The following is a 56,457-nucleotide window of genomic DNA, read 5'->3' on the forward strand; positions in this document are numbered from 1 at the left end:
ACCGGGCAGGGCGGCTGTCCGGACCGATGGGTCGACCGCACCGGACAGACGAGGTGGCGCCTCGGGCCGACGGGGCGCCTGCCCGGACCGGCGGGGCAGATGCCCAGGACCGGGCAGGGCGGCTGTCCGGACCGATGGGTCGACCGCACCGGACAGACGAGGTGGCGCCTCGGGCCGACGGGGCGCCTGCCCGGACCGGCGGGTCCGTTGCCCAGAGCCGGGCGGTCCGTTGCCCGGGGCCGCTGGATTGCTGGATTGGCTGCCCCGGACCGGCAGGTCGGCTGCCCCGGACCGGCAGGGCCGCCACCCCGGACCGGCAGGTCGGCTACCAGGGCCGGCGGGCCGCTCTCCCCGGACCGGCAGAGCCCCCCGAACGCCCCCCGGCGTCACCCCAAAGCGATCAGAATCACCAGCAGCACCGCCCCGGCGGCCGCCGGCCCGAGGATCTCGTACGCCCAGCGGACCGCGACCTCGCCCTGCGCCGTCTCGGTGTTCTCCCGGGCCTCCTGCATCTCGCGCAGGTCGTCCATGACCTGGTCGGTCGTGGCGCGCGTGGGCCCGGACTGCCCGCCCGCGGCCGGCGCACCGCCGCCGAACCCGAAGGCGCGCCCGCGCCCCCCTCCGCCCCGGGGCTCCCCGGAGGCGACGGTCCGCGCCGCCTGCCGCGCCGCCCTCTTTCGGGCGCGCAGCGACACGGGCAGCGCCCAGAGCTGGTACTTGGCCCCGGAACCGGTGACGACCTCGTTGGAGTAGCCGGACCGCAGGGTGGCGACCTGGCCCCAGGGCAGCACGATCACACGGAAGGGATTGCGGATGCGCAGCCGCTCGTCGTTGGCGTACACGGCCGGCCGCACGGTGAAGGCGATCACGAGCGGCACGACGAGGATCATCCCGGCGAGGGCCAGCCAGGGGGTGCGCCCGTGGCCGGTGAACAGCGCGTCGAAGCCGAGCCACGCGACGAGCGCGAGCAGCAGGACCCCGGTGAGGATGCCTGCGGGCGACCGGTGGACCCGGTCCGTGGAGCGGGGCGCGGGAGGCTGCGGCGCGGAGGGCTCGTGCTCGGGCGTCGTCATGCCCCCGATTCTGCCCGACGCCCCCGCCCCGGCTCACTCGCGGTGCCCCTCTCCTCGCTCCCACCCCTCCCTTCCCTCCCGCTTCCCCCGCCCCGCTCCCCTCTCCGCGCCAAGAGGAGAGGCCCCGGGGGGTGTACAGCCCGCTACGCGCGTAGATATGCTGGGCTGGTGACCATGCCCACCACTGCACCCACAGCACACGCTCTCTCGGACGTCGCCGCGTCCGACAGCACGCTGCGCCGCTTCCTCCACGGGCTGCCCGGCGTCGACACGGTCGGCCTGGAGGCGCGCGCCGCCTCCCTCGGCACCCGCTCCATCAAGACGACCGCGAAGGCGTACGCCATCGACCTCGCCATCTCGATGGTCGACCTGACGACGCTGGAAGGCGCGGACACCCCGGGCAAGGTCCGGGCGCTCGGCGCCAAGGCGGTCCACCCCGACCCCACCGACCGGACGACCCCGGCGACCGCCGCCGTCTGCGTCTATCCCGACATGGTGGCGACCGCCAAGGAGGCCGTCGCCGGCTCCGGCGTCAAGGTGGCCTCGGTCGCCACCGCCTTCCCGGCGGGCCGCGCCGCGCTCGACGTGAAGCTGGCCGACGTGCGCGACGCCGTGGCCGCGGGTGCCGACGAGATCGACATGGTCATCGACCGCGGGGCGTTCCTCGCGGGCCACTACCTGAAGGTGTACGACGAGATCGTCGCCGTGAAGGAGGCCTGCGGGACGTCCGCCCGCCTGAAGGTCATCTTCGAGACCGGCGAGCTCTCGACGTACGACAACATCCGGCGCGCGAGCTGGCTCGGCATGCTGGCCGGGGCCGACTTCATCAAGACCTCGACCGGCAAGGTCGCCGTCAACGCGACCCCCGCCAACACCCTCCTCATGCTGGAGGCCGTCCGCGACTTCCGCGCCCAGACCGGGGTCCAGGTGGGCGTCAAGCCCGCCGGCGGCATCCGCACCTCCAAGGACGCCATCAAGTTCCTCATCCTGGTCAACGAGACCGTCGGCGAGGACTGGCTGAACAACCACTGGTTCCGCTTCGGCGCCTCCTCGCTGCTGAACGATCTGCTGATGCAGCGTCAGAAGCTGGCCACCGGCCGCTACTCCGGCCCCGACTACGTGACGGTGGACTGATCACCATGGCATCCGCATTCGAGTACGCTCCGGCCCCCGAGTCCCGCGCGGTCGTCGACATCGCGCCCTCGTACGGCCTGTTCGTCGACGGCGAGTTCACCGAGGCGGCCGACGGCAAGGTCTTCAAGACGGTCAGCCCGTCCACCGAGGAGGTGCTCTCCGAGGTCGCGCAGGCCGGCGAGGCGGACGTGGACCGCGCGGTGAAGGCCGCCCGCAAGGCCTTCGAGAAGTGGTCCGCGCTGCCCGGCGCCGAGCGCGCCAAGTACCTGTTCCGCATCGCCCGCATCATCCAGGAGCGCAGCCGCGAGCTGGCCGTCCTGGAGACGCTGGACAACGGCAAGCCGATCAAGGAGACCCGCGACGCCGACCTCCCCCTGGTCGCCGCGCACTTCTTCTACTACGCGGGCTGGGCCGACAAGCTCGACCACGCCGGGTTCGGGGCGAACCCCCGGCCGCTGGGCGTGGCCGGCCAGGTCATCCCGTGGAACTTCCCCCTGCTGATGCTGGCGTGGAAGATCGCCCCGGCGCTGGCGACCGGCAACACGGTCGTGCTCAAGCCCGCGGAGACCACCCCCCTCTCGGCCCTGTTCTTCGCGGACATCTGCCGCCAGGCGGGCCTGCCCAGGGGTGTCGTCAACATCCTCCCCGGCTACGGCGACGCGGGCGCCGCGCTCGTCGGGCACCCGGACGTGAACAAGGTCGCCTTCACCGGCTCCACGGCCGTCGGCAAGGAGATCGCCCGCACGGTCGCGGGCACCCGCAAGAAGCTCACCCTCGAACTGGGCGGCAAGGGCGCCAACATCGTCTTCGACGACGCCCCCATCGACCAGGCCGTCGAGGGCATCGTGAACGGCATCTTCTTCAACCAGGGCCAGGTCTGCTGCGCGGGCTCGCGCCTGCTGGTCCAGGAGTCGATCCACGACGAGCTGCTGGACTCCCTGAAGCGCAGGCTCGGCACGCTCCGTCTGGGCGACCCCCTCGACAAGAACACGGACATCGGCGCGATCAACTCCGCCGAGCAGCTCTCGCGCATCACCTCGCTGGTCGAGCGGGGCGAGGCCGAGGGCGCCGAGCGCTGGTCGCCCGCCTGCGAACTGCCGTCCTCCGGCTACTGGTTCGCGCCGACGCTCTTCACCAACGTCACCCAGGCGCACACCGTCGCCCGCGACGAGATCTTCGGCCCGGTGCTGTCGGTCCTCACCTTCCGCACGCCCGACGAGGCCGTCGCCAAGGCCAACAACACCCCGTACGGCCTGTCCGCCGGCATCTGGACGGAGAAGGGCTCCCGGATCCTGGCCGTCGCGAACAAGCTGCGCGCCGGCGTCGTCTGGTCCAACACGTTCAACAAGTTCGACCCAACCTCGCCGTTCGGCGGCTACAAGGAGTCGGGCTTCGGCCGCGAGGGCGGCCGCCACGGCCTGGAGGCGTACCTCGATGTCTGAGAAGTCCGAGAAGATCGAGCGGCTGTCGGTCTTCAAGACCTACAAGCTGTACGTCGGCGGGAAGTTCCCGCGTTCCGAGAGCGGCCGGGTGTACGAGGTGACCGACGCAAAGGGCAACTGGCTGGCCAATGCTCCCCAGTCCTCCCGCAAGGACGCCCGTGACGCGGTGGTCGCCGCGCGCAAGGCGTTCGGCGGCTGGTCCGGCGCGACCGCGTACAACCGCGGTCAGATCCTCTACCGCATCGCCGAGATGCTGGAGGGCCGCCGTGACCAGTTCGTGCGCGAGGTGGCCGAGGCCGAGGGCCTGTCCAAGTCGAGGGCGGCCGCCCAGGTCGACGCGGCGATCGACCGCTGGGTCTGGTACGCGGGCTGGACCGACAAGATCGCCCAGGTGGTGGGCGGCGGAAACCCGGTGGCGGGCCCGTTCTTCAACCTCTCCACCCCCGAACCGACCGGCGTGGTGGCGGTCCTCGCTCCGCAGGACTCGTCCTTCCTCGGCCTGGTCTCGGTGGTCGCCCCGGTGATCGCCACCGGCAACACCGCGGTCGTGGTCGCGAGCGAGAAGTCCCCGCTCCCGGCGCTGTCCCTGGGCGAGGTGCTCGCCACCTCCGACCTGCCCGGCGGAGTGGTCAATGTGCTCTCCGGCCGTACGGCGGAGATCGCGGCGCCGCTCGCCGCGCACCAGGACGTCAACGCGGTCGACCTCGCGGGCGCCGACGAGTCGCTGGCGAAGGAGCTGGAGATCGCGGCGGCGGACAACCTCAAGCGCGTCCTGCGTCCACAGCCTGTGGACGACTGGTCGGCGGCGCCCGGCACCGACCGCATGACCGCCTTCCTGGAGACGAAGACGGTCTGGCACCCGACGGGTTCGCTGGGCGCGTCCGGCTCCTCGTACTGAGCCGCCGCACGCACGGAGCGCCGAAGGGCACGGAGCGCACCGACCGCTTCACCTCGCACAGACCGAGAGCCGCGCCTCCCCTCCGTCCGGGGGAGGCGCGGCTCTCCGCGTTCCGCGCGGGCGTCAGCCCAGCGGGCCGCCCGCGCCGCCGCCCAGCAGTCCGGTCACCTGCCCCAGCACCGGGATGCTGCCGACGGACGGCGCCTGCGCCACCGGACCGGTCAGCGCCCTGGAGGTCAGCGGCCGGAAGTCGGCGAGCTGGGTGCCGACGCCGTTGTCCAGCGGGTCGACGCCGGTGCCCGCGAGGGGGTTGGGCTTGAGGCCGGCGACCGGCCCGGTGACGTACCCGACGGTGCCGGTCGTCGCCGCCATTCCGGCCTGCGGGTCGACGCGGCCGAGGGAGGTGGGCCGGTGCTCGGCGCCCACCACGGGCAGGGTGTCCGCCGCGGCTGTCGTGGCACCCGCGCCCACGGCGACACCGGCGGTCGCCAGGGCGAACAGGGCGCGCCGGGCGGTGGGACGGGAAGGGGACGCGTGTCGAGCCATCTCTGAGGCCGCCTTCTGCTGCGCAAGGTAACGAGAACGGCACCCAGGGTAGTTGAGACGTAAGCCACGCTCCAAAGCCGACCCGCGGAGGCGGCAGACGGTTCACCATGCGTCAAACTGGTGTTCCGTGAGCCCTCATCTCCCGTCGCCTGCCCGTGTCGTGCTGCTCTGCGGCCCCTCGGGTTCGGGCAAGTCCCTGGTCGCCGCCCGTTCCGGGCTGCCCGTGCTGCGCCTCGACGACTTCTACAAGGAAGGTGACGACCCGACCCTGCCGCTGGTGGCGGGGAGTTCGGACATCGACTGGGACCACCCCGGGTCGTGGGACGCGGACGTCGCGGTCGAGGCGATCACCCGGCTGTGCGCCACGGGCAGCACGACGATACCGGTGTACGACATCGGGCTGAGTGCCCGTACCGGCGAGGAGACCCTGCACATCGGCCGCACCCCTCTGTTCATCGCGGAGGGCATCTTCGCCGCCGACATCGTCGGGCGCTGCCGCGAACTGGGCGTCCTGGCCGACGCGCTGTGCCTGTCGCGCGGGCCGGTCACCACCTTCCGCCGCCGCTTCCTGCGGGACCTGCGGGAGGGCCGCAAGTCGGTGCCGTTCCTGCTGCGCCGCGGCTGGCGTCTGATGCGCGCCGAGCGGTCGATCGTCGCCCGCCAGGTCGCGCTGGGCGCCCACCCGTGCGACCGCGACGAGGCACTCGGCCGGCTCGCGGCCGCGGCGGTGGGGCGGCAGCCGCAGGCACGCACGGCGGCGTGACGGCCGTACGCCCTCGGCAACGGCGGCACGCGTCACGCCCGTACGTGTCACACTCGCGCGCACGGCCCGTAAACGCCGAAGCGGGACTGGACGGACCCCCCGGCCCTCCAGTCCCGCTCCTTGGTGCTCCCCCACATTCCCCCGTGGTGGTGCTCCCCCGTGTTCCCCGTTCCCCCCAGACCTTCGTACGGCTCAGGCGACGAGCTCGCCGAAGGACTCCTCCTCGTCACGGCCGAAGCTGAGGACCTCGTCCTCGCGCAGCCGGCGCAGGGACCGCCAGATGCTGGACTTGACCGTGCCGACACTGATGTCGAGGATCTCCGCGATCTCCGGGTCCGTGCGGCCCTCGTAGTAGCGCAGGACCAGCATGGTGCGCTGGAGTTCGGGCAGCCGGGCCAGCGCCTGCCACAGGACCGCGCGCAGCTCGGTGCCGCGCATCGCGTCCGTGTCGCCGGCCGTCTCCGGCAGTTCCTCGGTCGGGTACTCGTTGAGCTTGCGGCGCCGCCAGGCGCTGATGTGCAGGTTCGTCATCGTCCGGCGGAGGTATCCGCCGACCGCCGCCTTGTCGCTGATCCGGTCCCATGCCTTGTACGTCGAGAACAGCGCGCTCTGCAGCAGGTCCTCGGCCTCGAAGCGGTCACCGGTGAGGTGGTAGGCGGTTGCGTACAGGGAGGCGCGGCGCTCCTGCACGTAGGCGGTGAACGCCGCTTCGGCGTCCCCCGTCCCCGGCAGGGACCGGCGCTCCCCCGAGCCCTCCCCGTACGCGGCTCCCCCGTGAGCCTCCCCCGTGCGAGCGTCAACCACCGTCATGAACCCGGTGTGCTGACGCCCGGTGCTGCGAGCGCACCCCCGCAGGCTCACAGCACCGGACTTCTCGGAACCTCGCGCCACGTCGTGCAGGCGCGTGACCACTGCGCTGTCGCTGGTGCTGTGCAGCGTGCTCATCTCGCGCCCCCCGTCGTGGACTTACCGGTCTTCCGTGCTTCCTTGCCTGTGCCGAGAAGCTTGCCGCCGCCACTTCATGGCCGTGTCCGCCGACTGTCACAGACGTGTCACAGGGCCCCTGCGTGCCGCGCCCCGCACGGTGACGGAGGAGAGCGGCACGGCTACGCAGACGTGCGCGCGCCGGCGATCGTGCGCGGGAGACGGGTGGGAGCGCTCCAAGTGTCGCTACCCCGCCCCGGCATGGGCCAGAATGAGCCCCGTGCCTTCCCTGTTGCTGATCGAGGACGACGACGCCATCCGGACGGCCCTGGAGCTCTCACTGACGCGCCAGGGGCACCGCGTGGCCACCGCTGCCAGTGGCGAGGACGGTCTGAAGCTGCTGCGCGAGCAGCGGCCGGACCTCATCGTGCTGGACGTGATGCTGCCCGGCATCGACGGGTTCGAGGTGTGCCGTCGCATCCGGCGCACGGACCAGTTGCCGATCATCCTGCTGACCGCGCGCAACGACGACATCGACGTGGTGGTGGGCCTGGAGTCCGGCGCCGACGACTATGTCGTCAAGCCCGTGCAGGGACGGGTGCTCGACGCCCGGATCCGTGCCGTGCTGCGCCGCGGCGAGCGGGAGGCGAACGACTCGGCGGCCTTCGGCAGCCTCGTCATCGACCGGGCCGCGATGACGGTGACGAAGAACGGCGAGGACCTCCAGCTCACCCCCACCGAGCTCCGGCTGCTGCTGGAGCTGAGCCGGCGGCCGGGGCAGGCGCTGTCCCGGCAGCAGTTGCTGCGGCTGGTGTGGGAGCACGACTACCTGGGTGACTCGCGGCTGGTGGACGCCTGTGTCCAGCGGCTGCGCGCCAAGGTCGAGGACGTGCCCTCGTCCCCGACGCTGATCCGCACGGTGCGCGGGGTCGGTTACCGCCTGGACGCGCCTCAGTGACCGAACGGCAAGGGGGGGTCCGCGGCTGGGCCGCGGGTCGCAGAGGAGTTCTGTCGCGGCTGCGGTTCACCAGCCTGCGGCTGCGGGTGGTCGTCGTCTTCGGGCTGGTGGCGCTGACCGCCGCCGTGTCCGCCTCCGGGATCGCGTACTGGCTCAACCGCGAGGCCGTGCTGACCCGTGCCCAGGACGCGGTGCTGCGCGACTTCCAGCAGGAGATGCAGAACCGGGCGGGGGCGCTGCCGGTGCACCCCACCCAGGACGAACTCCAGCACACCGCTGGGCAGATGGCGAGCAGCAGCCAGCGCTTCGGCGTGCTGCTGGTCGCACAGGACCCGGGCGGCAAGACCGTGTACGGCAGTTCGGACGGCCTGAGCGGCTTCTCCCTGGAGGACGTGCCGAGGCCGCTGCGCGCCGCGGTGAACAAGCGGCAGTCGGGTTCCTCGGCGGGCCGGTCGCCGTACCACCTGTACTGGCAGCGGGTCGTCGAGCACGGCACCCCGTATCTCGTGGCCGGCACCCGGGTGATCGGGGGCGGCCCGACCGGCTACATGCTGAAGTCGCTGGAGCCGGAGGCCAAGGACCTCAACTCGCTCGCGTGGTCGCTCGGCATCGCCACCGCGCTGGCGCTCATCGGCTCCGCGCTGCTGGCGCAGGCCGCCGCCACGACCGTCCTGAAGCCGGTGCACCGGCTGGGCGTGGCCGCCCGGCGGCTCGGCGAGGGCAAGCTGGACACCCGGCTGAGGGTGTCCGGGACCGACGAACTCGCCGATCTGTCACGGACGTTCAACAACGCGGCCGAGGCGCTGGAGAAGCGGGTCGCCGACATGGCCGGGCGGGACGATGCCTCCCGGCGTTTCGTGGCGGACATGTCCCATGAGCTGCGCACTCCGCTGACCGCCATCACCGCCGTGACGGAGGTGCTGGAGGAGGAGCTGGAGTCCGGGAGCGGCAGCATCGACCCGATGATCGAGCCGGCGGTGCGGCTGGTGGTCAGCGAGACCCGGCGGCTGAACGACCTGGTCGAGAACCTGATGGAGGTGACCCGCTTCGACGCGGGCACCGCCCGGCTGGTCCTGGACGACGTGGACCTCGCCGACCAGATCACCGCGTGCATCGACGCCCGTGCCTGGCTGGACGCGGTGGAGCTGGACGCGGAGCGCGGCCTGCACGCCCGGCTCGACCCGCGCCGCCTGGACGTCATCCTCGCCAACCTCATCGGCAACGCGCTCAAGCACGGCGGCTCCCCGGTGCGGGTGTCGGTCCGGGAGGCGGACCACGAGATCGTCATCGCGGTCCGGGACCACGGGCCCGGCATTCCCGAGGACGTCCTGCCGCACGTCTTCGACCGGTTCTACAAGGCGAGCGCCTCCCGGCCGCGTTCCGAGGGCAGCGGACTGGGCCTGTCCATCGCCATGGCCAACGCCCATATCCACGGCGGCGACATCACCGCCGCCAACTCGCCCGAGGGCGGCGCCGTGTTCACGCTGCGGCTGCCGCGGGACGCCTCGGAGCTCGCCGAGGAGGCCGGCCGGCAGGGGCAGGGCGGCGGCAAGGGCAGGGGCAGGGGTGACGGGGACGGCGCCGGATCGAAGGGGGGCGTCCGATGAGGGCGCGTACGACGCGCGGACGGGGCACGGCCGTACGCCGCCTGCCGGCGCTGGTGGTGCTGGCCGCGGTGCTCACGGGCTGCGGGATCCGGGCCACGGAGGTGCCGACCGACTTCGGCGCCGCACCCTCCCGCGTGCCCTGCTCGCTGAGCGAGCCGGACATCTCCACGCAGTCCTCGCGCGGGGTCCCGGTCCAGGTCTTCCTGCTGTGCGGTTCGTCGCTGGTGACCGTCGACCGGACGGTGCGGGTGCCGGACGGCACGGCGGACGCCAAGCGGCGGGTGCGGGTGGCCCAGGGGCTGCTCGACCAGCTCGCCATGACGCCGTCGGCCAGTGAGAAGGGCGCGGGCTACTCGACGGACGTGCGCGGCGGGATGTCGGTGAGCGGTCCGGGTCCCCGGGACCCGGAGGACGCGCTGCGCCTGAGCACCGCGCCGAGCGAGCTGACGTCGTACGCGCTCGCCCAGATCGTCTGCACCTTCTCCGACTCGGCGGCCGCCGAGGGCGACGGGTCGGTGATCCTGGGCGGCCCGGGCAGCAGGGCGCCGCTGCGCTACGAGTGCACCGATGCGGTCCGGTCCCGGCCGGGGACCGCCGAGCCGCCGTCGAGCGAGGCCACGGCGGGCTGATCCGGTCCCCGGCGGCCGCCGGCGCCTCCGCTGTGGCACAGGCCTCATCCGGATCCGGGGACACGGTCTCGGAACCGATCCCGCCGGTGGCCGCGTCTTGGGGGGCGTGCAGCGTCAAGGCTCCGTCTGCGGCAGCGCCGCGAACCACGTCCGTGTGACAGGGAGTGTCCTCCTTGTGGCACACCTCGCGCTCGTCGCCTGGCTCACGCTGCGTCCGCTGGACGTCCCCTGGATGATGCCGGCCAACTTCCGTCCGCTCGCGACCGTCCGCGCCGATCTGGCGCTGGGCTGGCCGGAGGCGGCCCGGCACATCGGCGAGGGGCTCGCGCTGCTCGCGCCGCTGGGGGTGCTGCTGCCTTTGGTGCACGGCAGGCTCTGCGCCTCCTCAGTGGCCTCGCTGGTCCGCACCGTCGCCGCGGGCGCCCTGATCTCCGTGGGCATCGCCCTGCTGCAGACGGGAGTGCCCGGCCGGGTCGTGGACGTCGACACGCTGCTGCTGAACACGGCGGGAGTGGCCCTCGCGCATCTCGCGGTGGTGCCCGCGGGCCGCGCGCGGCTCCGTCGCGGGGCCGAGCGCCGGGAGCGTACGGCCGTCCGCCCGGAGGAGCCGGCTCAGGGTCGTACCCCAACGATTCCCAGGGTCGGGATCGCCCCCTGGAGCGATGCTTTGCCCCCTTCGTCTCCGTAGTGTGGAAGGCACAGAAGCCCTCCCAGACGAAGGAGCCGCACATGACCGCCCTCGCCCGCCCCACCCAAGGCCGCATGATCGGCGGAGTGTGCGCAGCGCTGGCGCGGCGCTTCGGCACCTCCGCCACGACGATGCGGGTGATCTTCCTGCTCTCCTGCCTGCTGCCGGGGCCGCAGTTCGTGCTCTACATCGCGCTGTGGATCCTGCTCCCCTCCGAGGACAAGGCGCCCACGGCCTGGTGAGCGCCCGCGCGTGAACGCCGTCGGGGCGCACCCGGAAGCAACGGGTGCGCCCCGACGGCGCGTTCGGCGGCGGTGCGGCTCAGCCCAGCGGGAGACCGTTCACCGGCAGGCCGTGGGTGGGCAGGCCCTGGAGGGGCAGTCCGCCGAGCAGGCCGGCGACCGGCTTGGTCGGGCCGTGCTCCAGCGTGCTCTGGGCGACCGGCTGCGCGGCGGCGAGCCCCGTCTGCATCGCGGGCTTGGCCTGGTTCAGCGCCTGGCCGGCCGGCAGGGTCCTGGCGACGTTGTCCGTCGGCAGCGCCTTGCTGACGGTGCCCAGTGCCTGGCCGGCGTCCGGCACGGCCGGGGCGGCGTTCGCGGCGCCCGCGCCGGCGGCGGCGAAGGCGGCACCGAGGGCGGCGACACCGAGGGTCTTGACGGCAGACTGCTTCATAAAAACGCGTCCTTGAATGGATGACGGGGAACTGAGCGGTTCTCGACCGTAAACATGGCGACCCGTCCGCCGCAAACATCGAAATGCGGACGGGTTGTGAAGCCCGCCCGCACCGATAATGCCCCGATCAGCCCTCCGAGGCCACAGAACCGCTGGTGGAAGGGGCCCGCTGAAACAGCCATTCGGATTTCAGCTCGGCATATCCAGGCTTGATCACGTCATTGATCACCGCGAGTCGTTCATCGAAAGGAATGAACGCTGATTTCATCGCATTGACAGAGAACCACTGGATGTCGTCGAGCGTGTAACCGAATGCCTCGACAAGGTGCTCGAATTCCCGGCTCATGCTGGTGTGGGACATCAGCCGGTTGTCCGTGTTGACCGTGGCCCGGAAGTGCAGGCGCCGCAGCAGCCCGATCGGGTGCTCGGCGTAGGAGGAGGCGGCGCCGGTCTGGAGGTTGGAGCTCGGGCACAGCTCCAGCGGGACGCGCTTGTCGCGGACGTACGAGGCCAGCCGTCCGAGCTCGACCGAGCCGTCCTCGCGGACCTCGATGTCGTCGATGATGCGCACCCCGTGGCCGAGCCGGTCGGCGCCGCACCACTGCAGCGCCTGCCAGATGGACGGCAGCCCGAAGGCCTCACCGGCGTGGATGGTGAAGTGGTTGTTCTCCCGCTTCAGGTACTCGAAGGCGTCGAGGTGCCGGGTGGGCGGGTGGCCGGCCTCGGCCCCGGCGATGTCGAAGCCGACGACTCCCAGGTCGCGGTAGCGGTTGGCGAGTTCGGCGATCTCCAGGGCGCGGGCCGCGTGCCGCATCGCGGTGAGCAGCGCGCCGACGCGGATGCGCCGGCCGTTCTCCCGGGCCAGCCGTTCCCCTTCCCGGAAGCCCTCGTTGACGGCCTCGACGACCTCCTCCAGGCTCAGTCCGCCCTCGAGGTGCTGTTCGGGCGCGTAGCGCACCTCGGCGTAGACGACGCCGTCCTCGGCGAGGTCCTCGGCGCACTCGCGGGCGACCCGCACGAGGGCCTCCCGGGTCTGCATCACGCCGACGGTGTGCGAGAAGGTCTCCAAGTACCGTTCCAGGGAACCGGAGTCGGCCGCCTCACGGAACCACAGGCCGAGCTTGTCCGGGTCGGTCTCGGGGAGTTGGGAGTAGCCCGACGCGCGGGCGAGGTCGACGACGGTGCCGGGGCGGAGCCCGCCGTCGAGGTGGTCGTGCAGCAGAACCTTGGGCGCCCGGCGGATCTGGTCCGAGCTCGGGGTGTTCCCCAGGTGGGCAGTCTGGCTCGTCATTTCCGCACTCTAACTCCTACGCGCGTAGATCGTTCCGTGTACACATCCGTCGATACGTAACGGTGACCGCACGGAAGGGTGGCGTACACCGGCGCTTCTGAGAATGTTCTGTCATGGCACAGGAAGCGACGCCGGTTCGCACGGCCCGGCTGGGGAGGACGCTCGGCGCGGAGCCGGCGACGGTGAGCGGAGTGGTGCTGCTGCTCCCCGGCGGCCAGGCGGTGTCCGGCCGCAGGCCCGCGCCGGTGCTGGCGGCGGCCTCCGTACGGGCCCTGGGGCGCCGGCTGGCCCGCGCGGGGCGGGCGGAGGGCCTGGCCACCCACGTGGTGCACTACCGCTACCGCGGCTGGAACGGCAGCGAGGCCCATCTCGCCCGCGACGCCGCCTGGGCCGCCGACGAGGTCGTACGGCGCTACGGCGACGTCCCCGTCTGCCTGGCCGGTGTCGACATGGGCGGCCGGGCGGCGCTGCACGCGGGCGGGCACGAGGCCGTCAACTCCGTGGTGGCGATCGCCCCGTGGCTGCCCGAGGACGACGTGGCCGCCTCGCCCGAACCGGTGAAGCAGCTCGCCGGGCGCCGGGTGCTGATCGTGCACGGCACCAACGACGGGCGCACCGACCCCGAGCTGTCCTTCCGCTTCGCGGCGCGGGCGAAGAAGGCGAACCGGGACGTGTGCCGGTTCGAAGTCCACGCCGACGGTCACGGGTTGCACCAGTACCGGGACGAAGTCCTCTCCCTCGCCGCGGACTTCGTCATGGGGTCGCTGTTCGGGCGGGCGGTCTCGCGGCCGGTGCAGGACGCGCTGGCGGCACCGCCGCCGCTGGGGCTGCGGATGCCGCTGGCCGCGGGGTTCGGGAAGACCCTGCACCGGTAGGGCGGCGGGCCCGCTCCCGGGTGGCGGCTCAGTCGGGCAGCAGGCTGCCGCGGCGGGACAGCAGGAACCTCTTGAACGCGGCCACCGGGGGCGTGTCCGGGTGGCCCTCCCGCCAGGCCACGCCGATCTCGCGTACCGCGCGCGGGGCCGTGACGGTCAGTTCGGCCACACCCGGCCTCGGGACGGCCGGGGGCGGCAGGAGGGCGACCCCGAGCCCCGCCGCGACCAGACCGCGCAGCGTCTCCGCCTCCTCCCCCTCGAAGGCGACGCGCGGGGTGAAACCCGCCTCGCGGCACAGGTCGTCGGTGATGCGGCGCAGACCGTAGCCGGGCTCCAGGGTCACGAAGGTCTCGTCGGCGGCCTCGGCCAGGCGGACGCGGCGGCGGGCGGCGAGGCGGTGGCCGGCCGGGACGACCAGGCGCAGCTTCTGCTCGTCCAGGCGGCGGGCGGCGAGGTCCGGCGCGTCCGGCACGGGAGAGGTCAGGCACAGGTCCAGTTCCCCCGCGCGCAGCCCCTCCAACATGGCCTCGCCGTAGTTCTGGACGAGGCTGAAACGGACCCGGGGATGGTCGGCGCGGAAGGCCTGGAGCAGACCGGGCACGGTCTCGGCGCCCATGGTGTGCAGGAAGCCGAAGGCGACCTTGCCGGTGGCCGGGTCCGCGTCGGCGCGCACCTCCTCGGCGGCCCGCTCGATCTCGGCGAGGGCGCGTTCGACGTGGCCGAGGAAGGTGCGTCCGGCGGGGGTGAGGGAGATCGTCCGGCCCCGGCGGGCGAAGAGGTCGACGCCGAGGTCCTCCTCCAGCCGGACCATGGCCCGGGAGAGCGTGGACTGCGGGACCTGCATCTCCTGCGCGGCACGGGTGACGTGCTCGGTCCGGGCGACCCCGGCGAAGTGGGCGAGCCGGGGCGCGAGCAGCAGCGCGACCTCCTCGCCGCTCTTTTCGATGTCTTCTGTGTCACCGGACGGTGACAGGCGAGCTCGTGACCTCTGCTGATGCACCATGGGAACGATTATGGCGATTCCATGCATTGGACGGATGAGCGGGCCCTCCCTACCGTCGAGGACATGTCTTGCGCCGATACCGGGGCTTCCACCGTCGTGGGCGCCGCACCCGCCGTACCCGCCGGCTCCACCGCTTCCACCGCCTCCCTCCCCTCCCCCGCCGACTCCCGTATGACCCCCGGCGGTCCCGGTTACCGCCGGATGAGCCTCGCCCTCTTCCTCGCGGGCGTGGCGACCTTCGCGCTGCTGTACTCCACCCAGGCCCTGCTGCCGCTGATCTCCGGCGAGTTCGCGGTGGCGGCGAGCGAGGCGAGCTGGACCGTGGCGGCCGCGACGGGCGGGCTGGCGCTGTTCGTCCTGCCGATGAGCGCGCTGTCGGAGCGGTTCGGCCGGCGCGCGGTGATGACCGCCTCGCTGGCGGTCGCGGTGACGATCGGGCTGATGGTGCCCTTCGCCCCCTCGCTCGGCGCGCTGGTGGTGCTGCGGGCTCTGCAGGGCGCGGCGCTGGCCGGTCTGCCCGCCTCGGCGCAGGCGTACCTGGCGGAGGAGGTCCGGCCCAAGGCGCTGGTCACCGCGATCGGCCTGTTCGTCGCGGGCAACAGCGTGGGCGGCATGAGCGGCCGGGTCGTCACCGGCTGGGTCGCCCAGGAGTGGGGCTGGCGGGCCGCCGTCGGGACGATCGGCGTGATCGCGGTGGCCTGCGCGGTGGCCTTCCGGCTCCTGCTGCCGGCGCCGCGGCACTTCGCCCCGGGCTCGCTGCGCCCGCGGGTGCTGGCCCGCACGGTCCGCGACCACCTCGCCGACCCGCTGCTGCGCCGCCTGTACGCGATCGGGGCGCTGTTCATGACGGTGTTCGGCGGTGTCTACACGGTGATCGGCTACCGCCTGACCGAGGCGCCCTTCTCGCTCCCGCAGGGCATCGTCGGCTCGATCTTCCTGGTGTACCTGGTCGGCACGGTGTCCGCCTCGACGGCGGGCCGGCTGGTGGGGCGGCTGGGCCGCAGGGGCGCCCTCTACCTCGCGGCCGCCACCACGGCGGCGGGTCTGCTGCTGTCCCTGCTCGGCTCGATCGCCCTGGTCCTGCCCGGCCTGGTGCTGATCACGGCGGGCTTCTTCGCGGGCCACGCCGTCGCCTCCTCGGCGGTCAGCCGGACGGCGACCCACGGCCGCGCCCAGGCCTCCGCCCTCTACCAGTCCGCGTACTACGTCGGCTCCAGCGCCGGCAGCACCCTCGGCGCCCTGGCCTTCCACGCGCGGGGCTGGTTCGGCACGGTCGGCGTCGGCCTGCTGGCGGTGGTGGGCGTGGTGGCGATCACGGCGCTCGGCTCCCGGGCGGCGCGGGTGGCCGCCGGGCGGGAGGCGGTCCCGGCCCACTGAGCGAACCGCTCATGTCCGTGCGGCGAACGGACCGAAGTGGTCGGCTGTGCGCTCGGGGAGCCGTTGTCAGTGGCCTGCGGTAGCTTCCGAAGTGCCGGGGCGCGACGACGCGCACCGGCCGGGACGGCCACAGGGGCGGGTGGACGATGAGCGACGGCACGGCGACGACGGACCTCGACGCGCAGCTGGAGAAGTACCGGGTCGAGCTGACCGGGTACTGCTACCGGATGCTCGGCTCGTCCTTCGAGGCCGAGGACGCGGTCCAGGACACCCTGGTCCGCGCCTGGCGGAGCCACGACCGGTTCGAGGGGCGCTCCAGCCTCCGCTCCTGGCTCTACCGCATCGCGACCAACGTCTGCCTGGACATGCTGACGGCGGGCGGCAAGCGGGCCCGGCCCATGGACCTGACGGAGTCGACGCCGCTGGCCCGGGCCGCTCTCGCCCCCCGCCCGGACAGCACCTGGCTGGAGCCGATGCCGGACGCCCGCGTCCTGCCCGCGGTGGAGGACCCGGCGGAGGCGGCCGTCGCCAAGGAGTCGGTGCGGCTCGCCTTCATGGCCGCCCTGCAGCAGCTCCCGCCCAAGCAGCGGGCCGTGCTGATCCTGCGCGAGGTGCTGGCCTGGCGGGCGAGCGAGGTGGCCGAGCTGCTCGGCACCACGGTCGCGTCGGTCAACAGCGCCCTGCAGCGGGCGCGTGCCGCGCTCGCCGAGCGGGACGACCGGGGCGCCGGCGCGGCCGTCTCGGACCCGCTCGACGAGGAGCAGCAGAAACTGCTGGAGCGCTATGTGAAGGCGTTCGAGGGGTACGACATGACGGCGCTGACGGCGCTGCTGCACGAGGACGCCGTCATGACGATGCCGCCGTTCGACCTGTGGCTGACCGGCCCGGCGGACATCACCGGCTTCATGACGACGCTCGGCGCCTCCTGCGCGGGCTCCCGTCTGCTGCCCGTGCGGGCCAACGGGCTGCCCGGCTTCGCCCACTACAAGCCGGACCCGGACAAGGGCGGCTTCAGCGCGTGGGCCGTGCAGGTGCTGGAGGTGTCAGAGGGCCGGATCACCGGGTTCCACTGCTTCCTCGACACCCAGCGCTGGTTCCCGCTGTTCGGGCTGCCCCTCCAGCTCGAAGCGGAGTCCGACCAGGTCGAGCAGGGCGGGTAGCGCGGGGTCGGGGTCGCGCAGCCGGATCCGGCCCCCGGCCCGCCGGGCGGCGACCTCCAGCCGGGCCAGCAGGTCGACCACGCCGAGCCCCGGCGGCCCGAGCCCACCCACGTCGCACACGACGAGCCCGGCTCCCCCCGCCGCCAGCAGCGCCCGCACCTCCTCGCACAGACCCGCCACCTCGGTACGGGTGACGGGTCCGGCGAGCACGAGTACGGGCGGTGTCGTGGCGTCCACGACCGGTAGACGTCCGCGGCGGGCCCGACTCATCGGTGCCCGCCGCGGCCGGGGCCGGCGAGGATCACATTGACCTGCCGCCCTCCCGCCCCGGAGGGTTTGCTGGATGGACCACGTATCTGCTCCGACCGGGATCTCCGCGGGCCTCCCGACCGTGAGGGGGGCCGTGTGCGGGGGGTGCTGAGCGGGTTCGCGGTCATCGCCGTCGTCATCGGTGTCGGCTATGTGATCGGGCGACGCGGTTCTCTGGGCCCGCACGCCCGTGAGGTCCTCACCAAGCTGGCCTTCAGCGTGGCCTCCCCGGCCCTGCTGTTCACCACGCTGGCCCGGGCCGACCTGTCGGTGATCTTCTCCAGCCGGCTGCTGGTCACGGCGATGAGCACGGCGGCCGTCGCGGCCGTCTTCGTGGCCGTGGGGGCGGTACGGGGCTGGGGCGTGGGCCGCACCACGATCGGCGCCCTGTGCTCCAGTTACGTCAACTCGGGCAACCTCGGCATCCCGATCGCCGTGTACGTCCTGGGGGACGCGTCCCTGGTGGCCCCGGTACTGCTGTTCCAGCAGATCATGGTCACGCCCCTCGCGCTGACGGTCCTGGACCTGTCCGGCAGGGGCGAGAAGGGCCCGCTGTGGCGGCGGCTGCTCACGCCGTTGCGCAACCCGATCGCGGTCGGCTCACTGACCGGGGTGCTGGTGTCGGCGACCGGCTGGACGGTGCCGGGCCCGGTGATGGCCCCCCTGACCCTGATCGGGAACATGTCCGTCCCCGCGGTCCTGCTGGCCTACGGCATCTCCCTGCGCGGCAGCGCCGCCCCCGGCCGGGGACACGACCGCCACCTGGTCCTGCTCTCCGTCGCCCTGAAGTCGGCGGGCCAGCCGCTGGCGGCCTGGGCGCTGGCCTCGGGAGTCTTCGGCCTGCGCGGCGCCCCGCTCCTGGACGTGGTGGTCACCTCGTCCCTGCCCGCCGCCCAGAACCTGTTCACCTACGCGAGCCGCTACCGCGTCGGCGAGTCCCTGGCCCGCGAGTCGATCCTGCTGTCGACGATCCTGTCGGTGCCGGTCCTGGTGCTGGTGGCGGCGCTGCTGGGGTGACGGGCCGTGAAGTCGTCGAACATGCCGAACGGGACCGGCGCAGGTCCACCGATCCCGTTCGCCCGAAAGGAGAAACGCCTGGTCAGGCGATACGTTCCAGCACCACCGGGGAGGCGGTGAAGTCCGTGCCGGGGGCGGCGATGTCGTAGGAGCCCGCCACCGCCTCCAGCGCGTACGCGAAGCGCTCCGGGGTGTCCGTGTGGAGGGTCAGCAGGGGCTGGCCCTCGGTGACCGGGTCGCCGGGCCTGGCGTGCATCTCGACGCCCGCGCCCGCCTGCACCGGGTCCTCCTTGCGGGCACGTCCGGCGCCCAGGCGCCAGGCGGCGACGCCGATGCCGTAGGCGTCCAGGCGGGTCAGGACACCGGACGCCGGGGCCGTGATCACGTGCTGTTCGCGCGACGTGGGCAGCGGAGCGTCCGGGTCGCCGCCCTGGGCCGCGATCATGCGCCGCCAGACGTCCATCGCGGAGCCGTCGGCGAGGGCCTTGGCCGGGTCGGCGTCCTTCAGGCCGGCCGCGTCGAGCATCTCGCGGGCCAGCGCGAGCGTCAGCTCGACCACGTCCGCCGGGCCGCCGCCCGCGAGGACCTCGACCGACTCGCGGACCTCCAGCGCGTTGCCCGCGGTCAGGCCGAGCGGGGTGGACATGTCGGTGAGGAGCGCGACCGTCCGCACCCCGTGGTCCGTGCCCAGGCCGACCATCGTGGAGGCCAGTTCGCGCGCGTCCTCGAGCGTCTTCATGAAGGCGCCCGTGCCCACCTTCACGTCCAGGACCAGCGAACCGGTGCCCTCCGCGATCTTCTTGGACATGATGGACGAGGCGATCAGCGGGATGGCCTCGACCGTGCCGGTCACGTCGCGCAGCGCGTACAGCTTCTTGTCCGCCGGGGCCAGGCCGTCACCGGCCGCACAGATCACCGCGCCGACGCCGTCCAGCACGGACAGCATCTCCTCGTTCGACAGCAGCGCCCGCCAGCCCGGGATCGACTCCAGCTTGTCCAGCGTGCCGCCGGTGTGGCCGAGGCCCCGGCCGGAGAGCTGGGGGACGGCCGCGCCGCAGGCCGCGACCAGCGGGGCCAGGGGCAGCGTGATCTTGTCGCCGACGCCGCCCGTGGAGTGCTTGTCCGCCGTCGGCCGGGACAGGGAGGAGAAGTCCATGCGCTCGCCGGAGGCGATCATCGCGGCGGTCCAGCGGGCGATCTCCCGGCGGTCCATGCCGTTGAGCAGGATGGCCATCGCGAGCGCGGACATCTGCTCGTCGGCGACCTCCCCGCGGGTGTACGCGTCGATGACCCAGTCGATCTGCTCGTCGCTGAGCTCGCCGCGGTCCCGCTTGGTGCGGATGACGGAGATGGCGTCCATGGCCATGGCGTTCCTTCCGGGGTTGCGAAGGTGCGCGGCCCCCCTGAGCCAGGACGATCGACTCAGAGGGGCCGCACGGGAGTTACTTGGTGAGATGGTCCGGGCCGAAGGCCTGCGGCAGCATCTCCGACAGCGGCAGGACCCCCGCCGGGGTCTCCAGCAGCAGGTTCGGCCCGCCGAACTCGTACAGCAGCTGGCGGCAGCGGCCGCACGGCACGAGGATCTCGCCGTTGCCGTCCACGCAGGTGAAGTGGGTCAGCCGGCCGCCCCCGCTGTTCTGCAGCTGCGACACGAGCCCGCACTCGGCGCACAGACCGAGCCCGTACGAGGCGTTCTCGACGTTGCAGCCGGTGACGACGCGTCCGTCGTCGACCAGGGCCGCGACGCCGACCGGGTAGCCCGAGTAGGGGGCGTACGCGCGGGACATCGCCGCGCGTGCCTCCTCGCGCAGGGCCGCCCAGTCGAAGGCCGCTTCCGCGGTCACTTGCCCTGTCCCTTCCGGTAGGGCAGACCGTCCGCCTTCGGCATCCGCAGGCGCTGCGCGGACAGCGACAGCACGAGCAGGGTGACGATGTACGGGGCCGCCGTCACGAGCTGGCGCGGGACCTCGTTGGTGGAGGAGTACCAGACGTACATCAGGACCGCGATCACGCCGGTGACCAGCGCGGGGACGTACTTCTTCTTCCAGGCGAGGTACGCCGTGCCGAACACCAGCAGGATGGCGAGCAGCAGGATCAGCGCGTGGACGTTGACCGTGCCGCCGCGCAGGTTGAGGCTGTCGGTGTAGCCGAACAGGCCCGCGCCGAGGGCGAGGCCGCCAGGCATCCAGTTGCCGAAGATCATCGCGGCGAGACCGATATAGCCGCGCCCGGCCGTCTGGCCGTCCAGGTAGACGTTCGAGGCCACGATCGACAGGAACGCGCCGCCCAGGCCCGCGAAGCCGCCGGAGATGATCACGGCGATGTACTTGTACTTGTAGACGTTCACGCCGAGGGACTCGGCGGCCACCGGGTTCTCGCCGCAGGAGCGCAGCCGCAGGCCGAAGGCGGTGCGCCACAGCACCCACCAGCTGGCCGGCACCAGAGCGACCGCGATGACGGTGAGCGGCGACAGGTCGGTGACCAGGCCGCCGAGCAGGCCCGCGAGGTCGGAGACCAGGAACCAGTGCTTCTGGTTGAGGGTGTCCAGCCAGGCGGACAGGCCCGGGATGTCGAAGCTGCCGAGCGAGTCGATCGGCGGCGACTGCTTGGAGGAGCCCTGCGGGGCGTTCTCGAAGGTGAACTTCGACAGGTAGCGGGTGAGGCCGAGGGCCAGGATGTTGATCGCCACACCGGAGACGATGTGGTTGACGTTGAAGGTCACGGTGGCGATGGCGTGCAGGACGGCGCCGAGGGCGCCGCCGATGATGCCGAAGACCACACCGGTCCACGGGCCCCACTGGTAGCCGGCCCACGCGCCGAACCAGGTGCCGAGGATCATCATGCCCTCGAGACCGATGTTGACGACGCCGGAACGCTCGGACCACAGGCCGCCGAGACCGGCGAGCCCGATCGGCACGGCCAGCCGCAGCGCGGTGGACATCTGCCCGGTCGAGGTGATGCCGTCGGCACCGGTGACGAGGCGGACGGCGGACGTCAGGACCAGTACGCCCGCGATGATCAGCAGGAGTACCGGGAGCGAGAAACGGCGGCCGCTCCTGCCGGGCTGCTTCGCCTGGGGCTTGGCGATGGTCGCGGTGCTCATCAGGCCGCCACCTCCTTGTTGGTGTTCTGGGCGGCGGCCGCGGCCAGCTCCGCGCCGACCTGGCGCTGCTGACGGCGCAGCCCCCACTGGCGTACGGCCTCGTACGAGATGACGACCGCGAAGACGATCAGACCCTGCATGATCGTGGCGATCTCCTTCTCGTACGCCACCGGGGTCGCGTAGTCGAGGGCGGGGGACGCCTTCTCCAGGAAGGCCCACAGCAGGGCGGCGAGCGCGATGCCGCCGGGGTTGTTGCGGCCGAGCAGGGCGATGCCGATGGCGGTGAAGCCGAGGCCGGCCGGGAAGCTCAGGCTGTAGGTGTGGGTGTCGCCGAGCAGCAGCGGCAGGCCGGACAGGCCCGCGACCGCGCCGGAGATCAGCATGGCGGTGAGCACCATCCGCCTGGAGTCGACGCCGGAGGCCGCGGCGGCGGTCTCCGAGGCGCCGGAGGCGCGCAGATCGAAGCCGAAGCGGGTGCGGTTGAGGACGAGCCAGTACAGGACGCCGAGCAGGACCGCGAGGAAGACCAGGCCGTAGATCTGGCCGACGTCCGAGCCCAGGTCGATGCCGGGGAACCAGCCGGAGTTCTTCATGATGCCGGTCGTCATGTTGTTGCCGACCTGCACGCCCCAGACGTCGGCGAGGGTCACATAGCCGATGATGCTGGTGGCGATGGCGTTCAGCATGATCGTGGCGACGACCTCGCTCACGCCCCGGGTCACCTTCAGCACGCCCGCGATGCCGGCCCAGAAGGCGCCGGTGGACATCGCGACGAGCAGCAGCAGGGGGATCTGCAGCGGCGCCGGCAGGGCGACGTGCGCGCCGACCACGGCGGTCATCACGACGGCGAGCCGGTACTGGCCGTCGACGCCGATGTTGAACAGGTTCATCCGGAAGCCGAGGGCCACCGCGAGCGCCGCGATGTAGTACAGCGACGCCTGGTTGATGATCAGGACCTGGACGTCGGAGTACGGCAACTGCTCCAGCATCAGCGTGTACGGCTCGACCGGGCTCTTGCCGGAGGCGAGCAGCACGACCGAGGTCAGCACGATCGCCAGGAGGAGCGCGATGACCGGTCCGGCCACCGCCAGGAGCACCCGCTCCTTGTCGAACTTCTTCATCGGGCCTCGTCCTCCGGACCGGCTTCCTCGGGGGTCTCTACGTGTTCCAGGTGACCGGACGCGGCACCCGTCATGGCGGAGCCCAGCTCCTCCGGGGTGATGGTGGCCGGGTCGGCGTCCGCGACCAGCCTGCCGTTGTAGATCACGCGCAGGGTGTCCGACAGACCGATCAGCTCGTCCAGGTCGGCGGAGATCAGCAGCACGGCCAGGCCCTCGCGGCGGGCCTCGCGGATGTGGTCCCAGATCGCGGCCTGCGCGCCGACGTCCACACCGCGGGTGGGGTGGGCGGCGATGAGGAACTTCGGGCTGTGGCTCATCTCGCGGCCGACGATCAGCTTCTGCTGGTTGCCGCCGGAGAGGGAGGCGGCGGTGACGTCGATGCCGGGGGTGCGCACGTCGTACTGCTCGACGATCCGCCGGGTGTCCTCCTGGGCTCCCTTGGGGTCGAGCCAGAAGCCCTTGGCGTTGGGGCGCTCGGTGACGTGGCCGAGTATGCGGTTCTCCCACAGCGGGGCCTCGAGGAGCAGGCCGTGGCGGTGGCGGTCCTCGGGGATGTAGCCGATGCCCTCCTCGCGGCGCCTGCGGGTGGCCCAGGCGGTGATGTCCTCGCCGAGGAAGGAGACGGAGCCGGAGTCGGCCTTCTTCAGGCCGATCAGCGCGTCGATCAGCTCGGTCTGGCCGTTGCCCTCGACACCGGCGATGCCCATGACCTCGCCGGCGTGGATGGTGAAGGTGACGTCGTCGAGGACGCGGCGCACTTCCGCGCCGCTCTCGGCGGTGGCCTCGGTGAGCAGGCCGGTGGCGCTGGGCTCGGCGAACTCGCCGAGGGAGGCGCCGCCGGTGGCGTAGGCGGTCAGGTTGCGGACCTCGATCACCGGCTTGTCCGTGACCGTCGACTCGGCCGTCTCCGGGGTGGGCAGCTCGCTGCCGACCATCATCTCGGCGAGCTGGCGCGGGGTGGTCTCGGCGGGGACGGCAGTGCCCACCGTGGTGCCACGCCGGATGACGGTGATCTCGTCGGCGACCGACAGGACCTCGCCCAGCTTGTGGGAGATGAAGATGACGGAGAGGCCCTCGGACTTCAGCTCGCGGAGGTTGTCGAAGAGCGCGTCGACCTCCTGCGGGACGAGCACGGCGGTCGGCTCGTCGAGGATCAGGGTCCGGGCGCCGCGGTAGAGGACCTTGAGGATCTCCACGCGCTGGCGGTCGGCGACGCCGAGGTCCTCCACGAGGACGTCCGGGCGGACGCCGAGGCCGTACCGTTCGGAGATCTCCTTGATCTTCCTGCGCGCGCCCGCGCCGATGCCGTACAGCTTCTCGCCGCCGAGCGCCACGTTCTCCAGCACGGTCAGGTTGTCGGCCAGCATGAAGTGCTGGTGGACCATGCCGATGCCGCGGGCGATCGCGTCGGCGGGGCTGCCGAAGCTCACCTGCTCGCCGTCGATCGCGATGGTGCCCTCGTCCGGCTTCTGCATGCCGTAGAGGATCTTCATCAGGGTCGACTTGCCGGCGCCGTTCTCACCGACCAGGGCGTGCACGGTGCCCTTGCGGACCGTCAGGTGGATGTCGTGGTTGGCGACGACACCGGGGAATCGCTTGGTGATGCCCGCGAGCTCTACCGCGATCGTCGACGGTGCGGTGAGCGGAGGGCTGCTGGACGCGTCGATGGCGCACTCTCCTTGGGAAAGGGGCCACTCTACGCGCGTAGCGCCCCTGCTTTGAATAGTGCTCGGACCTGATCGATCTTGAGTTGCCTGCGATCCGTTCCGAGCATTCTGCCGCGCGAACGGGGTGCGAGTTCCGTCATGTTCCTCGCACCCCGTTCCGTGGCCGTAACGCTGCCACTACAGCGTCCTCTTGACCATGCCCGCGACCGGATCTCCGCCCGGTCCCGACAGGTCCGAGACCGTCAGGTCAGGAGGTCTTGACCTTGATGGTGCCGTTCTTGATGCCTTCCTCGGCCTTCTTCAGCGCGGCCTGCAGGTCGGCGTTGTTCTTGAAGACGGGGTTGGAGTCGGCGAGGCTCACGCCGCCGTTGTCCAGGGAGCCGCGGATCTCGCCGGACAGCGGCTTCTTGTCCTTGACGACCGACTTGGCGAGGTCGTACACCGCGCCCGAGACGTTCTTCATGGCCGAGGTGAGGATGTGGTCCTTGTACTTCGCCAGCGCGGCCTGGGTGTACTGGTCGGAGTCGACGCCGATGGCCCACACCTTGCGGGTGGCGGCGGCCTTGATGACGCCCTGACCGGACAGGCCGGCGGCGTGGTAGACGACGTCCGCTCCGGCGTCGATCTGGCCGTTCGCGGCGCTCTCGCCCTTGTCGGGGCTGGAGAACCCGCCCTCCTGCGGCGTCTGCGTCAGGTACTGCTTCTCGATCTTGATCTTCGGGTTGACCGACTGGGCACCCTGGATGAAGCCCGCCTCGAACTTGTGGATCAGCGGGATGTCCACGCCGCCGATGAAGCCGATGTGGTTCTTCTTGGTGGTCTTGGCGGCGGCGACACCGGCGAGGTAGGAGGCCTCCTCCTCGTGGAAGACCATGTCGGCGACGTTCTTCGACTGGACGGTGTTGTCGTCGATGATGCCGAAGGTCACCTTCGGGAACTTCGCGGCCACCTCCTTGACGGCGGGCGCGTACACGAAGCCGACCCCGATGACCGGGTTGTAGCCCGCCTTGGCGAGCGTCTCCAGGCGCTGCACCTTGTCGGGGTCCGTCTCGCCGTCCTGCGGCTCGACGTCGCGGCCGCCGACGCCGAAGTCCTTCTCGGCCTTCTGGAAGCCGGCGTACGCGGCGTCGTTGAAGGACTGGTCGCCCTTGCCGCCGATGTCGTACGCGAGGCCTATGCCCTTGGACTTGCCGCCGCCGCCGGCGCCGGCGGACGAGGTGGACGAGCTGCCACAGGCGGATACGGTGATGGCGAGAGCTGCGGTTGCAACGCCTGCAACCGCGATACGGGACACCCGGCGCATGGAACGAGACTCCTTTGTGCAAGCGCCCAAACCAGGCGCTGGTTCCGCCGCAGCGTAACGCGCGTAGACCAGACGGAAAACCCCTTCTGTCCGGTCCGTTATCGAGATGTGGCCACATACACGGTCCGTCTTCACGGACAGCAGTACGCCCCTTGCGGAAGGCAAGGGGCGTACCGGCGGAAGGGGTGCCCGACGGGCCCGCGGCAGGGCGCGGGACCCGTGGCCGGGCGCTCGCTCACTGGGTCTTGACGGTCACCTTGCCGTCGATGATGTCCTGCTTGGCCTTGTCCACCGCGGCGACGACGTCCTTCATCGCCTGGTACTTCGGGTTGGAGTCGGCGAAGCCGACGCCGCCGGACTTCAGGTCGCCGCGCACCTCGCCGCTCAGCGGCTTGCCCTCGACCACGGACTTGCTCAGGTCGTAGACCGCGCCACCGACGTTCTTCAGCGCCGAGCCGAGGATCCAGTCCTTGTACTTCGCCAGCGCACTCTGCTGGTACTGGTCGGAGTCGACGCCGATCGCCCACACCTTGTGCTCGGCCGCGGACTGGATGACGCCCTGGCCGGACAGGCCGGCCGCGTGGTAGATCACGTCGGCGCCCGCCTCGATCTGGCCGTTGGCCGCGTCCTTGCCCTTGTCGGGGCTGGAGAACCCGCCCTCCTGCGGCGTCTGCGTCAGGTACTGCTTCTCGATCTTGACCTTCGGGTTGACCGACTGGGCACCCTGGATGAAGCCCGCCTCGAACTTGTGGATCAGCGGGATGTCCACGCCGCCGATGAAGCCGATGTGGTTCTTCTTGGTGGTCTTGGCCGCCGCGACGCCCGCCAGGTACGAGGCCTGCTCCTCGTGGAAGACCAGGTCGGCGACGTTCTTCGACTGGACGGTGTTGTCGTCGATGATGCCGAAGGTCACCTTCGGGTACTTGGCGGAGACCTCCTTGACGGCGGGCGCGTACACGAAGCCGACCCCGATGATCGGGTTGTAGCCCGCCTTGGCGAGCGTCTCCAGACGCTGCACCTTGTCGGGGTCCGTCTCGCCGTCCTGCGGCTCCACGTCCCGGCCGCCGATCTTGAACTCCTTCTCGGCCTTCTGGAAGCCGGCGAAGGCGGCGTCGTTGAAGGACTGGTCGCCCTTGCCGCCGATGTCGTAAGCCAGACCGATGCCCTTGCCGGAGTACTTGCCGGAGTCGGAGGAGCCGCCGGCCGACTCCGTGCTGGACTTGCCGCACCCGGCGGCGGCGAGCGCGACGACCGCTACGGCCACCGCGGCTCGGGAGAACCTGGACCTCGATGAGTTCAGACGCACAGCAAGCACCCCTTCATCCCCACGGCACCGTCGCCGGCCCGCTTCCCCATGTGCCGCCTCTGGTGGCGAGTTCGGCGCACAGTAACGCGCGTAGAAGTCGAGGGGAACGGGGTTTCTCCCGGCCGTTATCGAACCGTGCCGACATCGGGTTACGTGGACGCGCCGCCGATTACGGGCGGGTGACACGGACGGGCGAAGGGGCACCGAAAGGGCACCCCACCACCAGCATCCCTCAGTGCGCCGGATGCAGCAGGGCGGCCGCCGTGAACAGCTCCACGCCCACGGTGATCGCGGACTCGTCGGCGTCGAAGTCGCCCTGGTGGAGATCGCGCACGGTCCGCTCGCCCGGGGTGCGCACCCCGAGGCGGGCCATGGCGCCGGGCACGTGCTCCAGGTACCAGGAGAAGTCCTCGCCGCCGAGGCTCTGCTCGGTGCCCTCCACCGAGGCGGCGCCCCGCCGGGCCGTCATGGCGTCCCGCAGCAGTTCGGTCACCCCCGGGTCGTTGACCACCGGCGGCACCCCGCGGACGTAGGTGATCTCCGACTTGGCGCCGTGCAGGTTGGCGACCTCGTCGATGGCGGCGACCACGATGTCGGGCGCCAGCCGCCAGGCGGCGATGTCCAGGCAGCGCACGGTTCCGGCGAGCTCGGCGTGCTGCGGGATGACGTTCGGGGCGTGACCGGACTCGATCCGTCCCCAGGTCACGGCGAGCCCGGCCCGGGTGTCGACCCGCCGGCCGACCAGCGCCGGCACGTCGGTGACGACGCGGGCGGTGGCGGTGACCAGGTCCGTGGTGAGGTGGGGCCGGGCGGTGTGCCCGCCGGGGCCGTCGAGGGAGACCTCCAGGCGGTCGCAGGCGGAGGTGATGGGCCCGTGGCGCAGGCCGACCTTGCCCGCGTCCACCCGGGGATCGCAGTGCACGGCGAGGATCCGCGCCACCCCGTTGAGCGCGCCGAACTTGATCACCTCGCCGGCGCCGCCGGGCAGCACCTCCTCGGCGGGCTGGAAGATCAGCCGCACGGGCCGGGGCAGCCGCCCCTGCCGGTGCAGGTCGGCGAGCACCAGCCCGGCGCCCAGCACGACGGTCGTGTGCACGTCGTGCCCGCAGGCGTGGGCGCGGTCGGGCACCGTGGAGCGGTAGGGGCACTCGCTCTTGGTGTCCGGGATGGGCAGGGCGTCGATGTCGGCCCGCAGGGCGAGGATGTCCGGCCCGCCGTCCCACGTGTCCACCCCGATGTCGCAGACCAGCCCGGTCCCGCCGGTGAGCACCCGTGGCGTGAGCCCCGCCTTCTCCAGCCGTGCCTTGATCGCGGCGGTGGTACGGAACTCCTGGTTGCCGAGCTCCGGGTGCATGTGCAGGTCGCGGCGGAAGGCCACGAGCTCGGCGTGGAGCGCCTCGGGCAGCGCGCCGGGGAGGGCGGCATCGGTCGGCAGATCGGCCTCGGACTGTAGGGACATCAGTTGCTTCACCCTCTGAAGGGTAGGACGCCGGAGCGGTCGGCTGACCCTCGATCAACAAAACTTCAACCCGTTAGGGGAAGAAAATCCGACCGCTCGACGCATGGGGGTCGTCTGGGATGGGTAAACTCGCCCGCCTTTCCGGCCAAGTGATCGCAAAATCCCCGGGAGCGGCGGCGAACCCACTCCGCACCCGTCCACTGTCTCTCTCCACGCATACCACGCCGCACGGGGACCACGCCGGTCTGTTCACTTTCCGGACACCGCGAGGGGAATCCGTCCGTCATCCGCGCGCCGTCCGCGGCACGGCGCCGCGACACCGCCGGTGGGGCACCGGGCGTGGGGGGTGGGGCGGGCCCCCGGCGCGCGTCGGGCGGGGGCGGCGGGTTCAGGCCGTCGCCACCGCTGCCAGACGGTGCACGTCGCGGGCGGTGCCCGTCACGCCCGACAGGAAGCCCTGGGCGCGGGGGGACGCCGTGGCGGTGAGCCAGGCCGGGTCGATGTCGCAGACGGCGACCTTCACGTCCGTGCCGGCCAGCGCCAGGGGCAGGGTGTGCACGACGGTGGAGGGAAAGCTGAGCACCGTACGGCCGATCGGGCCACGCCGGGCGATCACCTCCAGCGGCAGATCGGGCCGGACGATCTCCAGGCCGGTCTCCGCCGCCAGCCGGTGGAGCTTGTCCGCGCTCTCGCGGCGGTGGGCGAAGTAGCGGGTGGCGCCGTGGGCCCGGGCCAGGGTGCGGACGGCGTTCAGATACCGCTCGCCGTCCACCACGCCCGTCTCGACGAGCGAGGTGCCCACCAGGTCGGCGCCCGCGGTGATGCGGGGCGGCCCGAAGCGGGCCCGGGTCCAGGCGAAGTCGTTCGCCGTGACGGTCACGCCGTCCGGGGTCTCCTCGATCGGCATCGAGGAGAAGACCTCCACCCGGCGGCTCGCGCTCGGCGTCAGACGGCGCCGGGCCGCGCCCGAGACGGGCGCGAAAAGGAGGTCGCGGGCGCCGGGGCGGCCGCCCTTGCGGTGCCAGCGGACCAGCCGCTCGCCGCGGGCGAGCTGGGCGACGAACTCCATCGTCGCCGTGCCGTCGTCGACCACCACGAGGTCCCGCGCCCGGGTGATGGTCAGCAGCAGTTGCACGTAGCGGGAGAACGGGTCGCCCATCACGATCCGCTCCGCCCCGCGCAGCAGCCGGGTCAGGCCGCCGATGGTCTGGAACGGCGCCGCCGGCCCGCCCCGCGCCTCCTCCCAGCGGACCTCGTGGCCCTCGTCGCGGGCCAGTTCGACCATACGGCGCAGCTGGCCGCGGGTCATGGGGTCGGTCGGGGACAGGACGACGAGGGTGAGATCCGCGCCGGCCGCCGACGGGCCGGCCGCACCGGCCGCGCCGCGGGCCCCGGTGGCACCGAGGTTCGCGGCACGCCTCGCCCGGGCCGGTACGGGCCCCGTGCCGGAGGCCTCGCGGCCTCCACCGAGGGAGCGGGCATGGGCCCACTCCAGCACGTTGAGCAGTTGTACCGGGCTCTCCACGAAGGCGAGGGTGCGGGAGCCGTGGGGGGTGGAGCCGGCGGACCCGGCGCGGAGGCTCATCGACGTACGACCGTCCCGTCGTCAGGGGTGCGGGTGCTCGGTCTCAGACCGCGACCGGCTCGCCCGCCGCCGCGGCGATCTCCGCCTCGGCGACGACGCCGGGGACACGGCGGAGCTTCTTCATCGGGCCGAGCTCGGACTCGTAGACCTTCTTCACGCCGTCGCCGAGCGAGGCCTCGATGGTGCGGATGTCGCGCACCAGGCGCTGCAGGCCCTGCGGCTCCACGGAGGCGGCCTGGTCCGAACCCCACATCGCGCGGTCCAGGGTGATGTGGCGCTCGACGAAGGTGGCGCCGAGGGCGACGGCGGCGAGCGTGGTCTGCAGGCCGGTCTCGTGGCCGGAGTAGCCGATCGGGACGTTCGGGTACTCCTGCTGCAGCGTGTTGATCACGCGCAGGTTCAGCTCGGCGGCCTTGGCCGGGTAGGTGGAGGTGGCGTGGCAGAGCAGGATGTTGTCGCTGCCGAGGACCTCGACCGCGTGGCGGATCTGCTTCGGGGTCGACATGCCGGTGGAGAGGATGACCGTGCGGTTGGTGGCGCGCAGGGCGCGCAGCAGTTCGTCGTCCGTGAGGGAGGCGGAGGCCACCTTGTGGGCGGGGACGTCGAACTTCTCCAGGAAGGCGACGGCCTCGGTGTCCCACGGGGAGGCGAACCAGGCGATGTCCTTCTCCTTGCAGTAGGCGTCGATCTGGCGGTACTCGTCCTCGCCGAACTCCACCCGGTGGCGGTAGTCGATGTAGGTCATCCGGCCCCAGGGGGTGTCGCGCTCGATGTCCCACTGGTCGCGCGGGGTGCAGATCTCCGGGGTGCGCTTCTGGAACTTCACGGCGTCGCAGCCGGCCTCGGCGGCCACGTCGATGAGCTTGAAGGCGTTCTCCAGCTCACCGTTGTGGTTGATGCCGATCTCGCCGCAGACGTAGACGGGGCGGCCGGGGCCGGCCTCGCGCGAACCGAAGCTGCGGATGCGGGAGTTGGTGCTCATGGCGTGAGATTTCCTTACTTGGTGAGGGAGTCGAGAGAGGGGCCGAGGATCCAGCTGGCGATCTCTCGGATCGCGCCGTCACCGCCGGGGACGGTGGTGACCGCGCGTGCGGCGCCGCGCACGACGTCGTGGGCGCTCGCGACCGCCACGGGCCAGCCGACGAGGGCGAAGCACGGGAGGTCATTGACGTCGTTGCCGACGTAGAGCACGCGCTCCGGCGCGATGCCCTGCTCCTCGCACCACTGCTTCAGTGCGAGGTCCTTGCGGTCGATGCCGTGCAGGACCGGGAGCTTCAGCTTCCGGGCGCGGGCGGCGACCACAGGGTTCTGCTCCGTGGACAGGATCAGCATCGTCAGGCCGCTGCGCCGCAGGGCCGCGATGCCGAGCCCGTCCCCGCGGTGCACGGAGACGAACTCGCGTCCGTCGGAGTCGATCAGCACCCGGTCGTCGGTCTGGGTGCCGTCGAAGTCGAGAACTACGGCGTCGATGTCGTCGTAGGTGGGGAGGGCGCCCGGCCTGTCCGCGTCGAAGAGCGGGGCCAGGGCGCGGGCGCGCGCGAGGTCGTGCGGGTCGTCGACCTCCAGCACGCGGGCGGGGTCGGTGCGCACCAGTTCGGTGCGGCCGAAGAAGCGGTGCCGGTGCTCGCGGAAACCGGCCGCGTCCATCGCGTAGGCGGCGCCGGTCTCCAGCAGGTCCTGGGGGCGGTCCTGGCGTCGCGGGCGGAAGGACTTGTCGTGGTTGACGCCGTAACCGCCCTCGGTCTCCGTGGAGTTGGCGACGGTCACCACGCCGCCGACGGCCGCCGCCGAGCGCGTGCCGCCGACCGCCGGCTCGTCGGCCGCGTCCCGCCAGACGAAGCCGTGGAAGGGCGCGACGGTCACCGCGGTGTCGGCGCCGTTCTCGACGACCGCCGCGGCCACCCCGTCGACGTCCTCGCGCAGGAGGAAGGGGCTGGTGCACTGGACGAGCAGGACCGCGTCGACCGGGGAGCCGTGCAGCGCCTCGTGGGCGTCCAGGGCGTGCAGGACGGCGGCCTCCGAGGTGGCGGTGTCGCCGGCGATGGCGGCCGGGCGCAGCACCACCTCGGCGCCGGCCTGGCGGGCGGCGGCGGCGATGGCCTGGTCGTCGGTGGACACCACGACGTCGGTGACCAGCCGGGCCGCGCGGCACTCGCGCACGGCGCGGGCCACCAGCGGTACGCCGCCCACCGGGGCGAGGTTCTTGGCGGGCACGCCCTTGGAGCCGCCCCGCGCGGGGATCACCGCGAGCACGCGGCGCACCGATGCGCGGGGGCCCGTCTCCGGGTTGGCGTTGGACATGGGCTGCACTCCTTGACGTGGGACGCGGTCGCTCACAGCTCCCCCATCCGCCGGATCACGGGCGCCACGCGCTGGACGCCGTGGCGGTAGGCGCCGCGGGCGGCGCGCCGGACGATCTGCCGGACCGGTCCGGGCTCCCGGTCGGCGGCCGGGGCGCCCGGCAGCGGGGTGCCGTCGGGGCCGAGGTGATGGCGGGCGAGGATGCCGGGCAGGTAGCCGGGGGCGGTGGCGGGTGTGTAGTAGGGGGCCAGCGGCGGCAGTCCGCCGGGCCGGTCGAGCAGCTCGGCGATGCGCTCGCGGGCCTGGTCGAAGGCGGTGGCGTAGCCGCCGTCGGCGGCGACGCCCTGCCGGGCCACCCACTCCTCGTCGGCCGCCGGCCGGTGTCCGGCGTCGAGCTGGTCCCAGGAGGCGAGGCAGCCGGAGCCGACGAAGTGGTGGTTGCCGAGCTCCTCGCGCACGCCCAGGTCGGTGAGGACGACCGTGGGGATACGGCGGTGCAGCGCTTCGAGGGCGGCCGTGGAGCTGACGGTCACCAGCAGGTCGGTGCGGTCGAGGACATCGCCCATGTGCCCGTACACCAGGCGGAAGTTGGGCGGCAGGTCGGTCTTCTGCGCCAGCCTCTGGTACGGCAGCTCCTCCAGGTGCGTGGTGTGCTCGCCCGGCCTGGAGCGCAGCTTGAGCAGCACCTCCCGCTCGGGGTGCCGGCGGGCGTGCTGGACCAGCCGGTCGAGCAGGTACGTACGGTCCCGGCGGTTCTCCGGGACGGAGGGCTGGGCGGCGAACACGACGGTGCAGGGCTCGTGCTCACCCGTGTAGGAGGCGCCGCCGAGGAACGGCAGGGCCACCTCGGTGACCGCCGAGGCGTCGGCGCCCACCCCGTCGTACACGGCCCGGAAACGCTCCGCGTCCTGGCGGGAGTTGGCGAGCACCAGGTCGGCGCCGTGCCGCAGCAGCAGGCCGTCGGCGAGCTTCTCGTAGACGACGCCGACGTAGCCGGTGACGACGACGGGCCGCCGGGTGCGGCCCTTCCAGGCCTGCCCGAGCCCGTGCAGCATCGCCTGCACACCGCCGCCGACGAGGGCGAGCACGAGGACGTCGTAGGGCTCCTCGCCCGCGGCGTCCCCGCCCATGGCGCGCAGGAACTCGACGGCCGTCACCTCACGGAGCGAGTCGGCGCGGACACCGACCTCCGTCAGCTGACGGGCGGTGGGGGTGGCGCGGCCACGCAGGAGATAGCCGTCGAGCCGGATGTCCGATTCGGGGGAATCATCGGCGGCGATGCGGTTCGCGGTGAGCGCGCCCCATTTCCACCGGGTGTCGGAATCCGCGAGAACGGCTACTCGCAGGGCCTTCGTTGCACTTACTGGCACGTCGAAGACCGTAGGAAGGCATTTCTAGGTTCCGCCCAACCCGATCTCAACAAACGGTTAACAGCGCATCGACGAATGGCGAATCGGGGCCCGATCGACCTGGGAAAAGGCCGGGTTCACGGCATCGCCACGCGCCGTTCACCGACCATCAAGCCGCAGGTAAAGACGGATGAAGGGCCCGGCCTTTAACGTCGCTTGCGTGGTCAAGCTCTCCGTCATCGTGCCGTTCTACAACGTGCAGCAATACGCACCCGACACCTTGAAGAGCCTGCGCGCGAACGCGCGTGAGGACTTCGAATTCATTCTCGTCGACGACTGCTCGCGCGACGAGACCCCGGACATTCTCGCGCGCGCGGAGCGCGAGCTGCCGGGCGCGGTGTGGGTCAGACACGAGAAGAACGGAGGACTGGCGACCGCGCGCAACACCGGCATCGACAGGGCCCGCGGCGAGTACCTGACGTTCCTGGACGGCGACGACTGGCTCGCCCCCGGGTACTACCCGCGGCTGCTGTCCTTCATCGAGGAACTGGGGTGCGACTTCGTGCGCACCGACCATGTGCAGTGCACCGCGCGGGCGCGCGGCATCACCCGTGTGCCGCACGGCCGGCGTGGCGTGGTGATGAACCCGCGGGACGCGATACTCCCCGCCGACCGCTCCACCTCGGTCGACTACCCCTACGCCTGGGCGGGCATCTACCACCGCCGGCTGGTCGACCGGGGCCTGCTGCACTTCACCGACGGCCTGCGCACCGCGGAGGACCGGCCGTGGATCTGGAAGCTGCACCGGGAGGCGGAGTCCTTCGCGGTGGCCGGTCTGCTCGGCGTCCACTACCGGCGCGGTGTCGCCTCCTCGCTCACGCAGATCGGCGACGTCCGGCAGCTCGATTTCATCCGGGCGTTCGACCAGGTCATCGAGGAGACGGCGAAGGACCTGGAGGCGGAGAAACTGCTGCCCAAGGCCGTCCGCACCTACTGCGCGATCATTTCGCACCACCTGGGATCCATCGAAAGGTTCGAGCCGCCCGTGGCACGGAAACTGAAGTCGCTCAGCGCGGCCGCCCTGCGGCGGATGCCCCAGGGCGTCCTCGAGGAGGCGCTCGACTCCATGGACGTCCTGCGCGCCACCCGGCTGCGCAGGATACGCCGTCGCGCGACCGGCACGGGGGTCGCCGCGTGAGCACGCAGATCTTCCTGGCGTCGACGCTGTACGGCACCGCCACGCTCGCCGCCGCCCTCGACTCCGACTGCTTCGGCCCCGCCGACCGCCGCATCCTGCTGGTCTGCAACAACGCGGCCACGCCGGAGACCACCCCGGGCCCGGACGAGATGCCGGGCTTCGAGCGGCTGCGGGACCGGTTCGACGACGTGGTGTCGTGGAACGAGACCATCTCCCCCTTCCACCCGGGCGGCTGGTCCCCGCGCGCCGACGACGTCCCGCTGTGGGAGCGGCACCTCAGGCTGCTGTGGAACCTGGGCGACGACCCGGTGGAGCTGGCCGTGGAGTCGATCCAGGTCAATCCGGCGCTCGGCGTCGCGCAGATCTTCACCGGCGCGCCCGTCACCGTCTACGCCGACGGCCTGATGAGCTACGGCCCCACCCGCAACAAGATCGACCCGCTGGTCGGCACGCGCATCGACCGGCTGCTCCACCTGGACCTGGTGCCGGGCCTGACGCCCGTGCTGCTCACCGAGTTCGGCGTCGCACCGGAGGTCGTGCCGACGGACGCCTTCCTGAAGGTGCTGGCCGAGCTCGTCGACACCGGCGGCGAGCTGCCCCGGATCGAGGGCGAACCGGCGCTGCTGCTGGGGCAGTACCTCTCCGCGCTGGAGATCCTCACCCCCGAGGAGGAGGAGCAGCTGCACGTGAGGATGCTCCGGGGCGTGGTCGAACTGGGCCACACCGAGGTCGTGTTCAAGCCGCACCCGTCGGCGCCGGCGCGCTGGTCGCGGGCGCTGGAGCAGGAGGCGGAGAAGCTGGGCGCCGACCTCACGGTGCTCGACACGCCCGTCCTGGCCGAGGTGCTCTACCAGCGGATGCGTCCCGCGCTGGTCGTGGGCTGCTTCTCCACCGCCCTGCTCACCGCCTCCGCGCTGTACGGCCTGCCGGTCGCGCGCACCGGCACCGCGGCGCTGATGGAGCGCCTGGCGCCGTACGAGAACAGCAACCGGGTGCCGGTGGCGGTCGTCGACGCGCTGCTGCCCGACCTGGGCGACCGCGCGGCCGTCACCGAGCAGCGGCGGGGCATGGACGTGGCGGCGCTGACCGAGCTGGTGCGGACCGTCTCCTACGCGATGCAGCCGAAGATCTACCACGGTCTGCGCGGGGAGGCGGAGCGGTACCTGTCGCGGCACCTGTCCCCGCGCACCTGGCGCTACTTCAAGCGCCGCCGCCTCACCTCGCTGGCCCTGCCCGGGGCCGTCCCCGCACAGCTCGCCTTCATCCCGCGCAACGCGACGGTGCGGCGGGTGGCCCGCCGGGCCCGGGCGCTGCGCCGGGGTGTCAGGAGCTGACCCGGGCCGTGTGCCCGGCCGCCCCGGCCGTGCGCCGCGCACCACGCCCCCGTCCCGCCACCGGGCGCGGGGGCGTCGCGGCGCCGGCCCCCTGTCCGCCCCCTCCGACCAGAGAGCCCTGGGATGAACGTGTCCGACCAGACCATGGCCCCGGCACGCCCGGCGCCCACGCCGCCCCCGGGGGCCACACCCGTACGGACCGCGCCCGGCCCCTCCGTGCCGGGGCCGCGCGGCGGCGACAACCGGCTGCGTTCCCTGGACGGCCTGCGGCTGCTCGCGGCCCTGATGGTGTGCCTGTACCACTTCACCGGACGCGGCGGCACGATCGCCGCCTCCTGGCACCAGTCCCCCGGCCGGATGTTCCCGACGCTGTCCCAGGCCGCGGTCTACGGCTGTCTGGGCGTGCAGTTCTTCTTCGTCATCAGCGGCTTCGTGATCTGCATGAGCAGCTGGGGCCGCAGCCTCGGCGACTTCTTCCGCTCCCGGGTCGCCCGGCTGTACCCGGCGTACTGGGTGGCCCTGCTCCTGGTCGGCGGGGCGAGCCTGGTCCTGCCCGTCGTGCTGCGACCGGTCCGGTTCGACGAGTTCCTGGTCAATCTGACGATGCTGCAGCAGCCGATGGGCGTGCCGCGGGTGCTCGGCGTGTGCTGGACGCTGTGGGCGGAGGTGCGCTTCTACGCCCTCTTCGCGCTGTGCGTGGTGTGGCGGGGCGTCACCTACCGGAGGGTGGTGATGTTCTGCGCGGTGTGGACGCTGGCCTGCGCCCTCACACAGATCGCCCACAACCCGGTGCTCGACCAGCTGGTGATGCCCGAGTACGCGCCGTTCTTCGTCGGCGGCCTCGCGCTCTACCTCGTCCACCGCTTCGGAAGCTCCCTGCTGCTGTGGGGGATCGTGGCGATCTCCTGGCTGCTGGGCCAGCACTGGGCGACGGTGGAGCTGTGGCACCCGGGCGCCCGGGGCGACCTCGTCCGCAGCCCCTGGGTCGTCCAGCTGGTGGTGGCGCTCGCCTTCGCCTCGGTGGCGGCGGTGGCGATGGGCTGGACCCGCTGGGTGAAGGGCCGCTGGCTGACGGTCGCGGGCGCGCTGACGTACCCCTTCTACCTGGTGCACGAGCATCTGGGCTGGGTGGTCATCCGTGTGCTGCACCGGCGTTTCGGACTGCACCCGTATCTCACACTGCTGCTCTCGGTGGCCGGTCTGCTGTGCCTGGCGTGGCTGATCCACCGCTTCGTGGAGCGGCCCCTCGGGCCGCGGCTGAAGCGCGCCCTGGTCGCCCGCCGGCCATCGGCCGACAGCCCGCGCTGAAGCGGAAGTTGGGCCGGAGTTCATCTGGCGGCGGGTTCGCGGATCCGTGGTCGGGCAGGTGCCGGGGGAGTTGCCGCGACCGGCCACGGCCCGACCGCCTGGGGCGTGTCTCCGGTCGCTCCGCCACCCGCCCCGTCCCCGAGGGAGCGTCATCCTCATGACCACCGCACCCGACACGGCCCGGCTGCCCCACCGGCTCGACGACGTATCCGGCTGGTTCCCCGTCCTCGACCAGGTCCTCTTCGAATGGCTCCTGAGCCGGCAGGAGTCCGCGGGACTCGACGGCGACCTGCTCGAGGTCGGGGTCTACCTCGGCAAGAGCGCGATCTTCCTCGGCCGCCATCTGCGGGCGGACGAGCGCTACACCGTGTGCGACCTCTTCGAGGGCGACGCGCCCGACGACGCCAACCGGGCCGAGTCGACCAAGTCCTACGGCACGCTGACCCGGCGCGCCTTCGAGCAGAACTACCGCGCCTTCCACGACGAGCTGCCCCGCGTCCTGCAGGGCCCCAGCTCCCTGGTGCCGGCCGAGGTCGAGCCCCGCTCCTGCCGGTTCGTCCACATCGACGGCTCCCACCTGTACGAGCACGTCCACGACGACATCGGCGCCGCCCGCGAGGCGCTGAAGCCCGGCGGAGTCGTCGTCCTGGACGACTTCCGCTCGGAGCACACGCCCGGTGTCTCCATCGCCGCCTGGGAGGCGGTGCTCAACCGGGGCCTGAAGCCGATCTGCCTGAGCACCCAGAAGCTCTACGGCACCTGGGACGATCCCGAGCCGGTCCAGGAGGAGCTGCTGGCCATGGCGCGCGAGCGGCGGGACTGCCACCTCAGCGTCCAGCAGGCCGCAGGCCACCGCATCATCCGCCTCAAGTCCAAGGACATGAAGGCCCCGCCCTTCCCGCCCTCCCGGTACGCGGGGCAGTCCCCGGCACCGCGGACGAACGCGGCCCCCGCACGGCGGCCGGCCGCACCGACCGCCCCGGCCGCGTCCACCGGTCCCGCCCGGCGGACGTCCCGCGGCCGGGCCCGCCGCCTGGCCGCCGACCTGCTGCCCCCGATCCTCACCCGCGCCCTGCGCGACGCCCGCGCGGGCCGGAACTCAGCGGCCCGCTGAGGCCGCCGGGGCCCGGTCCGCCGAAACCGGGGCCGGGCCCGAGGCCGTCGCGATCAGCCCCTACGCACTGGCCAGGGACAGCTTGACGGCGAAGCCGAGGAACAGCGCGCCCGCCGCCGACGTCGTCCACGCCGACAGGCGCCTGCGGCGGCGGAAGGCGGCGGCCAGCCTGGTGCCGCCGAAGATCAGGGCGCTGAGGTAGAGGAAGCTCGCCAGCTGGGCGAAGGTGCCGAGGACGACGAAGGACAGGGCCGGGTAGGCGTACCCCGGGTCGACGAACTGCACGAAGAAGGCGACGAAGAACAGGATCGCCTTGGGGTTGAACAGGCTGACGACGAACGCACGGCGGTAGGGCCGCTCGTCGGCCCGGCCGCGGGTGGCGGCCGGCCCCTCCTCCAGGTCCTGCAGGACCTGCTCCCGCCGCGTCCGCCACATCCCCCAGGCGGCCCGCAGCATCCCGATCGCCAGCCACGTCAGATATCCGGCGCCCGCGTACTTCACGATCCCGAACAGCACGGCGTTCGCCTTGAGCAGCGAGGCGACCCCGGCGGCCGACAGCGTCATCAGCACGGTGTCCCCGCACCAGACGCCCGCCGCGGCCGTGTAGCCGGCACGAATCCCGCGCCGGGCGGCGACGGACAGCACGTAGAGCGAGTTGGGCCCGGGGAGCAGCACGATGAGGACGAGGCCCGCCAGGTAGGTGGGGAGATCGATGACGCCGAACATGAGACGGAGTGTCGCACGAGGGCACCGCACTCCGGTCGCGGGTTTCGTGGGGCGAGACGGGCGGGTCAGTCGTCGCCGTCGAGGAGGGTGTCGACGGACAGCTCGAGGGTCACGCCGACGGACTCCGGCACGGGGACGGACTGGCCGCGCTCGAAGCGCTGGGGGGCGGGGTACTTGCCGTCGGCCGGGTCGGTGTAGAGGAGGACTTCGTCGTGTTTGCGGTCGGCCACGATGTAGACGGGGATGCCTGTCTCGGCGTAGATCTCGACCTTGTTGGCGGTGTCGTCGGTCCAGTTGGACGACGTCACTTCCAGGACCAGGCGGAAGACATGTGGCGCATAGCAGTTCTTCTCAACCAAAGAGTCCTGGTAGTCGGCGTCCACAACGGACAAGTCCGGAATCGCATAGTCCGCCGGCCCCGTGGGCAGCCACAGCCCGACGCCGGGACGCACCTTGAGGCCGGCCTCCTTCGCACCGGCTCGCCGAATCTCGTAACCGACTTCGAACACCGTTCCCTGGTGCGGCCCATCCGGCCGCGGCGTCACGATGATGCTCCCTCGAAGGATCTCCACGCGGTGTCCGGGCAGCAAGCTGGAGACACGGTCGGCGGCCTCAGCGATCGTCATCTCGCGCTCTATCACAACCACGGCAACCTCCTTTCGGGAGCACTCTCCACGAGAGTAACCGGGAACGGACGATTTCCGCTCCCGGTCACTCGTTCGGGGGAACAGCCCAGGTCAGAACGCGTCCGAGGGCACGTAGTTCCCCCAGACGTCCCGCAGCGCGTTGCACACCTCGCCGACCGTCGCGCGGGCCCTCAGGGCGTCCTTCATCGGGTACAGGACGTTGTCCTCGCCCTCGGCGGCCTTCTTCAGGGCCGCCAGCGCCGCGTCCACGGCCGCCTGGTCGCGCTCGGCGCGCAGCTTGGCAAGGCGTTCGGCCTGCTGGGCCTCGATGGCCGGGTCGACGCGCAGGGGCTCGTACGGCTCCTCCTCGTCGAGCTGGAAGCGGTTGACACCGACCACGACCCGCTCGCCGGAGTCCGTCTCCTGGGCGATGCGGTAGGCGCTGCGCTCGATCTCGTTCTTCTGGAAGCCGTGCTCGATCGCCGTGACCGCGCCGCCGAGGTCCTCGACCTTGCGCATCAGCTCCAGGGCGGCCGTCTCGACCTCGTCGGTCATCTTCTCGATGACGTAGGACCCGGCGAAGGGGTCCACCGTCGCCGTCACATCCGTCTCGTAGGCCAGGACCTGCTGGGTGCGCAGCGCCAGGCGCGCGGACTTGTCGGTGGGGAGCGCGATCGCCTCGTCGAAGGAGTTCGTGTGCAGGGACTGGGTGCCGCCGAGCACCGCCGCCAGGCCCTGGACGGCGACGCGGACCAGGTTCACCTCCGGCTGCTGCGCCGTCAGCTGCACCCCCGCCGTCTGCGTGTGGAAGCGCAGCATCAGCGACTTGGGGTTCTTGGCGCCGAACTCCTCCTTCATCACCCGCGCCCAGATCCGGCGGGCCGCGCGGAACTTGGCGACCTCCTCCAGGATCGTCGTCCGGGCGACGAAGAAGAACGACAGGCGGGGCGCGAAGTCGTCCACGTCCATGCCGGCCGCGACCGCCGTGCGGACGTACTCGATGCCGTCCGCCAGCGTGAACGCGATCTCCTGCGCGGGCGAGGCGCCCGCCTCCGCCATGTGGTAGCCGGAGATCGAGATGGTGTTCCACTTCGGGATCTCGGCCTTGCAGTACTTGAAGATGTCCGCGATCAGGCGCAGCGACGGCTTGGGCGGGAAGATGTACGTCCCGCGCGCGATGTACTCCTTCAGCACGTCGTTCTGGATCGTGCCGGTGAGCTGGTCCGCCGGTACCCCCTGCTCCTCCGCGACCAGTTGGTACAGGAGCAGCAGCAGCGCGGCCGGCGCGTTGATCGTCATCGACGTGGAGACCTTGTCCAGCGGGATCCCGCCGAACAGCACCCGCATGTCGTCGATCGAGTCGATCGCCACGCCCACCTTGCCGACCTCGCCGTGCGCGATGGGCGCGTCCGAGTCGTGGCCCATCTGGGTGGGCAGGTCGAAGGCGACGGACAGGCCCATCGTGCCGTTGGCGATGAGCTGCTTGTAGCGGGCGTTGGACTCCACCGCCGTGCCGAAGCCGGCGTACTGGCGCATCGTCCAGGGGCGGCCGGTGTACATCGACGGGTAGACACCGCGGGTGAACGGGTACGACCCCGGCTCGCCCAGCTTCCCGGCCGGGTCCCAGCCCTCCAGGGCGTCCGGCCCGTAGACCGGCTCGATGGGCAGCCCGGACTCCGACTCGCGCGCCATGGTGTGTGCCTCCGCGTTCTGAATTACTCGCCAGTTACTCGCCGGTACAGCCGACCCCCGCCACGGACTGTAGCGGCGGCCGTGCGTCGGGTGGAGGGCCCCACGCTGGGACCTTGCTCACAGACCTGTTCATCCTTGTGTTTCCCACCCTGCCCCGTGGTTCGCCGCGCGTCACGCGTGGGGAGACATCCGGGGTGTACGACCGGACAGCCGTGGGACGGCAGGGGGCGGTATGCGTATCGGGGGCATGAGCGGGAGAGGCCGCGCCGTCGCCGCGGCCGTCGCGGCGACGGCCGCGCTGTACGGGTGCACGGTGCAGGGCTCGGGGACGGGCGCGGACGGCAAGCGGCGCTCGCCGGTGCACATCGAGATTCCGGCCACCCGGTCCCCCACGGTCCACGCCCCGGCGGGCGGGGGCCCGCGCGCCACACCGGACCCCGCCACGGGCCGGGCCGCCGCGCCCGTCCTGTGGTCCCGCGGCGACTCCGGGCGGGGCGTCCGCGAGCTCCAGGCCCGGCTGCGCCAGATCGCCTGGCTGTTCGACGGCCCGACCGGGACGTACGACGACCTGACCCAGCGGGCCGTCGCGGGCTTCCAGGGCAAGCGCGGGCTGCCGCGCACGGGACGGACGGACACCGTCACCTGGCGGCGGCTGCTGGCCATGACGCACGAGCCGGGCCGGTGGGAGCTGTACCTGATGGGCGGGCAGCCGGCCGCCGCTCCGGACCCGCGCTGCCTGACCGGCCGGGTGCTGTGCATCGACAAGAGCAGCCGGACGCTGCGCTGGATGATCGGCGGACGGACCGTCTCGGTGATGGCGGTGCGCTTCGGCGCGCAGTACACGCCCACCCGGGAGGGCGTCTTCCACGTCTACTGGAAGTCCCGTCACCACGTGTCGACGCTCTACCACTCCCCCATGCCGTACGCGATGTTCTTCAGCGGCGGCCAGGCCGTGCACTACTCGTACGACTTCGCGGCCCGCGGCTACGCCGGCGGTTCGCACGGCTGTGTGAACGTGCGGGACGAGGCGGCGATCGCGCGGCTGTTCGCGCGGGTGAGGGTCGGCGACAAGGTCGTCGTGTCCTGGTGAGGCACGATCCGCCGGAGAGGGATTCGGGGCGCGGGCGGGACCGGGGGAACGTGTCCCGCCCGCGCCATTTGCACGAGCCGTAGGTACGGGGGGAACCCCGGCTCTGTGCGACGGCCGATGACCAGTCGGCTCACTCATTACTGCGCTGCGGGCCCCGAAAACGTCACACCCTGCGGAGAAGAATTTTTCAGGGGCGGAAAACCGCAGGTCAGGAGGGGTTCCTCGGCGCGGCGTTCGGCGCGGGTGAGGTCGTGGCGGGGGTGGTGCTGGGCGCGGGCGTCCTCGCCGGGGCGGCCGCGGGGGCCGGGGACAGGGACTTCTTCCCGCCGTCGGGGTGGCGGCCGCCGCCGTGGGCGCCCTGGCCACCCTCGTCGCCGCCGTTCTGGCCCTGACCTTGGTCCTGGCCGTTCCCGGTGCCGTTGCCGTTCCCGTTGCCGTTGCCGTTCCCGGTGCCCGTGCCGGTGCCGTTCCCGTTGCCGGTCCCGTTCCCGGTGCCCGTGCCGGTGCCGTTGCCGTTGCTGTTCCCGTTCCCGGTGCCCGTGCCGCCCGTGCCCTCGGAGCGGGTGTCGGCGACCTTGAGGACGCCCTCGCAGTACGTCCACACGCGCGAGGAACCGCCCGCCGCTCCCTCCAGGGCGCGCCTGCGGTCGGCGCCCAGGCCCCGGCCGTCGCGCAGGTCGCGGCAGGCGGACACCAGCCCGCCCCGGCCACGGCCCATGCTGTGGTCGGAGCCGGTGACGCTGTCCCGGCCCGGGGTGGCGCCGCCGGTGGTGTCCCGTGCACCGCCCGTGACCCCCGCGGTGGGTCCGCCGGGCCCCGGGGAGCCGGGGCCGCCGCCCGGCGAGGACGGGTCCAGCGGGCGGCCGGGGGTCGCCGGGGCCGTGACGGAGGCGGCCGGGCCGGGCTCGTCATCGCCGAACGGTGTGGGCAGCACGCCGGTCGTGGCGGCGGCTGCGACCCCGCCGACCGCTCCGGCGGCCAGCGCCGCGGACAGCGCGAGGCGTACGGAACGGCCCCGGCGGGCGCGCCGGGTGCGGCCGCCGCGGGAGCCGATGTGGACGACGCCCGCGTCGTCGGACCGGGTCCGGGCCGAGGAGTCGGACGGCGCGAAGCCGGCCTGGGCGTCCGCCCGTTCGGCGTGCGCCTTGCGGAAGGCGGCCAACGCGGCGGCCTCGCCGGGAAGTTCCGCTTCCGCCCCGGAGGGCTTCACGGAGAGGGCGTTCAGGGCCTTGGCGAGGCGTTCCGCCTGTTCACGGGCGGCGGCGTCGACGGTGTCCAGTGGCTCTCCGCGCAGCAAACGCTCCGCCGTAGCGCGGTCCAGCCACCTGTGCTGCTCGTCGGCCATCACATGTCCTTCTGCGTCCGGGCGCGCGTCCGCGTCACACCGGCGGACGTCACCGCACGGCCCTGCGGTTCTCGCGGAGGCGGCAGCGCGTCCAGGACGCCCGCCGATTCCGGATCGGCGCCGAGCAGCTCCGCGAGCCGCTTCAGACCGCGGTGCGCGGCGGTGCGTACGGCTCCGGGCCGCTTGCCGAGCGTCTCCGCGGCGGTCTTGGCGTCGAGACCCACGACGACCCGCAGGACGACGGCCTCGGCCTGGTCCTGCGGGAGCCTGGCGATGAGCGAGAGGGTGCTGCCGGTGGCCAGGGCCTCCATGGCCTCGCCCGCGGTGTCGGACTCGGCGGCCTTGCCCGTCAGTTCCGTCTCGTCGCCGCCGATCGCCGGGCGGCGGCCGCGCATCCGTATGTGGTCCAGCGCGCGGTTGCGGGCGATCCGGGCGGCCCAGCCGCGGAAGCGGTCGGCGTCGCCGCTGAACCGCCCGAGGTCCCGGGCGATCTGCAGCCAGGCCTCGGACGCCACGTCCTCCGCGTCCGGATCGCCGACCAGCGTCCGTACGTATCCGAGCAGCCGCGGTTGCACAGCGCGGTACACAGTCCGGAACGCGGTCTCGTCCCCGTCCTGTGCCGCAAGCACCGCGGCGGTCAGCTCCGCGTCGTCCCCCAGCACCCGTGGTTCCTCAGTCGATCGTTGCGGCCGGCCCCGAGGCCGTCGATGGCTGTGATCATGCATCTTTCGCGCCCGGAGCGAAAGGCACGTTACGGCGTGAAACAGCTCGCCGTCCATGACCGTACAACGCGCAACTAACTGAGGTGGGGGTGAGGTGTGACAGAAAACGCACTCCCGGCGCTGTAGAGAGTACGGGCCGCCGCGCGGCCCGTGCCGCGCGACGGCCGGGGCCTCTCCTGTGGGGGGTGGCGGCTCCGGCCGTTGCCATGGCGGCCCCGGCAGGGCACGGAAAGCGCTCGCCCCGGCCGGAAAGTGACGCGCCATGAGCGGACGAGCGGGCGCGGTCGCGCGCCGGGCATGAACTTTTCGGTAATTCTCTCCACCGGCCCGCGCAGGGGCCGGGAGCGTGCGCCGGGCGGCGCACGCTCAGCGACTCTTTCCGCCGGTCCCGCCGGAGCCGTCACCGCCGGTGGAGGCATCGCCTCCGGTGGAGGTGCCACCGCCCGTGGCCGTGCCGCCGCCCGTGCTGCCGCCGCCACCTGCGGCCGCGTCGGTGCCGCCCGTGGCCGCGCTGGTGCCGCCGCTCGCCGACCCGCCACCGGTCGCCGCCCCGGTCTCCGGCTTTCCGGTGCCGGTGTTACCGGCGGTCACGGACATCCGCGGATTACCGGAGTCGCCGGGGTTCCGCGTGCCGCCGGTGCCGCTCTCCGCGTCGCGGGCCGCGGCCCGCGCCAGCTGATCGGCGCAGTAGCCGATGACCTTGTCTTCGCCGCCCGCAGCCCTGACCAACCGCCGCCAGGCGGTAGCGTCGAGCGCCTTGCCCCGGTCCTTGACCTTCTCGTACGCCCGGCAGTGCGCCTCGGTGTCCCGGGCGGTGGCCGGGCGGTCCGTCGTGGGAGAGGGACCGGGCGTACCCGGACCGCCCGCCGACGGCCCGGCGGAGGCCCCGGCCGAGACGCCGGACGACGGGCGGGTGGAGGGCCCGTCCCCGGGTCCGCCGTCCGACGACCGGGCGGAGCCGATCGCCGCGACCGCGACTCCGCCGAGGGTGAGGCCGGCCAGGGCCAGACCCGCGGTGACCTTCACCGAGCGGCGCTTGCGCCGGGGCTCGGGCGCCCGCCAGTCGTCCCGGCGCCGGGACCGCGCGCCCTGCGCGCCGGTGTCCCGGGCGGCCCGGAACGCCATCACGGCCCGCTGCTCGGCCTCCGCGTCCAGCGAGTTACCGCGCAGCGCCGCGGCGAGCAGCACCTCCACCCGGGCTTGCTGCGCCTCCGGTATCAGGTCCCGCGTCCTGTGCCCGGCCCCGGACACGGTGCTGCCCGGGTGCCCGCGCCGACGGCCGTGAGCACTGCCGCCGCTTCGCCGTTCACCCATGTCCGTACCCGTCCCTGTCCGCCGGTCGGCCGTCCTGTCGTTCCCGGCCGCCGTTGTAGTTCACTCCGACTCCCCCAGCGTCCGGGAGTCGTCCTTCGTCACACCTGTCGCACCCAGCCGGTCCGCGAGCCGCTTCAGGCCGCGGTACGCGGCCGTCCGCACCGCGCCCGGCCGCTTGCCCAGCACGCGGGCGGCGGCAGGGCCGTCGAGACCGACCACGACGCGCAGCAGCACGGCCTCCGCCTGGTCCCTCGGGAGGGCGCGGACCAGGTCGAGGGCCCGCTCGGTGGAGAGCGACTCCAGGGCCTGGTCGTGGGTGTCGTGCGGGGCGGGCAGGTCGAAAAGTTCCGCCTCGAGCGCCGCCGCCCGCGGCCGTACGCTCCGGCGCCTCAGGTGGTCCAGCGCCCGGTGCCGGGCGATGGTCGCCGTCCAGCCGCGGAATCCGGCCCCGTCCCCCTTGAAGCGGCCGAGGTCCCGGGCTATCTCCAGCCAGGCGTCGGACGCCACGTCCTCGGCGTCGTCCCCGACCAGCCCGCGCAGATAGCCGAGCAGACCGGGCTGCACGATCCGGTAGGCGACCGCGAAGGCTGCCTCGTCACCGTCCTGGGCCCGTGCGACGGCCGCGCCCAGTTCCCCGTCGTGCGCCTGGCGGCGACGGGGTTCCCCTCCCTGGCCCAAGACTGTCCTCGTTCGTGCCGAGTGCGTAGCCACCGCGTGGCGCGTACCCCACCGCGGGCACGGTCCAGCCGTGTCCGTGTCCTCCACGATCTTCAGCGCCTGGCCCGACGGAAGTGTCACAGCCCCTGGCCGACGAGGGCCGAGCACGTCCCTCCCCCCGGGCACGACACCGGCCGCGGCCCCGGCTCCGGCCTCGGCGTCGGCCGCCGGGTGATGTTCGGCGAGTCCTGTGCGCTGTACAAGTACCGCCTGTGTGACAGGTGTTGACATCGTGTTGATCTTCTAGGGGTGGGACAGTTGAGTCCTCGCAGGACCCATGCGTACAAACCGCTGAGTCTCAAGCGAAGAGCGTGGCTGACGCTCGGTGCCGTCGTGCTGGGCGGAGCGGGAGCCGTCACGTACGCGATCGCCGATCCCGGCGCGCAGGGCGACGGCAAGGGCGCTGCCCGCAAGCCGTCGGTGCACAGGCTGAAGCTTCAGGACCGGGGGGCGGGCCGCAAGGGCCTGGGGCAGCAGGACACCGACCGGTTCAGCGCGCTGCTGCTGACCTGGGACGACGAGAGCGCCAAGGCCAAGGGGAAGCCCGAGGTCCGCACCCGGGACCTCGAGACCCACAAGTGGTCGGGCTGGCAGAAGCTGCCGGACGACCCCTACCAGGCCGACGGCGCCGAGCGCGCCCGCGCCGGAAGCGCCGTGCGCGGCGGTACCGCCTCGGTGTGGACCGGCGACTCCGACGGGGTCCAGGTACGCGTCGTGAACGCCGACGGCACCGAGGCCACCGGTCAGCCGGCCGGCATGGACGTGCGGCTGCTCGACCCCGGCACGGACCCGAAGCGGGGTTCCGAGCCCGCCGCGTACACCGTGGACACCGCCGTGGCCGCGACGGACTCCCCGTCGCCGACCGACTCCTCCGCGCCGACGGACTCGCCGGTGCCCTCCGACTCGCCCGTCGCCAGTGACTCCCCCTCGCCCACCGACCCGGCGCCGACGGACTCCACGCCGGCCGGCTCGCCCACGGCCACGGACTCCACCGGCGGGTCGCCGAGCGCCTCGCCGTCGCCGTCCAGCACGGTTCCCGAGCCGGTCCCGTCCACCGTCGTCAAGCCGCCGATCATCACGCAGGCCGAGTGGGGCGCGTCGACGAACTACGACGGCACGCCCAGCTACGGCACCGAGATCAAGGCCGCCGTCGTCCACCACACCGGTGTCGACAGCGACAACACGCTCTCCTGCGGCGAGTCCCGCGCCCGGATGCGCACCATCCAGCAGGAGCACTTCTCCCGCGGCTACTACGACATCGGCTACAACTTCGTCGTCGACCGCTGCGGCCAGATCTTCGAGGGCCGCAGCGGCGGCATGGACCTGCCGGTGGTCGGCGCCCACGACATCGGGTTCAACACCAACACGGTCGGCATCTCGTACATCGGCAACTACATGAGCGCCAAGCCCTCCCGCGCCGCACTCGACGCCATCGCGCGCGTCGTGGCGTGGAAGTTCGGCATGTACGGCGTCGACCCGACCGGCAAGGTCACCCTGGAGTCCGGCAGCGACGCGGGCGTCGACGGCAACAAGGTCGCCAAGGGCACGTCGATCACGCTGCCCCGTGTCTTCGGCCACCGCGACACCAACGCGACCGCCTGCCCCGGCGACAACCTCTATCCCAAGCTGTCCTTCATCGCCGCGCTCGCCAAGACGCCCGGCATCTCGCACGCCCTGCCCACCTCCGACTACAACCGGGACGGCGTCGCCGACCTGGTCGCGGGCACCCCGAAGGCCAACTCGCTGACGGTGGTCCCCGGTGGGCTCGACGGCCCGGTCACGGCCTCCAGGACGACCCTCACCCAGAACAGCCCGGGCGTTCCCGGCTCCTCCGAGAGCGGTGACGACTTCGGCGCCGCCACCGCCTGGGGCGACGTGAACGGCGACGGCTACGCGGACCTCGCGATCGGCGCCCCCGGCGAGGACGACACGAGCGGGCACGCCGACCGCGGCGCGGTCACGGTCCTGTACGGCCCGGCGCTGAACACCGGCTTCTCGTACACCACGTCCGGGGTGACGGCGACCGGGGCCAAGCTCGGCTCGACGGTCACCGTCGGTGACTTCAACGGCGACGGCAAGGCCGACCTGTTCTCGGCCGGCACCGGCCAGGGCGGCAACTGGAACGTCCGCCTGACCGGCGGCGCCACCACCTCCGGCACGCTCACCACCGCCACCGGCTCGGTCGCCTACCTCGACGCCGCGACCGGCGACTTCAACCGGGACGGCTACGCCGACGTCGCCCTCAACTACCGCGACGCGGGCGGCATCGGCCGGATCGTCCGCTTCGCGGGCTCGGCCACCGGCCTGGCCAAGGCCGGGGTCCTCTCCGTCAAGGGCGGCCGCTCCGTCGCGGCGGGCGACATCAACGGCAACGGCTACGACGACATCGTCATCGGCCAGCCCTACGCCTCCGAGTCCGGCGGCGCCTCCGGCGGCCAGGTCACCATGCTCCAGGGCACCTCGACCGGCTTCACCACGACCGGTATGACCGTCATCCAGCAGGACACCGCCTACGTACCCGGCGGCAACGAGTCCGGCGACGCCTTCGGCACCTCGGTGTCGGTGGGCGACTACAACGGCGACGGCTACCCGGACGCCCTGGTGGGCGCGCCCGGCGAGAACCTGACCCGCAGTGGCGTCAACCAGGTCGACGCCGGTGACGCGGTCCTGCTCAAGGGCACCTCCACCGGCCTCACCGGCTCCGGCTCGATCGGCGTCTCGCAGGACACCTCCGGCATCCCCGGCTCCACCGAGTCCGGCGACCACCTCGGGTCGAGCGTGTCCCTGACGGACCTGTCCGGGTACGGCCGCGCCGACCTCACGTTCGGTGTGGAGGGCGAGAACAGCGGGGACGGCATCCTCATGTACCTGCCCAGCAACAGCAGCGGCCTCGGCTACACGCAGACCGCCGTCCTCGGCCGGTCCGCCCTCGGCACCCCGGCAGGCGCCCGCGTCGGCCAGACGCTGACCCCGTAGGGAACCGTTCGCCCCACCCGGGGCAGTTCACCGGACCGGGCCCCGTCCCCGCACCTGACCGCGGGGGCGGGGCCCGGTCCGCGTCCGCCGTGCCGCCCGCGGTCAGGAGCCGGCCGTGCTCGCGTCGCGGCACAGCAGCCGCAGGGAGCCGTCGCCCGCGAAACAGCGCCGGGCCTCGTCGATCGGGTCCCACAGCCGCCCGTCCGGGGTGCGGACCCAGTGGTCGCCGCCGGCTCCCCACCACTCGCCCCCGGCCTGGCGGACGATCACCTCACCGGCGTAGGCGCCGAAGCCGCGCAGCGCGTTCTCCACGGCCGCGTACGGGGTGCCCTCCCGCCGTATCTCCCCGATCACCCGGTCGACGCGCCACAGGCTCTGCGCCGAGTAGTCCAGGCGCAGCCGGGCGCCCTCGCGCATCGCCGTCACGGTGTCCGCCGCCCACCGCACCGGCTTGGTGGCGGCCGGCGGCCTGGTCTGCTGAGTCGTCACATCTAGCGCTGTCACATAGGGAAGAGCGAGGCCGGCGTGCGTCGCGTCACGCCGATCCGGCGGGTTCCCGCAACCGGCGCAGGACCGACCCACGGCGCCCGCAGGACAGTCACAGGACTCTCGCAGCGCCGGGGTTTGAGGCATCGCCGGCCGCCCGGCGGTCGCGGGAGCGTACGTGGCCGGGGCACGATCCCGCTCCCGGGACGTCCGGAGCCCCGCGCGGTGATCCGGGGAGTCCGGTCCTCAGACCCGTCCGCGGGCCCGGCGCGACACCACCGCGCGCAGGACGCGGCGGCCCTCGGTCGAGACGTCCAGGGCCTGGCGGAGGCCGGCCGGGCCATGGTCGGCGACCAGTTCCAGGACGGCGATCTGGCGGCGCAGTTCGGCGGCGACCAGGGGGGACATGCCGTCCGTGCGGCCCTCGCGGCGGGAGTCGACCGGAGCCTCGTCCTCGGCGGGGTCGAGGAGCCGGTGGATCTGCAGCGAGGCGACGGAGCAGGCGTCGGCCCACACCCGCACATCGGCGGCGGACCGGGCGTCCGGCGCGGCGGCGAGCATCCGGCGGGCCAGTAGCGCCGCCTCGTCCTCGGCGTCCGCCTCCGGGTCGGCCCCGTCCAGCGAGCCTCGGGCCTGCGCCAGCCGCTCGCCCCAGTCGCCGCCCCCGTCCACGAGGGTCGCCCACAGCGGCCGCAGCACCTCGTCGTCACCGCCGAGCAGCGGCATGCACCGATCCAAACAAGCCAGCCCGCTGGCGGCCAGTCCGCGCTCGTCGGCCTGCGCGATCAGTTCCACCAGGCTCATCCACGCCTCCCTCGCAGGGCGCCGACCTTAACGGAGCCCGCACTTTCCCTTACTGCGTGCGACCGGCCCGTAGTGTCACACGGGCAACACGGACAGTCGAGGGGAATGGCGGAAGAAAAGTTTTCGGCCATCGGAGGTGGCAGGCCGGGGAGGGCCGTGAGGGGCCGCCGGAAACGGGCCGGGCGGGGCCGGGCGGACGCTCAGGCGGCGGCCGGCACCGGACCGCGCAGCGCCTTCTCGTCCTGCATCCGGGTCAGCCGCAGCACGACGAGGACGGCGAGTACGGCGGCCACGATCTCCACCGCGTCGGCGAACACCATCTGCTGGGCGGCGTCGCGCAGTTCCCGGCCGGTGTCGGCCCGGCGGTAGGCGGTGAAGGCGGCGCGGTCGGCCAGCAGGGAGACGATCCACACCGCCCACCAGGCGTTGACCAGGCGGTGCGAGCGCGGCCGGTCGGCCGGGGCGCTGGCGTCCCAGATGTCCAGCGTGATCCGGCGCGGGAACCACAGGTTCACCACCGGGGTGAACCACGCCCCGATCGCCCAGCCGCGCTTCTTGCTGTGGCCGAAGGGGTTGAACACCTCCGCGTTGACCCGCACCCGGTGGAACCAGCACAGGAACACGATCACGCTGACGAGCAGCGCGACCGTCTGGACGACGCCCGCGGCGGCGTTGAGCCGGTCCGCGTGGTCGGCCCGGCCCGAGAGGCCCGCGCCGTACGTGCCCGAGGCGAGGTCGTCGGCGACGTCGTACATCGTCAGGTCCACCCAGACCGCGAACAGGTCGGTGGCGGCGACGAGCCCGAGGACCACGGCGGCGGCGCGGCCGAGCACGCCCGGCGGGCGCAGCCAGGCACCCGGCGCCACCGGCGCGTGGAAGGCCCCGGGAGCGCCGACGGCGCCCGGGGCGCCGAACGCCCCCGCCGTCCCGGGACCTCCCGGATACGGCGCTCCCCCCGGATACGCCCCCGCGCCCTCGGCCGGTGCGGCGTCCTGGGCCGGTGCGGCGTCCTGGGCCGGTGCGGCGGCGCACCGGGTGCACAGGGTGCCGCCGGGTGCCGCCGCGAAGTGCTGACAGCGCGCGCAGATCATGGTGGGTCCCCCTGAGTCCGTCCTGGAGCCCGCGCCGCCCTCCCCGGCGCGCGCGGCACCCGGAACATACGGTTCACGCGCCGTGCGCGTCCACCCGATTCGGCGTCAGCCCGGTTGTGCCTCAGCCCGGTTGTGCCTCAGCCCGGTTGTGTCTCAGCCCGGTTGTGTCTCAGCCCAGTCGCGCGGCAAGCGACTTGAACGCAGCCCAGGACAGCGCCGGCTTCCCCGGGTCCCACAGCTTCTGCGCGGTCGCGCGCAGCGGCATGCGGATGCCGGCGGCCACCTGGTTCTCGGTCTGGGCGTAGGCCCGGTCGGACCACACCGCGAAGGAGCCGCCGAGGATCTGCGCGTCGTAGCGGGCGGGCACCGCCTCGGTGCCGCGCAGCACGCGCGGGGTCCACTGCTCGTAGATCCGCTGTCCGGTGGGATAGACGAAGGTCTGCGGCTGGCCGAGGACGTAGTAGAGGAACTCGTCGTTGTAGTTGATCGCCTTGCGGCCGGCGCTCAGGTAGTCGTACGGCGGACGGGCGCCGATCTCCTTGCCGGTCCAGTAGGCGACCTCGATGTCCTTGGCGGGCTGCACCGAGGTGCCCCGGAAGAAGCCGTCGTTCCAGGCGCGCGGGACGCGGGCGTGGCCCCGGACGGTCTCGGCGCGGGCGTTGAGCCAGCCCGTGGTGAGGTCGGCGACGGTGCCGCCGGAGCCGTAGGCCCTGCGGGCGGCGGCGGCCAGCTGGGGGTAGGAGGCCTCGGGGCTGCGCACGGTCAGCGCCTGGTACTCGTCGCCGCCGAGGTGCCAGAAGCCGCCGGGGAACAGGCCGGCGTACTCGCCGAGGAGGTCGTCGACGATCTTGGCGGACTGCTCCTTGGAGATGTCGATGGCGCCGCTGGTCGGCACGCCCTGCGCGTTGCGCAGCTGGAGATCGGGGTGGGCGGCCAGCACGGCGCCGAGGTGGCCGGGCGAGTCGATCTCCGGCACGACGGTGATGTGCCGGCTCGCGGCGAGGTCGACGATCCGCTTGACCTGGGCCTTGGTGAGGTGGTCCTTGGAGACGATCTCCGGGTGCGTGTCGGACTGGATGCGGAAGCCCTGGTCGTCGGAGAAGTGCAGACCGAGCTCGTTGTACTTCAGGTCGCCCAGCTCGCGTACGCGGTCCTCGATCCAGCCCGCCGTGTACGGCTTGCGGGCGATGTCCAGCATGAACCCGCGCCGCGGCTTGGCGGGCGTGTCGCGCACGACGCCCTCCGGCGCCGCGTCGGCGCCGCGCACCTCCTGCTTCAGCGTGCGGGTGCCGTAGAAGACGCCCGCCTCCGCCGGTCCGCTGATGGTGACGCGCCCACCGGCCACGGTCATCGTGTACGACTCCGGGCTGCCGCCCTGTCCGCCGCCCAGCGCCAGCCGTACGTCCCCGGCGCGCGCGTCCTTCCGCTCGCCCGCGTAGGTCAGGCCCAGCTCGCCCGCGAGCAGGCGGCCCTCGTCGGCCAGGCCCGCGTCGCTCACCACGACGCGCTCGCCCTTGGCGGGGCGCCAGCCGGGGCCGCGCGCCGGGGTGTGGGACCGCACGGCCGGGATGGTGCGCGGCGGCCGGGACAGGGGGTAGGAGCGCGAGGGGCTCGGTGAGGGGGAGGCGGCGGAGCGGGCGGACGGCGGGCGCCCGGCGGAGCCCGAGGAACCGCCGTCGTCGCCGAAGGCCCACAGACCGAGGCCGACGCCCAGTCCGACCGTGGCGGCGAACGCGCCGAGGGCCAGTGCCCGCTTCTGCCGCACCTTGCTCACCGGCGCGCGGCGCCTGTGCTGACTCACATCGCCAACCTAAGCCCTCCGCTCGCGGACGGCGTCCAGGCGCCATTCTCAAACTCTCCCGTCCGAGTGAATTTCGGACATCGCTCGGACAGTCGGCGACCAGTCCCGATAACGTGAACGACACGTCACTCACACCATCCCCTGCCGACACGCACGCGGCGTCCACAGCGGGCGCCGCCGCATCCACCGCCGAGGACTCACGCTGCCCGCGCAGAACCTGGAGCACTTCAACGCCGCCTCCGCCGACGAGGCGCACCGCACCCTCCTGAGCTGCCTGCGCAGCGCGCGCTGGGCACGCCGGGTCGCCGACCACCGGCCCTACCCGGACCTGGGCGCCCTGCTGGCGGCGGCGGACGAGGCGGCGTACGACCTGCAACCCGAGGACCTGGCCGAGGCCCTGGCGGGCGAGTCGCTCCCGGCGCTGCCCGAGCACCTCTACTCGGCCGCCCACCTGGCGCTGAGCGCGGCGCACGCGGCCTACGAGAGCAGATTCGGACACGTGTTCGTCATCTGTCTCGACGGCGTTCCCCCCGACGAGGCCCTGGACCGGCTGCTGGCGGCCGTCCGGTCACGCCTGGCGAACGATCCGGAGGAGGAGCGGGTCGCAACGGCGGAGGAACTGCGCCGTCTGGCCAGGGAACGCCTGGTCAGAGCCGCCCTGGGGGACGGCGGGCCGCGTGCCCGGACGTCTCCGGCCCGGGCCCGGCAGGCGCGGCGGACCGCTCGTCCGGGCAGCCGGCTGTAGCCCGTCCGTGCCCCTTTGAGTGCCAGTTTGATCACATGACCAGGCCCCCCGTGAGCGCCGGAGACGCCGGTCGTTAGGATGCTGGGGGCCGGTGGACCGTACCCGGCCGGGCCCGACCGACAGTGAAGCCGGCGCGGCCCTAGTCCCCGCTCCCGGAGGGTTCTTCCGTGCCGGCTGGAACGCTGTACCGCGGCCGGGAAGGAATGTGGTCCTGGGTGGCTCACCGAGTCACCGGCGTCCTCATCTTCTTCTTCCTGTTCGTTCACGTGCTGGACACCGCTCTCGTGCGTGTCTCCCCCGAGGACTACGACAAGGTCGTAGCCACGTACAAGACGCCGATTGTCGCCGTGCTGGAGTACGGCCTCGTCGCCGCCATCCTCTTCCACGCGCTCAATGGCCTGCGCGTCATCGCCGTCGACTTCTGGGCCAAGGGCCCGCGCTACCAGAAGCAGATGCTCTGGTCCGTCGTCGCTGTCTGGGTGGTGCTGATGCTCGGGGCGATCTACCCCGTCCTCGGCCACGCCGCCCGTGAACTCTTCGGGAGCTGACGCGCATGTCCACCACCGAAACCACCGCTTCCGGCATCGGCCCCGTCGAGGACGGCACCGGATACAACGTCGACAACCCGGCCCCCTACATCGAGGCCCCCCGGCAGCGCACCAAGAAGACCCCGAAGTCCACCCGGGGCAACTTCGAGCTGTACGGCTGGCTGTTCATGCGCCTGTCCGGCGTGGTGCTGGTCGTCCTCGTCCTCGGCCACCTGCTGATCCAGCTCGTCCTGGACGGCGGTGTCTCCAAGATCGGCTTCGCCTTCGTGGCCGGCCGCTGGGCCTCCCCGTTCTGGCAGGTCTGGGACCTCGCGATGCTGTGGCTCGCGATGCTGCACGGTGCCAACGGCCTGCGCACGGTCATCAACGACTACGCGGAGCGCGCGAACACCCGGCTGTGGCTGAAGGCACTGCTGTACACCGCCACGGTGTTCACCATCCTGCTGGGCACGCTGGTGATCTTCACCTTCGACCCGAACATCCGCTAGGCACGGGGCTGCGAGAATCATGAAGATCCACAAGTACGACACCGTCATCGTCGGCGCCGGCGGCGCGGGCATGCGCGCGGCCATCGAGTCGACGAAGCGCAGCCGCACCGCGGTCCTGACCAAGCTCTACCCCACCCGCTCCCACACGGGCGCCGCGCAGGGCGGCATGGCCGCCGCGCTGGCCAACGTGGAGGAGGACAACTGGGAGTGGCACACCTTCGACACGGTCAAGGGCGGTGACTACCTGGTCGACCAGGACGCCGCAGAGATCCTGGCGAAGGAGGCCATCGACTCCGTCCTCGACCTGGAGAAGATGGGCCTGCCGTTCAACCGCACCCCGAACGGCACCATCGACCAGCGCCGCTTCGGCGGTCACAGCCGCAACCACGGCGAGGCCCCGGTCCGCCGCTCCTGCTACGCGGCCGACCGCACCGGCCACATGATCCTCCAGACGCTGTACCAGAACTGCGTCAAGGAGGGCGTGGAGTTCTTCAACGAGTTCTACGTCCTGGACCAGCTGATCACCGAGGTCGACGGCGTCAAGCGCTCGGCCGGCGTGGTGGCCTACGAGCTGGCCACCGGCGAGATCCACATCTTCCAGGCGAAGGCCGTGATCTACGCCTCCGGCGGCACCGGAAAGTTCTTCCGCGTGACCTCCAACGCGCACACCCTGACCGGTGACGGCCAGGCCGCCGTCTACCGCCGGGGCCTGCCGCTGGAGGACATGGAGTTCTTCCAGTTCCACCCGACCGGCATCTGGCGCATGGGCATC

The 56,457-nt window shown here is 72.4% G+C and carries 53 protein-coding genes (1 of these 53 cut by a window edge); 23 read left to right on the forward strand and 30 right to left on the reverse strand.

Features of this window, described 5'->3' with window-relative positions:
- Positions 1-386 precede the first annotated feature (386 nt).
- Positions 387-1,073 (reverse strand): PH domain-containing protein, encoded by a 687-nt coding sequence (locus ACIQ9G_RS12500; RefSeq protein ID WP_403608444.1) that lies wholly within the window; start codon positions 1,071-1,073, stop codon positions 387-389.
- Between the two features lie 174 nt (positions 1,074-1,247).
- Between ACIQ9G_RS12500 and deoC the strand changes: the two genes are divergently transcribed.
- From deoC to ACIQ9G_RS12515, 3 genes are read left to right on the forward strand one after another with little or no spacing between them, the layout of a single operon-like run.
- Complete coding sequence (deoC, locus tag ACIQ9G_RS12505) at positions 1,248-2,207, forward strand: deoxyribose-phosphate aldolase (protein WP_403608813.1); 960 nt, start codon at positions 1,248-1,250, stop codon at positions 2,205-2,207.
- A gap of 5 nt (positions 2,208-2,212) precedes the next feature.
- A complete protein-coding gene (locus ACIQ9G_RS12510) occupies positions 2,213-3,649 on the forward strand; it encodes an aldehyde dehydrogenase family protein (RefSeq protein ID WP_403608445.1) in 1,437 nt (478 codons plus the stop codon).
- On the forward strand, positions 3,642-4,547 hold the full coding sequence (locus ACIQ9G_RS12515) for an aldehyde dehydrogenase family protein (RefSeq protein WP_403608446.1): 906 nt from the start codon (positions 3,642-3,644) through the stop codon (positions 4,545-4,547). Before ACIQ9G_RS12510 ends, ACIQ9G_RS12515 begins: the two co-directional genes overlap by 8 nt.
- Before the next feature lie 123 nt (positions 4,548-4,670).
- On the opposite strand, the gene ACIQ9G_RS12520 is transcribed toward ACIQ9G_RS12515, so the two are convergent.
- Entirely contained in the window at positions 4,671-5,093 is a 423-nt protein-coding gene (locus ACIQ9G_RS12520; protein ID WP_403608447.1) for a hypothetical protein, read from the reverse strand.
- A 127-nt stretch (positions 5,094-5,220) separates the two neighbouring features.
- On the opposite strand from ACIQ9G_RS12520, the gene ACIQ9G_RS12525 reads away from it, so the two are divergent.
- On the forward strand, positions 5,221-5,856 hold the full coding sequence (locus ACIQ9G_RS12525) for a uridine kinase (protein WP_403608448.1): 636 nt from the start codon (positions 5,221-5,223) through the stop codon (positions 5,854-5,856).
- 192 nt (positions 5,857-6,048) lie between these two features.
- Here ACIQ9G_RS12525 and ACIQ9G_RS12530 read toward each other — a convergent pair whose 3' ends face one another.
- Complete coding sequence (locus ACIQ9G_RS12530; RefSeq protein ID WP_403608449.1) at positions 6,049-6,801, reverse strand: SigE family RNA polymerase sigma factor; 753 nt, start codon at positions 6,799-6,801, stop codon at positions 6,049-6,051.
- A 259-nt stretch (positions 6,802-7,060) separates the two neighbouring features.
- On the opposite strand from ACIQ9G_RS12530, the gene afsQ1 reads away from it, so the two are divergent.
- The 5 genes from afsQ1 to ACIQ9G_RS12555 all read left to right on the forward strand — a co-directional run bounded on the left by afsQ1 (position 7,061) and on the right by ACIQ9G_RS12555 (position 10,904).
- Entirely contained in the window at positions 7,061-7,738 is a 678-nt protein-coding gene (gene afsQ1 / locus ACIQ9G_RS12535) for a two-component system response regulator AfsQ1 (protein WP_356182571.1), read from the forward strand.
- Entirely contained in the window at positions 7,735-9,345 is a 1,611-nt protein-coding gene (locus ACIQ9G_RS12540; protein ID WP_403608450.1) for an ATP-binding protein, read from the forward strand. The genes afsQ1 and ACIQ9G_RS12540 overlap by 4 nt, the downstream gene beginning before the upstream one ends.
- Positions 9,342-9,974 carry a hypothetical protein gene (locus tag ACIQ9G_RS12545; RefSeq protein ID WP_403608451.1) on the forward strand — a complete coding sequence of 211 codons (633 nt, stop codon included), beginning with the start codon at positions 9,342-9,344 and terminating at the stop codon, positions 9,972-9,974. Before ACIQ9G_RS12540 ends, ACIQ9G_RS12545 begins: the two co-directional genes overlap by 4 nt.
- Before the next feature lie 106 nt (positions 9,975-10,080).
- On the forward strand, positions 10,081-10,662 hold the full coding sequence (locus ACIQ9G_RS12550; protein WP_403608452.1) for a VanZ family protein: 582 nt from the start codon (positions 10,081-10,083) through the stop codon (positions 10,660-10,662).
- A 41-nt stretch (positions 10,663-10,703) separates the two neighbouring features.
- Entirely contained in the window at positions 10,704-10,904 is a 201-nt protein-coding gene (locus tag ACIQ9G_RS12555; RefSeq protein WP_392190880.1) for a PspC domain-containing protein, read from the forward strand.
- A 79-nt stretch (positions 10,905-10,983) separates the two neighbouring features.
- On the opposite strand, the gene ACIQ9G_RS12560 is transcribed toward ACIQ9G_RS12555, so the two are convergent.
- Positions 10,984-11,334: an ATP-binding protein gene (locus ACIQ9G_RS12560; protein ID WP_403608453.1), complete on the reverse strand. Its 351-nt coding sequence runs from the start codon at positions 11,332-11,334 to the stop codon at positions 10,984-10,986.
- Positions 11,335-11,461: 127 nt separating this feature from the next.
- Positions 11,462-12,625: an adenosine deaminase gene (locus tag ACIQ9G_RS12565; protein ID WP_403608454.1), complete on the reverse strand. Its 1,164-nt coding sequence runs from the start codon at positions 12,623-12,625 to the stop codon at positions 11,462-11,464.
- A gap of 113 nt (positions 12,626-12,738) precedes the next feature.
- On the opposite strand from ACIQ9G_RS12565, the gene ACIQ9G_RS12570 reads away from it, so the two are divergent.
- A complete protein-coding gene (locus ACIQ9G_RS12570) occupies positions 12,739-13,500 on the forward strand; it encodes an alpha/beta hydrolase (RefSeq protein ID WP_403608455.1) in 762 nt (253 codons plus the stop codon).
- Positions 13,501-13,528: 28 nt separating this feature from the next.
- On the opposite strand, the gene ACIQ9G_RS12575 is transcribed toward ACIQ9G_RS12570, so the two are convergent.
- Positions 13,529-14,503 carry a LysR substrate-binding domain-containing protein gene (locus tag ACIQ9G_RS12575; protein ID WP_403608456.1) on the reverse strand — a complete coding sequence of 325 codons (975 nt, stop codon included), beginning with the start codon at positions 14,501-14,503 and terminating at the stop codon, positions 13,529-13,531.
- Positions 14,504-14,566: 63 nt separating this feature from the next.
- On the opposite strand from ACIQ9G_RS12575, the gene ACIQ9G_RS12580 reads away from it, so the two are divergent.
- On the forward strand, positions 14,567-15,880 hold the full coding sequence (locus tag ACIQ9G_RS12580; protein WP_403608457.1) for an MFS transporter: 1,314 nt from the start codon (positions 14,567-14,569) through the stop codon (positions 15,878-15,880).
- A gap of 146 nt (positions 15,881-16,026) precedes the next feature.
- Entirely contained in the window at positions 16,027-17,040 is a 1,014-nt protein-coding gene (locus tag ACIQ9G_RS12585; RefSeq protein WP_403608458.1) for a sigma-70 family RNA polymerase sigma factor, read from the forward strand.
- Here the strand turns inward: ACIQ9G_RS12585 and ACIQ9G_RS12590 are convergent.
- On the reverse strand, positions 16,924-17,310 hold the full coding sequence (locus ACIQ9G_RS12590) for an STAS domain-containing protein (protein ID WP_403608459.1): 387 nt from the start codon (positions 17,308-17,310) through the stop codon (positions 16,924-16,926). The two genes, ACIQ9G_RS12585 and ACIQ9G_RS12590, sit on opposite strands and share 117 nt — an antisense overlap.
- A gap of 135 nt (positions 17,311-17,445) precedes the next feature.
- Here ACIQ9G_RS12590 and ACIQ9G_RS12595 point away from each other — a divergent pair, with 135 nt between their 5' ends.
- Positions 17,446-18,366 carry an AEC family transporter gene (locus ACIQ9G_RS12595; protein ID WP_403608460.1) on the forward strand — a complete coding sequence of 307 codons (921 nt, stop codon included), beginning with the start codon at positions 17,446-17,448 and terminating at the stop codon, positions 18,364-18,366.
- Positions 18,367-18,448: 82 nt separating this feature from the next.
- On the opposite strand, the gene ACIQ9G_RS12600 is transcribed toward ACIQ9G_RS12595, so the two are convergent.
- From ACIQ9G_RS12600 to ACIQ9G_RS12655, 12 genes are all read right to left on the reverse strand, one after another.
- Positions 18,449-19,732, reverse strand: a complete 1,284-nt coding sequence (locus ACIQ9G_RS12600) for a thymidine phosphorylase (protein ID WP_403608461.1) — start codon at positions 19,730-19,732, stop codon at positions 18,449-18,451.
- Positions 19,733-19,808: 76 nt separating this feature from the next.
- The gene (locus ACIQ9G_RS12605) at positions 19,809-20,210 is read right to left on the reverse strand and encodes a cytidine deaminase (RefSeq protein ID WP_403608462.1); all 402 of its coding nucleotides are present in this window, start codon (positions 20,208-20,210) and stop codon (positions 19,809-19,811) included.
- Positions 20,207-21,469, reverse strand: coding sequence for an ABC transporter permease (locus ACIQ9G_RS12610; RefSeq protein ID WP_403608463.1), 1,263 nt, complete (start codon positions 21,467-21,469; stop codon positions 20,207-20,209). Before ACIQ9G_RS12610 ends, ACIQ9G_RS12605 begins: the two co-directional genes overlap by 4 nt.
- Positions 21,469-22,590, reverse strand: coding sequence for an ABC transporter permease (locus ACIQ9G_RS12615; protein WP_403608464.1), 1,122 nt, complete (start codon positions 22,588-22,590; stop codon positions 21,469-21,471). The genes ACIQ9G_RS12610 and ACIQ9G_RS12615 overlap by 1 nt, the downstream gene beginning before the upstream one ends.
- Complete coding sequence (locus tag ACIQ9G_RS12620) at positions 22,587-24,257, reverse strand: ABC transporter ATP-binding protein (RefSeq protein WP_403608814.1); 1,671 nt, start codon at positions 24,255-24,257, stop codon at positions 22,587-22,589. Before ACIQ9G_RS12620 ends, ACIQ9G_RS12615 begins: the two co-directional genes overlap by 4 nt.
- Positions 24,258-24,504: 247 nt before the next feature.
- A complete protein-coding gene (locus ACIQ9G_RS12625) occupies positions 24,505-25,560 on the reverse strand; it encodes a BMP family protein (RefSeq protein ID WP_403608465.1) in 1,056 nt (351 codons plus the stop codon).
- A 235-nt stretch (positions 25,561-25,795) separates the two neighbouring features.
- A complete protein-coding gene (locus tag ACIQ9G_RS12630) occupies positions 25,796-26,824 on the reverse strand; it encodes a BMP family protein (protein WP_403608466.1) in 1,029 nt (342 codons plus the stop codon).
- Between the two features lie 274 nt (positions 26,825-27,098).
- Positions 27,099-28,325, reverse strand: coding sequence for an amidohydrolase (locus tag ACIQ9G_RS12635; RefSeq protein WP_403608467.1), 1,227 nt, complete (start codon positions 28,323-28,325; stop codon positions 27,099-27,101).
- Between the two features lie 388 nt (positions 28,326-28,713).
- On the reverse strand, positions 28,714-29,910 hold the full coding sequence (locus ACIQ9G_RS12640; RefSeq protein WP_403608468.1) for a hypothetical protein: 1,197 nt from the start codon (positions 29,908-29,910) through the stop codon (positions 28,714-28,716).
- A gap of 43 nt (positions 29,911-29,953) precedes the next feature.
- Positions 29,954-30,892, reverse strand: coding sequence for an N-acetylneuraminate synthase family protein (locus tag ACIQ9G_RS12645; protein WP_403608469.1), 939 nt, complete (start codon positions 30,890-30,892; stop codon positions 29,954-29,956).
- Between the two features lie 14 nt (positions 30,893-30,906).
- Positions 30,907-32,211 (reverse strand): cytidylyltransferase domain-containing protein, encoded by a 1,305-nt coding sequence (locus tag ACIQ9G_RS12650; protein ID WP_403608470.1) that lies wholly within the window; start codon positions 32,209-32,211, stop codon positions 30,907-30,909.
- 32 nt (positions 32,212-32,243) lie between these two features.
- Positions 32,244-33,581: a DUF6716 putative glycosyltransferase gene (locus tag ACIQ9G_RS12655; protein WP_403608471.1), complete on the reverse strand. Its 1,338-nt coding sequence runs from the start codon at positions 33,579-33,581 to the stop codon at positions 32,244-32,246.
- A gap of 199 nt (positions 33,582-33,780) precedes the next feature.
- Here ACIQ9G_RS12655 and ACIQ9G_RS12660 point away from each other — a divergent pair, with 199 nt between their 5' ends.
- The 4 genes from ACIQ9G_RS12660 (at position 33,781) to ACIQ9G_RS12675 (ending at position 38,514) form a co-directional block, all read left to right on the forward strand.
- Positions 33,781-34,758 (forward strand): glycosyltransferase family 2 protein, encoded by a 978-nt coding sequence (locus tag ACIQ9G_RS12660; RefSeq protein WP_403608472.1) that lies wholly within the window; start codon positions 33,781-33,783, stop codon positions 34,756-34,758.
- Positions 34,755-36,092: an alpha-2,8-polysialyltransferase family protein gene (locus tag ACIQ9G_RS12665; RefSeq protein ID WP_403608473.1), complete on the forward strand. Its 1,338-nt coding sequence runs from the start codon at positions 34,755-34,757 to the stop codon at positions 36,090-36,092. The genes ACIQ9G_RS12660 and ACIQ9G_RS12665 overlap by 4 nt, the downstream gene beginning before the upstream one ends.
- Before the next feature lie 123 nt (positions 36,093-36,215).
- Entirely contained in the window at positions 36,216-37,400 is a 1,185-nt protein-coding gene (locus ACIQ9G_RS12670) for an acyltransferase family protein (RefSeq protein WP_403608474.1), read from the forward strand.
- Positions 37,401-37,557: 157 nt separating this feature from the next.
- Positions 37,558-38,514, forward strand: coding sequence for a class I SAM-dependent methyltransferase (locus ACIQ9G_RS12675; RefSeq protein ID WP_403608475.1), 957 nt, complete (start codon positions 37,558-37,560; stop codon positions 38,512-38,514).
- Between the two features lie 60 nt (positions 38,515-38,574).
- Here the strand turns inward: ACIQ9G_RS12675 and leuE are convergent, their stop codons facing one another.
- The 3 genes from leuE to ACIQ9G_RS12690 form a co-directional block, all read right to left on the reverse strand.
- Positions 38,575-39,240: a leucine efflux protein LeuE gene (gene leuE / locus ACIQ9G_RS12680; protein WP_403608476.1), complete on the reverse strand. Its 666-nt coding sequence runs from the start codon at positions 39,238-39,240 to the stop codon at positions 38,575-38,577.
- A 65-nt stretch (positions 39,241-39,305) separates the two neighbouring features.
- Positions 39,306-39,887 (reverse strand): Uma2 family endonuclease, encoded by a 582-nt coding sequence (locus ACIQ9G_RS12685; protein WP_403608477.1) that lies wholly within the window; start codon positions 39,885-39,887, stop codon positions 39,306-39,308.
- 90 nt (positions 39,888-39,977) lie between these two features.
- A complete protein-coding gene (locus ACIQ9G_RS12690; RefSeq protein ID WP_403608478.1) occupies positions 39,978-41,558 on the reverse strand; it encodes a methylmalonyl-CoA mutase in 1,581 nt (526 codons plus the stop codon).
- Between the two features lie 247 nt (positions 41,559-41,805).
- Between ACIQ9G_RS12690 and ACIQ9G_RS12695 the strand changes: the two genes are divergently transcribed.
- The gene (locus ACIQ9G_RS12695) at positions 41,806-42,648 is read left to right on the forward strand and encodes a L,D-transpeptidase family protein (protein ID WP_403608479.1); all 843 of its coding nucleotides are present in this window, start codon (positions 41,806-41,808) and stop codon (positions 42,646-42,648) included.
- 208 nt (positions 42,649-42,856) lie between these two features.
- Here the strand turns inward: ACIQ9G_RS12695 and ACIQ9G_RS12700 are convergent, their stop codons facing one another.
- The 4 genes from ACIQ9G_RS12700 to ACIQ9G_RS12715 all read right to left on the reverse strand — a co-directional run bounded on the left by ACIQ9G_RS12700 (position 42,857) and on the right by ACIQ9G_RS12715 (position 46,707).
- Positions 42,857-43,993, reverse strand: a complete 1,137-nt coding sequence (locus tag ACIQ9G_RS12700) for an extensin (RefSeq protein ID WP_403608480.1) — start codon at positions 43,991-43,993, stop codon at positions 42,857-42,859.
- Complete coding sequence (locus ACIQ9G_RS12705) at positions 43,993-44,655, reverse strand: RNA polymerase sigma factor (RefSeq protein WP_403608481.1); 663 nt, start codon at positions 44,653-44,655, stop codon at positions 43,993-43,995. The genes ACIQ9G_RS12700 and ACIQ9G_RS12705 overlap by 1 nt, the downstream gene beginning before the upstream one ends.
- A 426-nt stretch (positions 44,656-45,081) precedes the next feature.
- Positions 45,082-46,029, reverse strand: a complete 948-nt coding sequence (locus ACIQ9G_RS12710) for a hypothetical protein (RefSeq protein ID WP_403608482.1) — start codon at positions 46,027-46,029, stop codon at positions 45,082-45,084.
- A gap of 60 nt (positions 46,030-46,089) precedes the next feature.
- Complete coding sequence (locus ACIQ9G_RS12715; protein WP_403608483.1) at positions 46,090-46,707, reverse strand: RNA polymerase sigma factor; 618 nt, start codon at positions 46,705-46,707, stop codon at positions 46,090-46,092.
- Positions 46,708-47,079: 372 nt separating this feature from the next.
- On the opposite strand from ACIQ9G_RS12715, the gene ACIQ9G_RS12720 reads away from it, so the two are divergent.
- Complete coding sequence (locus ACIQ9G_RS12720) at positions 47,080-49,722, forward strand: FG-GAP-like repeat-containing protein (protein WP_403608484.1); 2,643 nt, start codon at positions 47,080-47,082, stop codon at positions 49,720-49,722.
- Between the two features lie 102 nt (positions 49,723-49,824).
- On the opposite strand, the gene ACIQ9G_RS12725 is transcribed toward ACIQ9G_RS12720, so the two are convergent.
- The 4 genes from ACIQ9G_RS12725 to ACIQ9G_RS12740 form a co-directional block, all read right to left on the reverse strand.
- The gene (locus tag ACIQ9G_RS12725) at positions 49,825-50,211 is read right to left on the reverse strand and encodes a hypothetical protein (protein ID WP_403608485.1); all 387 of its coding nucleotides are present in this window, start codon (positions 50,209-50,211) and stop codon (positions 49,825-49,827) included.
- 243 nt (positions 50,212-50,454) lie between these two features.
- Entirely contained in the window at positions 50,455-51,012 is a 558-nt protein-coding gene (locus ACIQ9G_RS12730) for a hypothetical protein (protein ID WP_403608486.1), read from the reverse strand.
- A 200-nt stretch (positions 51,013-51,212) separates the two neighbouring features.
- A complete protein-coding gene (locus ACIQ9G_RS12735; protein WP_403608487.1) occupies positions 51,213-52,103 on the reverse strand; it encodes a DUF4328 domain-containing protein in 891 nt (296 codons plus the stop codon).
- Positions 52,104-52,272: 169 nt separating this feature from the next.
- Positions 52,273-53,904 (reverse strand): glycoside hydrolase family 20 protein, encoded by a 1,632-nt coding sequence (locus ACIQ9G_RS12740; protein ID WP_403608488.1) that lies wholly within the window; start codon positions 53,902-53,904, stop codon positions 52,273-52,275.
- A 181-nt stretch (positions 53,905-54,085) separates the two neighbouring features.
- On the opposite strand from ACIQ9G_RS12740, the gene ACIQ9G_RS12745 reads away from it, so the two are divergent.
- From ACIQ9G_RS12745 to sdhA, 4 genes are all read left to right on the forward strand, one after another.
- Positions 54,086-54,649 (forward strand): 2-oxo-4-hydroxy-4-carboxy-5-ureidoimidazoline decarboxylase, encoded by a 564-nt coding sequence (locus ACIQ9G_RS12745; protein ID WP_403608816.1) that lies wholly within the window; start codon positions 54,086-54,088, stop codon positions 54,647-54,649.
- A gap of 167 nt (positions 54,650-54,816) precedes the next feature.
- Positions 54,817-55,197: a succinate dehydrogenase, cytochrome b556 subunit gene (gene sdhC / locus ACIQ9G_RS12750; RefSeq protein WP_356182453.1), complete on the forward strand. Its 381-nt coding sequence runs from the start codon at positions 54,817-54,819 to the stop codon at positions 55,195-55,197.
- A gap of 5 nt (positions 55,198-55,202) precedes the next feature.
- The gene (locus ACIQ9G_RS12755) at positions 55,203-55,685 is read left to right on the forward strand and encodes a succinate dehydrogenase hydrophobic membrane anchor subunit (protein ID WP_403608489.1); all 483 of its coding nucleotides are present in this window, start codon (positions 55,203-55,205) and stop codon (positions 55,683-55,685) included.
- A gap of 19 nt (positions 55,686-55,704) precedes the next feature.
- Positions 55,705-56,457, forward strand: partial view of a succinate dehydrogenase flavoprotein subunit gene (gene sdhA / locus ACIQ9G_RS12760; protein WP_403608490.1) — the start only. Its footprint extends 1,002 nt past the window's final position; 753 of the gene's 1,755 nt are visible here — the first part of the coding sequence; the start codon lies at positions 55,705-55,707; its stop codon lies beyond the right edge, outside the window.

The organism is Streptomyces sp. NPDC096152 (assembly GCF_044763235.1).
In the GTDB taxonomy this organism is placed as follows: domain Bacteria; phylum Actinomycetota; class Actinomycetes; order Streptomycetales; family Streptomycetaceae; genus Streptomyces.

Coding starts and splice junctions, on each gene's coding strand:
- ACIQ9G_RS12555 (WP_392190880.1), top strand. CDS start 10,704: ATGACCGCCCTCGCCCGCCCCACCCAAGGCCGCATGATCGGCGGAGTG.
- ACIQ9G_RS12670 (WP_403608474.1), top strand. CDS start 36,216: ATGAACGTGTCCGACCAGACCATGGCCCCGGCACGCCCGGCGCCCACG.
- ACIQ9G_RS12565 (WP_403608454.1), bottom strand. CDS start 12,625: ATGACGAGCCAGACTGCCCACCTGGGGAACACCCCGAGCTCGGACCAG.
- leuE (WP_403608476.1), bottom strand. CDS start 39,240: ATGTTCGGCGTCATCGATCTCCCCACCTACCTGGCGGGCCTCGTCCTC.
- ACIQ9G_RS12700 (WP_403608480.1), bottom strand. CDS start 43,993: ATGGCCGACGAGCAGCACAGGTGGCTGGACCGCGCTACGGCGGAGCGT.
- deoC (WP_403608813.1), top strand. CDS start 1,248: ATGCCCACCACTGCACCCACAGCACACGCTCTCTCGGACGTCGCCGCG.
- ACIQ9G_RS12645 (WP_403608469.1), bottom strand. CDS start 30,892: ATGAGCACCAACTCCCGCATCCGCAGCTTCGGTTCGCGCGAGGCCGGC.
- ACIQ9G_RS12560 (WP_403608453.1), bottom strand. CDS start 11,334: ATGAAGCAGTCTGCCGTCAAGACCCTCGGTGTCGCCGCCCTCGGTGCC.
- ACIQ9G_RS12520 (WP_403608447.1), bottom strand. CDS start 5,093: ATGGCTCGACACGCGTCCCCTTCCCGTCCCACCGCCCGGCGCGCCCTG.
- ACIQ9G_RS12600 (WP_403608461.1), bottom strand. CDS start 19,732: ATGGCCATGGACGCCATCTCCGTCATCCGCACCAAGCGGGACCGCGGC.
- ACIQ9G_RS12650 (WP_403608470.1), bottom strand. CDS start 32,211: ATGTCCAACGCCAACCCGGAGACGGGCCCCCGCGCATCGGTGCGCCGC.
- ACIQ9G_RS12695 (WP_403608479.1), top strand. CDS start 41,806: ATGAGCGGGAGAGGCCGCGCCGTCGCCGCGGCCGTCGCGGCGACGGCC.
- ACIQ9G_RS12580 (WP_403608457.1), top strand. CDS start 14,567: ATGTCTTGCGCCGATACCGGGGCTTCCACCGTCGTGGGCGCCGCACCC.
- ACIQ9G_RS12610 (WP_403608463.1), bottom strand. CDS start 21,469: ATGAGCACCGCGACCATCGCCAAGCCCCAGGCGAAGCAGCCCGGCAGG.
- ACIQ9G_RS12500 (WP_403608444.1), bottom strand. CDS start 1,073: ATGACGACGCCCGAGCACGAGCCCTCCGCGCCGCAGCCTCCCGCGCCC.
- ACIQ9G_RS12640 (WP_403608468.1), bottom strand. CDS start 29,910: ATGAGCCTCCGCGCCGGGTCCGCCGGCTCCACCCCCCACGGCTCCCGC.
- ACIQ9G_RS12585 (WP_403608458.1), top strand. CDS start 16,027: ATGAGCGACGGCACGGCGACGACGGACCTCGACGCGCAGCTGGAGAAG.
- ACIQ9G_RS12615 (WP_403608464.1), bottom strand. CDS start 22,590: ATGAAGAAGTTCGACAAGGAGCGGGTGCTCCTGGCGGTGGCCGGACCG.
- ACIQ9G_RS12625 (WP_403608465.1), bottom strand. CDS start 25,560: ATGCGCCGGGTGTCCCGTATCGCGGTTGCAGGCGTTGCAACCGCAGCT.
- ACIQ9G_RS12635 (WP_403608467.1), bottom strand. CDS start 28,325: ATGTCCCTACAGTCCGAGGCCGATCTGCCGACCGATGCCGCCCTCCCC.
- ACIQ9G_RS12755 (WP_403608489.1), top strand. CDS start 55,203: ATGTCCACCACCGAAACCACCGCTTCCGGCATCGGCCCCGTCGAGGAC.
- ACIQ9G_RS12515 (WP_403608446.1), top strand. CDS start 3,642: ATGTCTGAGAAGTCCGAGAAGATCGAGCGGCTGTCGGTCTTCAAGACC.
- ACIQ9G_RS12730 (WP_403608486.1), bottom strand. CDS start 51,012: ATGAGCCTGGTGGAACTGATCGCGCAGGCCGACGAGCGCGGACTGGCC.
- ACIQ9G_RS12575 (WP_403608456.1), bottom strand. CDS start 14,503: ATGGTGCATCAGCAGAGGTCACGAGCTCGCCTGTCACCGTCCGGTGAC.
- ACIQ9G_RS12530 (WP_403608449.1), bottom strand. CDS start 6,801: ATGAGCACGCTGCACAGCACCAGCGACAGCGCAGTGGTCACGCGCCTG.
- ACIQ9G_RS12675 (WP_403608475.1), top strand. CDS start 37,558: ATGACCACCGCACCCGACACGGCCCGGCTGCCCCACCGGCTCGACGAC.
- ACIQ9G_RS12690 (WP_403608478.1), bottom strand. CDS start 41,558: ATGGCGCGCGAGTCGGAGTCCGGGCTGCCCATCGAGCCGGTCTACGGG.
- ACIQ9G_RS12510 (WP_403608445.1), top strand. CDS start 2,213: ATGGCATCCGCATTCGAGTACGCTCCGGCCCCCGAGTCCCGCGCGGTC.
- ACIQ9G_RS12735 (WP_403608487.1), bottom strand. CDS start 52,103: ATGATCTGCGCGCGCTGTCAGCACTTCGCGGCGGCACCCGGCGGCACC.
- ACIQ9G_RS12710 (WP_403608482.1), bottom strand. CDS start 46,029: ATGGGTGAACGGCGAAGCGGCGGCAGTGCTCACGGCCGTCGGCGCGGG.
- ACIQ9G_RS12545 (WP_403608451.1), top strand. CDS start 9,342: ATGAGGGCGCGTACGACGCGCGGACGGGGCACGGCCGTACGCCGCCTG.
- ACIQ9G_RS12570 (WP_403608455.1), top strand. CDS start 12,739: ATGGCACAGGAAGCGACGCCGGTTCGCACGGCCCGGCTGGGGAGGACG.
- ACIQ9G_RS12590 (WP_403608459.1), bottom strand. CDS start 17,310: ATGAGTCGGGCCCGCCGCGGACGTCTACCGGTCGTGGACGCCACGACA.